Raw genomic sequence first — 57,671 nt, forward strand, 5'->3', positions numbered from 1 at the left:
TTTGAAGATTGTGGTGAAGTTGTTCTGTAATGTGAAAGAGAGATCAACGGATGCTTCCGGCTGAGGAAGCAGGGGCACCGGCTCATTGAAAACCTCTTTGCTAAACTCCCTGAGGGTGTCTGATTCGGTTTCATTAACGGGTAGCACAACGATCATTTCGCGAGACTTTCCGGTGGAATCGAATGGAGACTGTTTCATGTCCGTACAAGAGGATAAGCCTGATACCACAAGAAGTGATACTGCGAAAGAGAGAAGTGAATCTATGTACCTTTTCATGTCCGAATTTTGAGGTTTCTATGGTTGTGCAATATGTTTCTGTCTGCGCCCTTGGGCTTCTTTACAAAGATACTATTTTTTGTTGAGGAGTGTAAGTGTTTGTTTTGTCCGTTTTCTCTTTGAGGAATGAGAAGAAAAATTTTTTCGGAGCTCTCTTTTTTCTTCTCCTTTTTTCCCTCTCTTGCCGGCTCCATTTTTATATATTCCATCCCGAAAAATGCCTTCTTTTTTTTGGTCTCTCTATTTTGATCAGAGGGGTCGTTTTCAGAGCACGAGCGAATTGTTAAATTCGCCCCATTTTATTAACACAATTTCCGATACCTGTTAAGCGAAAACAGTAAACGAGCATATTCTTTCGGCTTAACGTGTTTAATTTTTCAACGAACACGTTTACCGATTTCATTAAACACGTTTACCGGATTCGATTAACGTGTNGCATATTCTTTCGGCTTAACGTGTTTAATTTTTCAACGAACACGTTTACCGATTTCATTAAACACGTTTACCGGATTCGATTAACGTGTTTGGAATTTTTGCTTATAGTGTTGATAGATAGTGTTTTGTACTTTTCGCCCTCTTTTTTGCCGTTTTTTGCCCCAAAAGTGCATTAGAATTTATTTACATAACAGGGTGTTAAAATTTGCTTCTATTAACTCGAAAACGGGGCATGAAAACGATCGGGAGGAGAAAAAATCTCAGGATTGAAAAATTTGTAGAATATTGATTGCCAATGTTCTAAGATCTTTCAGAGAAGAAGGTCATCGGAAAAAGCTCTTGAAGCAAGAGGTTTTGAAAGGCTTTTTGAGGACTTCATTTTTATATAAAAGCTCCCTTGAGAGCGGTTGAAATATCAGGAAAATCCGCTTTTATGAACCGCTTAAACGGATGATTTTACAACCGAAAATGGTTGTTTTTACGATTACAACCAAAAACGGTTGTTTTTAAGAATACAACCGAAAATGGTTGTTTTTCTGACGGCTAAAACCTATCTTTGTTTTACTATTTACCTAAAAGCAGATTGTATGGATATAAGGGGAGTCATAACGGGAGATATTGTTACTTCTTCGGCAATACGCGGAGAGTATCGGGATATTCTGTTGGAGATGCTCAATGGAATAGTAGAGGAGTTGAGAGATACCCTCTCGCCCGCCAAGATGGAGTTTTTCAGAGGGGACAGTTTTCAGATTGTTGTGGAGCATCCGGAGGAAGCAGTGAAGATGGCAGTGCTTCTCCGTGCCGGCATCAAAGGGCAGACACCCGAAAGGCTAAAGCGGGCTTGGGATGTGCGTTTGGCTATCGGAATAGGAGAGGTATCCTATCTGTCGGACAAAGTGGTGCTTTCCGACGGAGAGGCTTTTCACTTTTCCGGCAGGGAGCTGGACGATATAGGGAAGCGGAGACTTACGGTAAAGACCCGCTGGGAAGAGCTGAACGAAGAGCTGGAAGTGAGTACTGCTTTTGCGGATGACATCATCTCCCGATGGACTATATCGCAGGCAAAGGCTCTCTATTCCTCTCTGCTCTATGGCTCGACCCAAAAAGAGATGGCGATGAGTATGGGAATGAGCTCGCAAAATGTGGGTAAACTATTGAGAGCAGGTAAGGAAAACCTTATGGCTCTCTATATTAACCGGTCGAAAAAGATCATAAAAGAGAAGATGCTATGAGTTGGGATATTCTGTTGAAACTGCTTTTGGCGCATCTTCTTGCCGATTTTGCTTTCCAGCCCAAGAAGATCTGCACCGGAAAGAGAATGCCTGGAGCAGGGAAGTGGAGCTATCTGTTGGTGCACTCGTTCATCCATGCGGCGGTGGTCTATCTGCTCTTGCAGGAGTGGGGAGGGTGGATCGTTCCCTCCATCATCTTTGTCTCTCATTTGGGTATAGACTATCTGAAGTCTGCCTTTATGCGAGAAAATGCGTGGTCATTCTTCATAGACCAGCTGCTACACCTGGCTGTGCTGCTTTTGATATGGGGCTTCCTGTTTGGCGGAACGGATGCTTTGTGCGAATGGTTGGGAGAGTATGAGATCTCTTCCGGCTTCTGGATCGTTGCCATAGCTTATCTGCTGGTACTTAAACCTACTTCCATCGTGTTGAGTATGTTTTTCCACAGATGGAGCAAAGAGGCAGAGGAGGCAAGTCTTCCCAATGCCGGCGAGTTCATAGGCTATCTGGAGCGGATACTCATCCTCACGTTTATCTTGACCAATCATATCGAGGGTGTGGGATTTCTGCTTGCGGCAAAGTCCGTCTTCCGCTTTGGCGATCTGAGCAAGGCTAAAGAGATCAAGACGACAGAGTATGTCCTCATCGGAACATTAGCCAGTTTTACTATCGCCATAGTGATCGGGTTTGTTTCTTTGGCACTGATAAGATAAGTGGAATAGCGATTTGTCAAAATGAAAAAGTCTGCTCCTTTCGGGAGGCAGACTTTTATTTTTGCTGTCAAAAGGGTATAAAGGCAACCGCTTTACCCACGATGTGCGAAGGTGGACACCACCACAACCGATGGATGGAAATCGCTTTGCTCCTGGGATCCGACTCGTTGGAGATACCATAATAAAGGATTTCGGGATGTTCCGGATCTCTCTTGACCTCCACGATATAGCCGTAGAGCTTTTCTCTTGAAGGAGACTCGATGGGAGTGAAGATCACTGCATCGCCTCTCTTCAGAGGTTCATAAAATCTTTTCTGTATAAGTATCCACGCACTCTCCGAAGCATTGTTGCCACCGCTTCTATGCACACGGACCGGCTCCCAAACAAATACTCTTATGAGCAGAAGCGCAGAGAGCAAGGTAAGAACCCCGATAGAGATCTTGACCGTTCTACGTTTGGTAGATCTATCTTTCTGCTTTCCGCTCCGAGCCATATATCGTTATTCCGTTTATTCTATCTTGGATGCCGGAAGGAGAAACCTGTTCCAGCGAATCTTTCCACTGAATAAGCCTTTGTCCTTATCGAGTGAGAGCCAAACCCAAACGGGTGAACCCACGATGTGATCCTCAGGTACAAATCCCCATGCACGGGAGTCGGCACTGCGATGTCTGTTATCACCCATCATGAAGTAGTAGTCCATCTCGAAGGTATAAGTGTCCGAGACCACTCCGTCAATGAATATGCGACCCTCTTTTACAGCGACAACGTGCCCCTCGAAGTTGTGTATGCAACGGATGTATAGGGGGAGATTTTCCAAAGTGAGATTGATAGTCGCTCCCTTTTTAGGTATCCAGATAGGACCGTAGTTGTCTCTTGTCCACGATTTTTTCATGTCCACAGGATAGGTCGGATCGTCTTCTGCGGAGGGAGAAGGCTCTATAACTACATTCTTAACGGAGGAGACTGCTTTGATCTGCTTTACCATCTCTTGAGTCAACGGCAGCTGATGGATCAGTCCGTAGCTTCCATTCGATAAGGTATCCAGCTTCAGATATTGGAAGAAGCCGAAGTTTTGCGGCGCCGAACCGTCCAACAACACCTTGCGATCGTCCATAGAGATCTTGAGATCATCGAGCAGCTGTTCCGGTATGGCTCTTCCGTCGGTTTGAATATAGTAGGTGTGTTGCAGGTTTTTCGGGTCTTTGATTCTCTCTCCATTGATATAGACGTCGTTGTTTCTCACTTCAAGAGAGTCGCCGGGTAAGCCTATGCACCTTTTGACATAGTGTTCGCGCTTATCCACAGGTCTGTAAATGATCTCCCCGAATCTCTCTTTGTTCTCTCGGAGATACTGTCTGCCATATGTGTTTACCAGTGTATAGTAGTCCGGATTTTGCTCTTTAAGGGCTATGGTATCTCCCGCCGGAAAGTTGAAGACAACGATATCATTGCGTTTGACTGAACCGAATCCCTTCAAACGGCGATACTCTGCTTGCGGTTTGTCCAAATAGCTCTTTCCTCCCCAAAAGAAGGTGTTGTGTATGATGGGAAACGAGATAAGAGTTTGCGGCATACGAGGTCCGTAGCTCAACTTGGATACTAACAGATAGTCGCCCACAAGGTAGCTTTTCTCCAGCGAAGAGGTAGGAATCTGATAGTTTTGAAAGAAAAACAGGAAGAAAACATGCACTGAGAAGACCACCACAACGATATCTTCCAACAGCTTCATCGCACTCACCACTTTGGGATTCCTGGACGACTTCCACCAACGCCAGTTGATCTTCTTGGTGATATAGCCGTCTATGATGAGGAGTACACCCGGCCAAAGCCACGGGGAACCTACCCAAATGCAGAATAGAATGTATAGAATGAGGACGATGGAGAACTTAATCCACGTTTTTAGAGGTTTATTTTTCAGTATATCTTTATTCATTGTTCTGTTGCTGATTCTTTATAATACAAAGCCCTTGCTCCTTTGCCGAAAATCTTCAAAGGAGAGAGTCTATACACAAAACCATTGTGTGAAAGGCTCATATAAGCTCTACCAAAGGTACATAAATATTTGTAATTTGTTTTGGATGCTCCTGATTGTGATAAGAGTAGAAGCAAAGAGGCTTCCTAAGTCTGTCTTAGGAAGCCTCTCTATGTATTCGATCTCCTTTATAAGGAGAGTCGGGTTATCGGTTGTGCTTACTTCTCTTCTTTGTTTCTCTCTTTTCTGCTTGCGATCAGGTATGCTATCGGCGAAGCAACAAAGAGTGTACTGATAGTACCGATCACCACTCCGAGGATCATTGCAAATGTAAAGCTTCGGATTGTAGGACCTCCAAGGATGAAGATAACAATGATGGTGATAAGTGTTGTAAGAGATGTGTTGATTGTACGAGCAAGTGTAGAGTTCAACGCATTGTTAAATACTTCTCTCTTATTCTTGTTAGGATAGATGCCCGATACCTCACGGATACGGTCGAAGACTACCACAGTGTCATTGATAGAGTAACCAATGATAGCCAACAACGCTGCTATGAACGTTGTGTCGACCTCCATAGAGAATGGCATGATCTTCCAAAGAATAGCATACAGAGCTATGATAGAGAATGTATTTACCGTTACTGAGACGAATGCTCCTGCGGAGAATGCAATGTCGCGGAAACGTATAAGGATATAGAGAGCCATGAAGATAAGAGATATTGCCACGGCAATAAGAGCATCTCTTTGAATGTCATCCGCCATGGTTGCTCCTACCTTTTGTGAGCTTTGTACATACTTGTCTACAAAAGTATCGAAGGATGTTCCTTCCGGAAGAAGGCTTTTCACGCCTTCAAATACCAGCTTCTCGATCTCTTCATCCGTATTCGGGTTAGTATCTGTGATACGATAGTTGGTAGAGATACGCACTTGATCCGGAGTACCGATATTGATTACACGTACATTGCCGGAAAGTTCGTCGTTCAACATAGATGCTACTTCCGCTGTCGAAACATTCTTATCAAACTTCACGATATAGTTACGACCACCTGTAAAGTCGATACCCGCATTAAGTCCGATAGTCGCCAACGCCGCGATACCGGCAGCAATAAGAAGTCCGAATACAGTGGCAGAAATCTTTCTTTTAGCAAGGAAGTTGACAGAAGGATTCTTGAGGAAGTTCTTTGAAATCGCTGTCGTGAAGGTTGTTTTGTCCATCTTGCCTCTCTTAGCAAGAGCTTCAAATATAAGACGAGTGATGAACACCGCCGTAATGAACGAACAGATAAGACCCACAACAAGTGTTGTAGCGAAACCGCGAATAGGACCGGTACCGAACATAAACAGGATGATACCTGTGATGATAGTGGTAACGTTGGAGTCGATAATAGCGGAGAACGCATTGCCGTAACCATCCTTGATGGAGCGTTGCATATTCTTTCCGGCGGCAAGCTCTTCCTTGATACGCTCGAAGATAAGTACGTTGGCATCCACCGCCATAGCAAGCGTAAGCACAAGACCGGCAATACCTGCAAGTGTGAGTACGGCATGAAGAGAAGCCAAGATACCGAGAGTAAAGAAGAAGTTCAATACCAGTGCAAGATTCACAACCATACCCGGAAGCAAGCCGTAAACCAAACACATGTAGAGCATAAGGATGATAAGAGCTATGACAAATGAGATAATACCTGCCTTGATAGCCTCTTTACCAAGAGACGGACCGATAATATCTTCTTGTACTATATCTACAGAAGCAGCCATCTTACCACTCTTGAGTGTGTTGGCAAGGTCGTTTGCTTCGTCCGGTGTAAAGTTACCTGTGATGCTGGAAACACCGTTAGGAATTTCACCATTTACTACCGGAGCAGAATATACAAGACCATCAAGAACGATGGCAACCTGCTTTCCTACATTGTCGCGAGTAAGACGAGCCCACTGCTTAGCACCTTCATTGTTCATGTGCATAGATACTCCCACATCGCTTCTACCCACGTGGTTGTTTACTTCTGCACGAGCTTCTGTTACAACCTCACCCGATAGAGCTGCCGAACCATCCCTTTTAGAGCTTTTAAGTGCATATAGTGCATACACTTTGCCTTCTTCGGAATAAGGTTTTGCAGACCATCTCAGATAGATATTGCGAGGGAGTTGAGCCTTCACTTCCGGTATGGAAAGAAGAGAGTCTATCATCGCCATGTCTGCTGCCTGAGCATATCCGACGATAGCACCGGGAGCGGCTTGACCATTCACGTTGGCGTTTAGAGAAAGAACAGAAAGGAGAGGATTGTCTCTCTTTTGATCTTCTGCAGATAGTTGCGACTCTGTTCCGGATTGAGCTTGAACCTGTTGGCTAAGATCTGTGCTGTCTGCTTCTGCCGGAGCTGCTTCCGTTTCTGCCGGAGCGGTTTCCGCTTCTGCTTCTGGAGCAGCCACTTCTGCCGGTGTCTCTACTTCTTGCCTGCTTCCACGCTTGTTGAGAGCAGCAAGAGCATCGTTTGCATTGAGAAGAGGGCGGAACACTTCAGACATGTCCGCTGTTTCCCAAAACTCAAGGTTCGCAGCACCTTGAAGAAGTTTACGTACACGTTCCGGCTCTTTGATACCCGGAAGCTCTATAAGGATACGGCTGTTGTTCTCCAATCTTTGGATGTTTGGAGCCACAACCCCGAAGCGGTCGATACGGTTACGAAGCACCTTGAAAGAGCTGTCTATCGCATCGTTCACTTCGCTTCTAAGTACTTTTTCTACGTCTGAATCGGATGCAGTGGTTGGGATTCTGTCCTTTAGTTCGAGCGTGCTAAAGATAGCAGCAAGTCTCGCACCCGGATCCGCTTTGTGAAACTCTTCGATAAAGAGCGTTACAAAGTCCTTTTGGCTTTGAGTCTTTTTCTTGTTTGCTTCTTCGATAGCCTTTAGGAAGTTGGGATCTTGGCTGTTACCGGAGAGTGAGCGTAGCACGTCTGCCTGATTGAGCTCAAGCACTACGTTCATACCCCCTTTGAGGTCAAGACCCAATCCGATCTCTTGGGCACGTACTTCTTTTAGTGTGTGTCCGAACCACACTGTCTTGTTAGAGAGCGAATCCAAGTATCTGATCTCTTTCATTGGATCGCCTTGAGCATACTCCTTTGCCGCAGAAGTATATCTGCTCGATACGAAAGTAAACGAGAGATACCACGCACTGAGGACTACCATAAGGAGAGCTACAATCTTGACTAAACCTTTGTTTTGCATCTGTTTGTGATTATGTTATTAAATTTTATTCGTTTGCTCAATCTTTTCAGACGTATACCGTGGTTTGACGCACGGGCACTTTGATTGGCAAAGATACAATTTTTTACTATTAAAATTCATACATTGAGGCTACTTTCTTCATAAAAATGAGCTATTTGTGCAGTCTGATTTCCATGAGATTTGCTTTTGGTTTGTCTCTTTCTGCTCTCTGCTCTCTTGTTTGGTCGGGTTCGGCTCTTGATGGTCTCCTTTTTGCGGACGATTTTTAGCTGTTTCTTCTCTCCTTTTCTTCTCTGAAAATATTGTTTTGACCTGTTCAAAAAGTTATTTGAATAGGGATATAAATTGCTTTTGACAGGTATAAAACTAAAAATCATGCTTTGGTCGCCGAAAATCAAGATGCGATTTGTGGAAAGCAAGCCTTGATTTCTGCAACCCGAATCGTGATTTCAATCTCTGTAAACGATTAGAGCAACATTTATCCCTGTATAGAGGATTTTTTGAATAGGTACGATCTCTTTTGTCGGCAGGATAGATCTTCTCTTTATCGTCAAAAAGGAGAGACAACCACTCGGGAGCTTTGAACCCCAAGTGGTTGTCTCTGTATTTTTTTTGAGGTGATACGCAGAGGTAGCACGGCTTTTTGCCTTAGCGGTTTTCCTTGCGAAGAAGATCTCTGATCTCTGTGAGAAGCTGAATATCTGCCGGTGGCGCTGCCGGTTCGGTCGGTGCAGCTTCCTCTTTCTTGCGAAGAGAGTTCATGCCTTTAATCATCAGGAAGATGACAAAAGCAATGATGAGGAAGTCCACAACGGTCTGGATGAAAGCTCCGTATCTGATAGCCACTTCTTCTGCGATCACTTGTTCTCCTTCCATGACTGCTTGAGAGATGACAACCTTTAGGTCTGTAAAGTTGACTCCACCGAGCAGCTTACCTATCGGAGGCATGATGACATCGTTTACAAGCGATGAAACAATTTTTCCAAAAGCTCCACCGATGATGATACCGACTGCCATGTCTACTACGTTACCTTTAACGGCAAATTCTTTGAATTCTTTAATTAAGCCCATTCTAATCTTTCTGTTTTTGATGTTAATACTTGCTGCCTCTCCGGTTGTTATCATTCTTCAGAAGCAGATATCTAAACTCTTTGAGAATCTTTGGAGGTAAAGTTGTACGATTTTTTAGTTTTGGCTTTACAAAGACCCCCTCTGTCGGCAAAGATAATAAAAAACAAAAGTTTTTGCTTCTCTTTTATCTATCGTTTCATATAAGAAAAGAGACACAGCCATCAGATTTTGTCGTTTAGCTGTGTCTCTTTTATGTCTGTCTTTATATTCTTAAGCGTTCTGTAGCTGGAATATTACTGTTACTTCGTAACGGCAACGCACCGGAAGACCTGCTTGCTTGCCCGGTTTCCATTTAGGCATTTGCTTCACTACGCGCATCGCTTCTTTGTCCAGAGAAGGCTCGATACCTGTAACGATATGAACATCCACGATAGAACCGTCCTTGTTTACAACGAATCCTACACGAACACGTCCTTGGATTCCATTGTCTGCTGCGATTTGAGGATAAACCAACTTGCTTGCCAACCAAGGGCGAATCTTGTTGTTACCACCGGGAAATTCAGGATCTTCTTCCACAAAGTCGTGGATCTCTTCACTCGCTTGCTCTACCTTACGAACAGATGCAGGAGGAGGAGTAAATGTTACTTCCTGAACTTTGTTCAAGGCATCATCCACGCTGAGAAGCTCTTGGTTTTCTACCTTTACTTCGTCTTCCACTACGTTGATAATATCTGCAACCACTTTTGTATCAGGCGGTGGCAGTTCGGGTGGAGGCGTTTCTTCAGGAGGCGTAATCTCGATCTCTTCTTCTTCTATAAAGGTACTGACTGTAGCAATCTCGTTAAAAACGAGGTCTCTTTTACCCCATTCAAATGCTGTGAATACAGCCGAGAGTGCTACCACAAGCCCCATTAGGAAGAATGTCGACTTGCGACTCTCAAGATTCGCACGAGGCGTTTTCTTTTGTTCCATAGTACTTGTATCTAAATTGTTATTTGTATTTCCTACTGAAAGCACCTTCTGCGTGCTTTGCCAAAGTTAGATATAGTTGAGGATATATGCAAGGATTTTCCGTGTAAGAGTTACTTTTCGGACATGAAACCTTTTCTTAGGATAGTCTGCTTGCGATCGGGTCCTACGGAAACCACAGAGATCGATACTCCCAGATACTCTTCTATGAAGTTCAGATAGGTCTTGAATGCAGCCGGGAACTCCTCTTCTTTTTCCACTTTGGTCATATCTTCCTGCCAGCCATCGAAGATCTTGTAGACAGGAGTAATATCCATTTCAGCGGAGAATGGGAACTGGTCTGTCTCCTTACCGTCTATGATGTAGGATGTGCAGACGTTAATCTCCTCAAACATATCAAGTACATCGCTCTTCATCATGATTAAGTCTGTCACGCCATTAAGCATCACGGAGTAGCGTAGAGCCACAAGGTCGAGCCAGCCACAGCGTCTTTTTCTTCCCGTTACCGAGCCAAACTCATTGCCTTTACGGCACATCTCCTCGCCGGTAGCGTCATGAAGCTCTGTCGGGAACGGGCCGCTTCCAACTCGTGTACAGTATGCCTTGAAGATACCGAATACTTTCCCGATTCTTTTTGGAGAGACTCCCAGTCCGGTACAAGCGCCTGCCGTCACAGTATTAGAGGATGTAACGAACGGATATGAACCGAAATCTATATCCAGCAACGTGCCTTGAGCCCCTTCCGCAAGTATTGCTTTGTTGTTCTGTAAGGCATCGTTGATGAAAAACTCGCTGTCTATGAAGCGAAAACTCTTTAGAAACTCTATTGCATCGAACCACTCTTTGTCCATCGCAGCCGTATCTTGCACGTAGTGCAGAGCCGCCAAGATCTTGAAGTGATCGCTCTTAATCTTATCGTATTTCGCTTTAATGTCAAGTTCGATGTCGCCTACTCGCAATCCGTTACGACTTATCTTATCCGTATAAGTGGGGCCTATGCCTTTGCCGGTAGTACCGATCTTTCCGGCTCCTTTTGCTGCTTCTCTGGCTTGATCCAATAAACGGTGAGTGGGGAGTATGAGATGAGCTTTGCGCGAAATATACAGACACCTCCGAATATCGTGCCCCGACTCCATCAGTGCTTCTGCTTCTTGCTTGAACAATATGGGATCCAACACCACGCCATTGCCTATGATGTTGATCTTGTTACCTTGAAATATGCCGGAAGGAATAGAGCGCAGGACATATTTCTTACCTTCAAACTCCAAAGTGTGTCCGGCATTAGGACCTCCTTGAAAGCGTGCTACCAAATCATATTTGGGCGTAAGAACGTCCACTATTTTGCCTTTTCCTTCGTCTCCCCATTGGAGACCTAAAAGAACATCTACTTGCTGCATAACGTATTTGAGGTTGTTCGTATTGTGATACAAATATAACTATTCTTCCGCAAAGAAACGAAGAATGGAATCTATCTCCGAGGCAAAAAGATTGTCTGCATCGAAATAGCCTTTGAGATGTGTACGGCACTCTTTTGCAAAAGAGGGATTTAGGTCTGAAAGTTTCTCCAGACAGCGTAAAATGAGTACCTGTTCCGTCTCCGAAACCACCTCTGAACAGATGGAGTGTTTTACCCTTTCGATCCACTTTTCGAGGGTGGAAGCAGGAGGCATCACACGCTTTTGCATACTTGACTGAGCCAATAGCAGGTGTGGAATGGAAGCCACAATGCCATCGTGATGAGGCGTATACAGCAGATCATCAACGAGAGTGTAGACGTAAGATTGGTGAACAAGCAGTTCGCGAACGAGCTGCTCCGCCTCTTCCAATGTCTCCACATCTCCGCATCTCTCTACTGCTTGGAGATAGTCAAGCTCTTGGCCTTGCAGCATGAAGATGGATAGTAGAGGAAACTCGCGCACCTCTTTCTGATACCTTAGCAGTTCTATCAGCTCCGGATCCGGCTCCATCGTCTTGGCTATCTCTTTCAAACGAAACAGGGTAACACCGAAGTTTGTTCTGTGTTCGATACCTCCTTTTCTCATGCTCTCTGCCACAACGCCATCCATAGCATTATGCAGTCTTCTTCTGAGCTGTTTGAAGGTGTCGTGATACCTGCCAAGCTCCAGTGTCCGACTCTTTGCACTGTTCGGACTGTCGTTACACAGAGGAAGTGTTCTGTATACTTTGTTGTATCTGTTCATCTGTTCCAGATAGGTCTCGGACGTATCCAGCGTAAACTCCTCCACGCTTCCGTCGGACGAATATCGCGCTTCCATTCTCGGATTGATAAACCCTTTGAATGGGGATAATCGCAGTGCATCGAAGCGTTTTTTTGCAGAAACGTATATCTCGGACGGGACATCCGTGGCGTATGTACGTATAATCTTCTCCGCCTCTTCGTATAACCCTTTGCTCTTGATCTCTTGTATCCGATAGAGCAGATGCCCTATATTCTCTCTCAGCTTCGTGTATGAGTGAATCTCTATAAAGAAATCTCCTGCTTCGTTTTGCTTTAGTTCCAAACAGTCCGCCCCGCATTTGTCCAATAGGTATCGGGCGATGAGCGCTCTGTTTCTCATGTGCGACTCCTGTATCTTTTCCCCTTGTTTCAGACGGGCAAGCTGAATAATGGCTCCGCCGGTAACGTACAGGTCGTACTGTGCCTTATAAGCATCTTCCGGAAGAAGCCCCATCTCCACCAGCTTCGAGTCTGCAATGTAGTACAATGCATACAGGTCCGCCCGTGCCTCTTCTATGGTTGCACTCCACTCTTTAAGGGCATCTTCCGAGACGCCTTCTTCGAGTCTTCCGGAACCGTGACCAAGACACTCGTGAAGATCGGTATGGAGATCATTGGTCAGAGAGCCGAATGTCATGATTCGTCTTCTTACCTCTTCTTTCAGGAAGAAGCTTTCGAGATACTCTCCGGAGTAGAGCGTGCTATCCACTGCATGGGATATGTTCGACAGGGTAACGGACTTGGAGCCGTATCTCTCTCTTATGGTGTTGTTGTTGGGCAGGTTGATTCCGAGAGGAGATGCCGGGTAGCAGTCGCCTCCCAACATCAATGCTTCTATGACGGAAGCCTGAATGCCTTTCACTTCGGGCTTACGATGTGCCGGGCTGACCGGGCTATGCTCCTCGAACCAACGGGCATTATCGGATAGCAGCTTCGTGCGTCGAGAAGCCTCTCTGTCGTAAAGCTGTACCAGACCTTCCCATGTGGCTTTTCTTCCCAAGGGGTCTTGATAAGTCTCTATAAAGCCATTGATGAAGTCGACATCGGTTTTGTCGGGGGAGTGATTGAGCCAAGCCAAAGAATATGCTCTGAAATCTTCATCCGCTCCACTCTTATAGTAGGTCGTGAGCTTCTCTATGATCGCTTTCTCCCGGTCTGTTTCGGCATAGAAGTATGCTGCTCTAAGGGCTGCTACTATCCGTTTGAGAGCCGGAGCATATCTGCCGGAGGTGCTGTATGTCTCTTCATAGAGGTTGTTGTCGGCATTTTTCCTGAGCTTGCTTTGCAGACCCGGAGAGAGTTCCGGACCTTTGGAACGGGCGGAGTAGAACGCTTCGATCTCTTCTGTGGTAATGCCTTTGTCGTAGAAGTTTACCGATGATTCTTCTACGTTTTCGGCTGTCCTTATGGGAGCAAACTCTTTATTGAAGATGTATTCGAGCAGCAACTCTTTATCGAAACCACTATCTCTCCATTCGTTGCGCTTGTTTTCATCGATCTTTTCCCATAGTAAGGAGAGGTAGCGAGAGCTGAAAAGCGGTTCGTGTTTCCTCTCACTGTAATGGTGATGAATACCGGATGTGAAAAGGATTTGCTTGTAGTAGCAGAGCAGAGCATCGTACTCTTCTTTTTCCGTATCCAGGCTCGCAGCTGCGACCATTTCGGAGACAGCCTCTCGGAGGAACAGGTTGTACGGATGGTGTTGATCGAAGAGAATGTCTCGTCCTCTAAGGGTAGCTTCGGAGAGGAAGTAGAGATAGAGCTTTCTCCTGCGGGACAGCTTCGAGAAGCTATCGACATCGTAGCGGAGAATGAGGATGTCTGCAAATTTATCTACTAAAAAGTTGCTCATTGGGGATAAGTGTTAGGTGAAAGATGGAGCCGGTATCGGTTTCGGACCATAAGCGGTACGCTTCTGTTCTCATGGAATGAAAGAGTTGCGATATAGCCTTTCAAAAGATGGTTTGATCCTGTTTATTTTCTCTCCTGAACAGGATAAAAAGTGAAAACCGGATCTTGGTTTGCACTATTCAAGCTTTGAATGGTGTAAGTCGAACCTTGAATGCTGCAAATCATGCTTTGGTTTTGAGAATTGTTGCTGTTCAGAAGAGTTTGTTTACGAGTTAAAAAGAACTTTCAAACGGGTTCAAAATCTTTTTGAAAGGGGGTAATATGGCAGAGCCTTTTCTATTGTTTCTTCTCCTGCCCCTACTCTCCTCACAAAATGAGACGGATTGATAAGGCGCTACCGCTCTTAAATCTTTGTGTCAGATGATTCTGTCCGATATGTTCTCACATTCAAGAGGCTGTGTCAAGACAATATCCCGACACAGCCTCCCGATATAAGAATGTCTGCAGGATCAGAATAGATATGCCGCAGATATGGTTATTGTCTTGTTTTTGTTGTTGTAGAAGTTTTCTATGAGTGCACTTGTGCCGGTGTACTGATAGTTGCTCTTGAACGGAGCTTCGTATTGAGCGGTGATTTGTAGCTTCTCGAACAACTCGATACCCATACCGGCTTGGAATCCGAAGCTTGCCTTGTTGAACTTAACTTCGTTGAACGACTGTGTTTTGAGCTGGTCGAAGTTGTTGCTGATAGAGTAAGCAAAGTTGGGCCCGGCAAACAAAATCACTCCGAAATTCTCAAAGAAGTCCAGTTTGACCTTTGCATTCAAAGGGATGATCAAGAGGTCTTCGCGAATTTTTTCTGTTGCATCTTTGCTCTTGTCGAAGATGTTTGCTCCTTTTCTGGAGTAGAGAAGAGCCGCATCTGCATACAATGGCAAGAATGGCACTCCCACCTCGACACCCAAACCTGCATGAGCAGAAAGTATATCTTGTGCTTTAATATCCAATGGCTTGTTTGGGAACTGAGAGAAATTGGCTCCCGCCTTTACAAAAATGTCTATCTGAGCAGATGCCGCCACAGGCAAGGCGAAAGCAAGAAGTGCTACGAGAGTAAGTAATCTTTTTTTCATGATAAAATACACTGTTTTAAGGGTTAGAAATTTCTGTTTTTATAGTTAATACTAAACGTCTCCGCCCACTACGCTCTCTACCTCTTCCGAAGAAAGTATTCCGTTCATGAGAGCATAAAACGTGAGACCGGACACGGTCTTTATTCCCAGTTTTGTGGTGATGTTTTTGCGGTGAGTCATCACCGTATTCATACTGATGTCCAAGAGATCTGCTATCTCTTTGTTGGTGCGTCCGAGGGATACCTCTTTCAAGACCTCCATTTCGCGGAGAGAGAGATCCTTTGCCATGTTTGGAGAGTAAAGCCTCCGCTTGAGAGTTTGAACCAATGCGCTCCTGATCTCTCCGGCATCCCACTGAGTACATATCCCTTGTATATCTTCCGGAGAGTCCGGAAGCGGAACTCTGTTGGTGTAGACCGGCACGATACGAAACTTGCGACCTCGTAGAGCCTCCTCGTTAAGAACCAGCTGCGTGTCCTCCATATAGACGATGTCGTACCTTTCGATGTCCGATGCGAAGAAGATCTGAAAGCTGTCGAACGTGTCTATGAGGCATCTTTCCCCGACAGAGCGCAGTATAAACTCAAGCCCCGCCCTGCGGAGGGTCTCGGAAATTACTATCGCTACGTATGTCTTGGATGATGCCATGTGAGGTTCTCTCCTATTTTATATGCTCTACACCCAACTCTGCTTCCATGGCTCGCAGCATGGGGAAGAAGAGTCGGCGTCTTAGTCTGTTGTTGCACGCGAGATCTTTTTCGATCATGACGAGGCTGAACAGCACGGCATAGCTTAAGTTGTCGTTGAACTCGCCGGATAAGTGCTTAATCATCACTTCCTGAATATCGCTTATCAGCTCTTCGCTCTTATCTGTCGTCTCTTCGGACGGAGTGCCGAGAGTGATACGTTTGATATCCTGTCCGAGTCTCTCGTTAAGAGCCCTGAAGTGGGGGAGAAGCACTTCTGTATCGTGGGCTATCCGTTTTAAGAGCAACTCTTTGAACTCTCCCAAAAATCTTGACAAGAGCTTTAGCGAAGGATTGTCGTTGCTGTCGCGCAATAGAGGAGACATATGTACCTCTATATTGGGTATCTGTGCATCAATATAGAAAGCATTTGTCCTTGCAAGGTAGTCCGCCATCATTTGAGGATAGAACGGAGAGAGTCTGACCTTCTTCAGGTATGAGGGGTCTATGTAGCTGTTTGCAATGTGAAGGAAGGACTCTATATCTATTCCTTTTTCTTCGCATACAGCCTTCATACTCTTGTCTCCCAATCCGAGACGTATCCCAAATCGGTTAAGCATGGGAAGCAGTATGACGTGCTGCCTTACCACGTTGCTGAGTACACTGTTTTCTTGTATGAGTATGGTAGTCATCGGTCTGTTTCCGGCATAAAGTGGTACTATATACCATTCCAAAGATAGGAAAAACAAGCAATATTAGGCTATAAACGGGGCTTTTAATGCCCACAAGATGAGTGATACGGCTGTTTTTACTCTTTCCTCTGCCGGTTTAGGCTGCAAGTTCATCGGAGGAAAGGCTTGTTTTTTATCCAAACTTGTAACTTTACATCCGAAATAGATAAAAAACTTTAATAGAGATAATGTCCCCGAATAATGCTAAGCCGTATCAGCCGCAGTCGCTGAGAGAACGACTCTTTATCCTTATAGAAAAAGGAGAGTGTGGCAACAGATGGAGCCATGCCTACGATATTTTTATGGTCATAGCCATAATGGTGAGCATCGTACCCCTTATGTTCATGACGAATTATCCGATATTCCGGCAGATGGAGCTGGTAACCGTCTGCATCTTTATCGTGGACTATGTGCTGCGTTGGAGTACTGCCGATCTTAAACTGAAGAGAGGTGGATGGTCTTTCCTTATCTATCCTTTTACCATCATGGCTATTGTGGATCTTCTCTCCATACTGCCGGCTTTGGCTATATTCTCTCCTGCGTTGAAGGTTTTCAGGCTTTCCCGTCTGGTGCGGATATTCCGGCTGTTTAAGTTTTTCCGATATACGGATAAGCTTGCCATCTTTCTGAATGTGCTGAAAAAGGAGAAGAAAGTGCTGCTCTCTGTGCTGGTGATAGCTCTTTTCTATATCTTCCTTACTGCTCTGGTGATGTTCAACACGGAGCCGTATATCAATCCGAAAACTGGAGAACCGACATTCTCTTCTTTCTTTGATGCTCTTTACTGGGCGACCGTAACCCTTACCACCGTAGGATATGGCGATCTCTGTCCCGTGACGGAAATGGGAAGAGCCATCAGTATGTTGTCTTCCCTGTTTGGTGTGGCTATTATTGCTCTGCCGTCGGGTGTGATAACAGCGAGCTATTTGGACGAGCTTAGAAAAGAGCGGGATTCGGAATAACGTTTTTTGTTTTGCCGATACTTTGGGGCAGAAAGAGGATCGTCGCTTTTCGTAGACAGGTATCTTCCGGACGTTTTGCTCATTTGATATAAAATAAAAAGGAGAAGATTTCAAGCGAAATCTTCTCCTTTTATATTATAAATGTCTTTATTCTTTTTAGCTGAGGAATCCGAGCAGAATACCGGCGGCTACGGCAGAGCCGATGACTCCGGCAACATTGGGTCCCATAGCGTGCATGAGCAGATAGTTGGTGTCGTCATACTCCAATCCGACATGGTTCGATATACGAGCAGAGTCCGGAACGGCAGATACTCCGGCATTGCCGATGAGAGGGTTTATCTTGTTGTCCCCTTTTAGGAAAAGGTTGAAGAACTTGACAAACAATATCCCTGCACAAGTTGCAAGCATAAAGGAGAACGCTCCAAGCCCAAAGATAAGAACAGACTGTGTGGATAGAAATTGAGATGCTTGCGTTGAAGCACCCACGGTAACACCAAGCAAAATCGTTACAACGTCAATAAGCGGTCCTCTTGCAGTCTCTGCCAATCTTCTTGTAACACCGCTCTCTTTAAGGAGATTGCCGAAGAACAGCATTCCTAACAAGGGAAGTCCGGAGGGAACAATAAAGGTAGTGAGCAACAGACCAATGATAGGGAAGAGGACTTTTTCCGTATGAGAGACCTGACGTGGAGGCTTCATGCGTATAAGACGCTCCTTTGATGTCGTGAGCATACGCATGAATGGAGGCTGGATAAGCGGTACCAACGCCATGTAAGAGTAGGCGGACACCGCAATGGCTCCAAGCAGATTCGGAGCTAACTTTGAAGCAAGAAAGATCGCAGTAGGACCATCTGCTCCTCCGATGATACCGATGGCTCCGGCTTGATGCGGTTCAAAACCGAAAGCTAAAGCCAAGGCATATGCTCCGAAAATACCAAACTGAGCCGCAGCTCCAATCAAAATAAGCTTGGGATTGGAGATAAGAGCAGAGAAGTCCGTCATTGCCCCGATGCCCAAGAATATAAGAGGAGGATACCACCCCTGTCTAACCCCTTGATAGAGGATATTCAGTACCGAACCCTCTTCGTAGATACCTATCTGTAAACCGGCTTCTTCATTGAATGGAATATTGCCAATGAGCATCCCGAAACCTATCGGGATGAGCAGAAGAGGCTCCCACTCATATTTGATGCCTAAAAAGATGAAAAGCAATCCGAATGACAACATTACAAAATGCTGCCATGTGGCATTCGCAAACCCCGTATTGCTTATAAACATATCGAGGCTGCTGCTAAGCACATCTAAGAATGCTTCAAACATGAGAGCTTATTATGAAATAGTAACGAGGGTATGACCTTCTTGGATGCTTTCGCCTTTAGCCACATTGATAGATGCGACAACACCGTCTCTGTCCGCTTTGATGTCGTTCTCCATCTTCATTGCTTCCAAGACAAGAAGCTTTTGCCCTTTTTTCACAGCATCTCCCACATTGCAGGTAATATCCAATATTACTCCCGGAAGAGGAGATTTAACGGCATGACCTGAGCCTGACGCTGCAGGAGCAGGAGCAGGAGCCGCAGGAGCAGGAGCCGGTTGAGGTGCAGGTGCTGCAACGGGAGCCGGAGCTGCTTTAGGTGTTGGAGCCGGAGCGGAAGCCGGTTGAGGTGCAGGCGGTGCTGCTTGCTTGCCTTCCTTAGTTATGGTATATGGTGTGCCATTTACACTAACGGCTACTTCGTTACCTTTAGTCTCTCCAATGGTTACTTCGTATTCCTTACCATTGATAGTGTATTTGTAAGTTTGCATTGTTCTGTATTCTTTGAGTGTAAATTTATTATAGGTCTTTCCTCTATCTGTTCGGGCAGATAGACGGACTCTTCCAAGCGTTCTATTATCTTGGGTACTGTCTCATGGTTTGTATTTTAGAACTCCACGGAGAATAGGCTCTCTTAGCCGGAGAGATAGTGATCCGACCATTTTTCTCGTAGCCTGACTCGAAGTGTTCATACATAGCCATCGCAATAGCTGCATAGACAGCGTCGTCCGCTTTTCCCTTACAAGGCGTTGGCTTGATGCCCGCATCCGACATGTCTTTGACATTTCTTCTTCCTTCCTGATTGCGAGTAAAAGATTTCCCCACAGGCTTAAACACAAGGAAGAAGACTATAAGTGCTAAAAATACTACTAACATAGATATTACTATTATTGCGACACCGTAAGGGTCATTGACCTTTAAGTTTTCCACTTTGGTATTGGTATCCAAAGTAACGTTATTGGTGTCCGGAGTTGTTTTTTTAAGTTCAGACCATCCGGGCTTACCGTCTACCGTTCTTCCGTAACTGATATCCGCTTTTTGCCCGGCAGGTATCATTATTTCGTCTATAAGAGTTTTGCCATCGGCGTCATAGAGGGCAAGATAGTTCGGTTGATCTGTTTTTAACGTAAAATTGACATGAAATGTCCCTTTTTCCGGAGAGTTATCAGCCCAGAAAAGAGTGTGCTGAAATGGAGCGATCTTTGTTTTTACGTCTCCTCTCGGAATAGGATATTTCTTAGGATTGCTTTGATCATCAGTCAGAAAGCAACCTCCTATGTTTACCGTTCCTGCGGAGTTGTTGTATATTTCTATCCAAGCACTCCTGTTGCCGTAACCGTCAATAAAGTTTGTTTCATTAACTACCAGCACTTCATTCAGACGCAGAGCTTTCACGCTCTGAGCCGATATAGTCAAAGGAAAGATAAAACATAGGAGAAGGAGCGTACTCCTGATGAAAAGTTTATTCATCTTGCAAGAATTCATGTCTGAAGATAGAGTACATTATAGCGGAATGTTGTCGTGTTTCTTCGCCGGGTTGTACACTTTCTTTGTTTGAAGCTGCTTCAATGCTCTTACGATGCGGAAGCGAGTATTTGCAGGCTCGATAACATCGTCGATGTAACCGTAAGATGCAGCATTGTATGGGTTTGCAAATGCATTGCGATACTCTGCTTCTTTTTCTTGTGCAGCCAATGCCGGATCGCTTGCAGCAGCAACTTCTTTCGCAAAGATCACTTCAACAGCTCCCGATGGACCCATTACGGCGATTTCCGCAGAAGGCCAAGCGTAGTTGATATCACCGCGCAAGTGTTTAGAGCTCATTACGATATAAGCACCGCCATACGCTTTGCGAAGAATGATTGTAATCTTAGGCACGGTAGCTTCTCCGTAAGCATAAAGAATCTTTGCCCCGTGAGTGATGACGCCGTTGTACTCTTGACCGGTACCCGGAAGGAATCCAGGAACGTCCACAAGCGTAACAAGAGGAATATTGAAAGCATCGCAGAAGCGAACGAAACGAGCACCCTTGCGAGACGCGTTACAGTCCAAACTACCCGCCATCACCTTTGGTTGGTTGGCAATGATACCTACACTCTGACCGCCGAAGCGAGCAAAACCAACGATGATATTCTGCGCGTAGTCTTTGTGTACTTCAAGAAACTCACCATTATCCACGATAGCACCGATCACGTCATACATATCGTATGCACGGTTAGGAGAGTCCGGAATGATGTGGTTCAACGCATCTTCCATTCTGTTTACAGGGTCGGTGCATTCGATAGCCGGAGCATCCTCCATGTTGTTTTGCGGCATGAAGCTGAGAAGATGGCGGATAAGATTTAGTCCTTCCTCTTCTGTATCCACTGCGAAGTGTGCCACGCCCGACTTGGTTGTATGAACATCTGCTCCACCAAGCTCTTCTTGTGTTACATCTTCATACGTTACGGTCTTAACCACTTTAGGACCGGTAAGGAACATATAGCTTGTTCCGCGGCACATGATATTGAAGTCGGTAAGAGCTGGAGAGTAAACCGCACCACCGGCACAAGGACCGAAGATGGCAGATATTTGAGGTACCACACCGGAAGCAAGGATATTGCGTTGGAATATCTCTGCATATCCTGCAAGAGCGTTTACGCCTTCTTGGATACGTGCACCGCCTGAGTCGTTAAGACCGATAACGGGAGCCCCCATCTTCATAGCCATATCCATCACCTTACAGATCTTAGCAGCAAGCATTTCAGAGAGTGCACCGCCAAATACGGTAAAGTCTTGAGCAAAGATGTAAACCAGTCTGCCGTCTATTGTACCGGAGCCTACCACTACACCATCACCGAGAAACTTTGTTTTATCTATACCAAAGTTCGAGCATCTGTGCTGTACGAACATATCGAACTCCTCGAAACTTCCTTCATCCAAAAGGAGTGCTATACGTTCGCGAGCAGTATATTTTCCACGAGCATGCTGGCTTTCGATACGTTTTTCGCCGCCGCCCAGGCGAGCTGTATTTCTTTTCTCGATAAGCTCTCTTATCTTGTCTAACTGAGTACTCATTCTAAATTTCGTGTTTATTTTGTTTGTCTTTCTGATCTAAAAGTTTCGGCTCTTCGCGGAGTATTATTCGCAAGAGCAGCAAAGCTCCGTAAGTACGCCTCTTGTACTTTTCGGGTGAAGGAATGCGATGTTTAGACCTTCTGCTCCTTTACGGGCTTTCTTGTCGATGAGCTGGACACCTTTTTCTTCCAACAGTGGCAGCTCTGCATTCACATCGGCTACAGAGAATGCAATGTGGTGGATACCTTCTCCTTTTTTCTCTATGAACTTCGCAATAGTACTGTCTTCTGAGGTTGGTTCAAGAAGCTCTATCTTGGTTTGTCCTACCTTGAAGAAAGCGGTTTTTACTTTTTGGTCTTCTACTACTTCGATGTTGTAGCACTTTAGACCCAAGACTCCCTCGTAGTATGGAAGAGAATCTTCGATGCTCTTAACGGCAATACCCAAGTGCTCAATGTGAGAAATATTCATAATGAAATGTATAAGTGTTTGTGTATAAATCTTGCTTACATTATTCTATTATGCAAATATAGAACATTATCTTTATTAGGACAATTTTTTAAGAGAGTCCGATTTTATTGGCAAATGTATCACTTTCGAGTCTTCCTTGCTGCTCGTTGTTCGGGGGTATAAAAGTCATTCGGCGAGTCTCACACAGTTTATCAGGTGAGACTCGCCGAATATTTCTTTCCACTTATAAGTGTTTGATGAGCAGCTTCACGTTATAGCTTTTTAAGTTCTACTGTGAAGTGACGCATCACGGGTTGTTCAAAAGTTATCTCATATCCTTTTGTGATGCTTTCCCTGCGGTCATATACATTTTTCACTGCTGCGGCAATCACATCCATGTGGTTGTTTGTATATGTACGGCGAGGTATTGCAAGACGAAGCAGTTCAAGCTCCGGGTATCTGTTCTCTTTGGTTTCAGGATCCCGGTCTGCAAGGATGGCACCGATCTCCACACCGCGTATTCCGGCTTCCAGATAGAGTTCCACTCCCAGTGTTTGGGCTACGAACTCTTCACGAGGCAGTTGAGGAAGGATCTTTTTGGCATCAAGGAAGATGGCGTGTCCGCCTGCCGGGCGTTGATAAGGTATGCCATACTCATCGAGTTTTGCCGCAAGATATTGCACCTGACGTATTCTGGTGTCGAGAGTATCGAATTGAGTGCCTTCGTCCAAGCCTACTGCCAAGGCAGCCATATCTCGTCCACTCATACCACCGTAGGTGATATATCCTTCGTTCATAATACAGAACATCTGGCATCTTTTCCATAGCTCTTCGTTCTTGAAAGCCACGAAACCGCCCATGTTTACGATAGCGTCTTTCTTGCTGGACATGGTCATCATGTCCGCATAAGAGAACATTTCGCGCACGATCTCTTTGATGCTCTTGTCCGCATAGCCCTCTTCTCTTGTCTTGATGAAGTAAGCATTTTCCGCAAAGCGTGCAGAGTCCAACAGCAATGGAATATCATACTTGCGGCAGAGGTTGTGCACGTCGCGTATATTCTTCATAGATACGGGCTGACCGCCTGCCGTGTTGTTGGTTACCGTAAGTACCACGCAAGGGATCTTCTCTTTAGGGTTGTTTGCCAATACCTTTTCCAGCTTTTCCAAGTCTACTTCTCCCTTGAACGGAAGCTCAAGCTCTGTCTGTGCTGCCGCTGATATGGTACAGTCTACGGCATGAGCCTTGCGGTATTCTATATGACCTTTTGTGGTGTCAAAGTGAGAGTTGCCCGGAAGATAGTCGCCCTCTTTTACGATTGTAGAGAAAAGCACGTTCTCTGCTGCGCGTCCCTGGTGAGTAGGTAAGAAGTAAGGGAATCCGAGGATCTTTTTGATAGCTTCTTTCAGCTCGAAATAGCTTTCTGCTCCGGCATAGCTTTCGTCTCCCATCATCATGGCAGACCATTGGCGGTTGCTCATTGCTCCGGTACCGGAGTCTGTAAGGAGGTCGATGAAAACGTGTTTACTGCTTAGCTTGAAGAGGTTATACTTCGCCTCTTTAATCCATTGTTCACGCTCTTCACGAGTCGATCTGTGGATCGGCTCAACCATTTTGATGCGGTAAGATTCTGCAAATGGTATTTCCATAACTTTCTTGTGTTATATCGTTAAATATGGTACATAATTCAGTATTCGACTCCATTTCGGGAAGCGCTCCGTTCTCTCCGCTTTGGGCCATAACTGTTGCCGAACCGGAGAGATCCGTTTCCCAAAATCGGGATAAATTTAGGTATTATTTTTTTGTCATGCAAACTCTGAAATTTTGTTGAAAAATCAAAACTCGCCGACCCTTTCATTTTTATATATTCCATACCGAAAATGGTCGTCTTTTCCCCTCTCTCTATTTTGATCCGACACCTCATTTTTAGAGGGTAAGGGAATAGTTAAAATCACCTCATTTTATTAACACAAATTCCGATACCTGCTAAGCCAAAACGCTAAACGAGCATATTTTGTCGGCTTAACGTGTTTAATTTTTCAATGAACACGTTTACTGATTTCATTTAATACGTTTACCGGATTCAATTAACGTGTTTAGAGTTTTTGCTTACTCTGTTGATAATTAGTGTTTTAATGGTTTTTGCCCTTAGGTGTCGGTTTTTGGGGTGATTTTTGCATTAAGATCCATTCACACTCAATCCTTCATATTTTGAAGTTTATTAACGCGAAAATGGCACTTGAAAGCGACCAAAGGGAGAAAAGTTCTCAAATTCAATAAATTCGCGAATCTGTTGGTTTATAGGTTTTTATCTCTTTTCTTAAGGCGTGGGCGCAATTTGAGGAGAAGATGAGCCGGTCGGAAAAAATGGCTTCATCTCCCTGTTTTTATATAAAAGTGCACTTTGCCGGAGCATCTTTCCCTTATGCCCTTTTTTCTTCTTAATAGTATTCGCTTTGTTCGTTCCCCTAAAACGTTTTATATTTACATGGATATTTTAATCTCTTTTTAGCGAAAGAGATCTCCAAAGAAATAGTAGAACCAATTTAGTTAAGGACCTATGAGACGATTAAATGCAATCTTGCTTGCGACTTTCGCTTTACTGCTTTCTGCTTGTGCCGGACAGAATAAGTGCGGCACGGATAAGTCGGAGGCGGCAACCTCTATCACTATGGAACAGATACAGAAAACGACAGACACCCTAAAGATGTTGCACGGGAAGTCCTCCTTGTTCAGAATAGAGCGTGGAGTCTCTCAAGTGGCGGCATTGTGGCGTGCCGAAGATGGCACAGCCGAAGAGTTTGAGGCTTTTTGCCGCAAAATGTTTGTGGCGGATGAGGCAGAACTTTCCGGGCTGTACGATACTCTGGAGCGCAACTTTGAAGTTATGATCGGACACTTTCATAAGATAGACTCTCACCTGAAACGCCCTTTGCACGTATCGGGACCTGCCACAACGGAGGTGGATATGCTCTTTGGCTACTACGATGTGTACTCACACCTGGATGACGATATGTTCTCCGGGAAGGTGGCATTCGTTACGGCACTCAACTTCCCATTCTATACGCTCGAAGAGAAGAGCCGTCTGGGAGAGAGCTGGAGCAGGAGAGAGTGGGCTTATGCACGGATGGGAGACCGCTTTATCTCTCGCGTGCCGGCATCCATAAAGCAAGGGCAGTCCAAGGTTCTTACCGAGAACGACACCTATATAGCCGAATACAATATCGTAATGGGCAACCTTGTGGACGAAAACGGGCAGAGACTCTTCCCCGAAGATATGAAGCTCATATCCCATTGGGGGTTGAGAGACGAGCTTAAATCCAACTACGCGAACAAAGAGCAAGGTCTCACCAAACAGCGGATGATCTACCAAGTGATGAAGCGAATAATAGATCAGACCCTGCCTGAAAACGTCGTGGGCAATGAGGAGCTGCTTTGGGAGCCTTACAGCAATAAGATCGTGGATGCTTCCGGAGCCGATGTGGCAGCGAAAAGTTCGGATGATATGCGTTACGTGGCACTGCTCAATAATTTTCTTTCCTCAAAAGCTCTGGACCCTTACTTCCCTCACTATCCCACCCAGATAGACAGAGCCATAGATCGGGATATGGAGATCCCGCTGGCTGAGGTTAAGTCGCTCTTCATCAGTCTGCTTACATCGCCTCAGGTGAGAGAGGTGGCATCGTTCATTGCAGAGCGACTCGGTCGTCCGTTGGAGCCTTTCGATATTTGGTACGATGGATTCAAACCTCGCGGAACCATGTCCGAAGATGAGCTTACAAAGATCACTTCCAAGCTCTATCCCAATCCGGATGCTCTCAAAGCAGATCTGCCTCATATCCTTGTAAAGCTCGGCTGGACACCGGAAGAGGCTGAGCGTATCACTTCACTGATTGTGGTAGATCCTTCAAGAGGTGCCGGACACGCCATGGGCTCTATGATGAGAGGCGATGTAGCCCGACTTCGTACAAGAATAGGGGAGAAAGGGATGGACTACAAAGGCTACAACATTGCCGTACACGAGTTCGGACACAACGTCGAACAGACCATTTCGATGAACGATGTCGACTATTATATGCTCAACGGCGTACCCAACACCGGCTTTACAGAGGCTCTTGCTTTCTTGTTTCAGCTGAAAGATCTTCAGCTGCTCGGATTGCAGACCATTTCGGAAGAGGATATGTACTATATGGCTCTCGATAAGTTTTGGAGCTGTTACGAGATCATGGGTGTGTCGCTCGTGGATATTGCGGTATGGGAGTGGATGTATGCCAACCCCGAAGCCTCTCCGGCAGAGCTCAAAGAGGCGCTCTTGAAGATCGCCAAAGAGGTTTGGAACAGCTACTATGCCGACATACTCGGAGGAAAAGACGAGACCCTGCTGGGAATTTATTCTCACATGTTGGTCTATCCGCTCTATTTGCCGAACTATTCCGTAGGGCATCTTATCAACTTCCAGATAGAAAAATACATGGGAGATAAGAACTTGGCAAAAGAGGTACAGCGGATGTTCTCTGTGGGACGAATACTTCCGAATCATTGGATGAAGCATGCCGTAGGTGCTCCCATATCTACTGAACCGATCCTGACATCCACTTCGGAGGCCTTGCGTGTCTTGAGAAAATAAATCGGGACATCGTAGGCTTTTTCCGCTATCTTTGCAGAGAGATCTTTAAGTATAGCAATGTCGATGAAAACAATAGCAATCATTCCTGCCCGGATAGGCTCTCAACGCCTGCCCCGTAAGCCTTTGAGACTGCTCGGAGAGCTGCCCATAGTGGTACATGTTTACAATCGTGCAAGTCGGTATGTGGATCTTGCCGTTGTCGCAACAGATTCGCAAGAGATTGTGGATGCCGTGGAGGCACACGGCGGAAAAGCCATCATGACCTCTCCGGACCATCAAAGCGGAACGGATCGTTGCCTTGAGGCGTACAGGAAGAGCGGATTTGTGGCGGATGTCATCATCAATGTGCAGGGGGATGAGCCTTTTGTTTCAAAAGAACACTTGGATCTGCTTCGCGGTGCATTTGAAGATGCTCGGACGGATATAGCGACTCTCTGCATAGATTTGGCTAAAGAGGGGAATGTCTCGGAGCTGGCAAAGAATCCGAATGTGGTGAAAGTGGTTAGGGATCTCTCCGATAATGCACTCTATTTCTCTCGCCTGCCTATTCCGTACTCCCGAAAAGATGAGGGAGGCATACCGGTAGATCTTTCCGGGGTTTACTACAAGCATCTTGGTATGTACGCTTACCGACCGGAAGCATTGGAAAAAGTCTGCGCACTTCCGCGCTCTCCATACGAGTGTATAGAGATGCTGGAGCAGCTCCGTTGGTTACAAAACGGATTTCGGATAGTATGCAGAGAGACAAACATCCCGACTATCGGAATAGATACAGAGGAGGATCTTGAAACAGCATGGAGGGTGTTGGCGGAAAATATAGGATAGATGCCCGAACAGTAGATGAGGTTCTGGACAGAGCAGAGATAGTAGACGTGGTGAGCGACTTCGTATCTCTGCATCGTCGTGGACAGAATTATATAGGTCTCTGTCCTTTTCATCAAGATCGCAATCCTTCTTTCTACGTTTCTCCTTCCAAGAATATATGCAAGTGTTTCAGCTGTGGAGAGGGCGGTTCTCCTCTCAATTTCATCATGAAACACGAGCAACTCTCGTGGGTCGATGCCATTCGGTACCTTGCCAAAAAGTATGGAATAGAGATTGTGGAGCGCGAACTCTCGGCGGAGGAGCTTGAAGTCCGAAACGAGAGAGAGGCTCTTTTCATGGCAAACAGCTTTGCCCGCGATCTTTTTGTCCGCGAACTGTTTGAAGTGCAAGAGGGTCGCACCATCGGTCTATCCTACTTCAGAGAACGAGGCTTCCATGAAGAGGTCTTGAAAGAGTTTCAGATAGGCTTTTCTCCCGATAAGCAAGGGTATCTCCACTCAGAGGCTATGAAAAAAGGTCTCAAGGAGGAATCTCTTATCAAGGCAGGACTTATAACGAAAGGAGAAGACGGGCGCATCTGGGAACGTTTCCAAGGTCGGATCATATTCCCGATACATACTCTCTCCGGAGGTGTCGTTGGTTTTGGAGGCCGCATCCTCAAACCTTCTCAAAAAGCAGCGAAGTACGTCAACTCTCCCGAAACGGATATTTATAGTAAAGGAGACGAGCTATACGGACTTTTTCAGGCAAAACAGGAGATCGGAAAGCAGGACAAATGCTTCGTCGTGGAGGGTTACATGGATGTTTTGGCACTTCATCAGGCAGGAATAAAGCATGTGGTGGCATCTTCCGGTACGGCTTTGACAGAGTCTCAAGTGCGTAAAATCAAGAGGTTTACTCACAATATAACGCTCTTTTTTGACGGTGATGCTCCGGGACTTAAAGCGGCTCTTCGTGGTATTGATGTGGGATTGGAGCAGGGATTGAACGTTAAGATCCTCACGCTTCCTCCCGAACACGACCCCGATACATTTGTCAAAGAGAAAACACCGGAGGAGTTTTACGCCTATGTCGATGCCAATGAACAGGACTTTGTGAGCTTTAAGAGCGATGTGCTGATGCGAAACAAGGGACAGGACGTACAGGCTCGCGTGCAGATGACGAGCAGTATTCTATCCTCTATCGCACTCATTCCGGATGAGCTGACAAGGGAGTTTTACATCAAAGAAGCCGTTGCTCATACCGGAATATCGGAAGAAGTGGCATTCTCATCCATCAGCGAGAAGAGGAGCGAGAGGCAGAAACATTCCGAGCAATCTCTTTCACGGATAGAACAAGAGGCAGAGACTCTCTCGACGGAAGGGCAGACAGAGCGACTTGTGCAGACTCCGGCAAAGGATCACAACCTCAAACCGGGTGAGTTTGCCTTGCTCCATGCTCTGCTCAAAGATATTTTTACCATCCTTGACCCCATAAAGTTTGAGACCGAGTCGGGCGAACTTTACTCTCCGGCAGTATTCGAGCTGGTGGAGGGAGAGCTGTCCGAACTGGAAGACACCGGCTTCTTCTCCGAAGCATTCACGCGTTTCTATCGCCTTCTCTACAAAGAGATGATCCCGAATATGGATAAGGAGCAGATTTACAAGCAGCTTCTCTCTCATCCGGAAGATGGTATCCGTCTGTTGGGTACTCGTATCATCACGGACGAAAGACCTTTGAGTGCCATTCATGGAGGAGAGAAAGATAAGACGGAAGAGGCTCACAAGCTGGTAACAGCTGTCTATAAGCTTATTCTGAACCTGAAGTTCAACTACGTCAGAGAGAAGATAGACCACCTTATGGAGAGCTTGAAGGAGCCAGATGAGGAGAATATCGAACGGCGTACAGAGATTCTGAAAGAGATACAACGCTGGACAGCCATTAGGAACAATATGGCAAACCGGTTGGGAGAGCGTGTTCTCATCCCGAACAATATCATACTGAAATAATAATCCACACACATACGAACCAGATGATTTTTATAGAAACAAAAGAGATTGTAAAAGACTTTTCCGCTCATCGTGCATTGGATCATGTCAGCATAGAGGTGCAGCAAGGAAGAGTTTATGGTTTACTCGGTCCCAATGGAGCGGGTAAGACCACTCTTATACGCATACTTAACCGCATTGGTATATCCGATAGCGGAGAAGTGTTGTTTAAGGGAAGAAAAATGGTACAGGAGGATACGCAAAACATCGGATACCTTCCTGAAGAGAGAGGACTCTTCCGCAAGATGAAAGTAGGGGAGCAGGCCATCTATCTGGCAAGACTTAAAGGACTTTCCAGACAGGATGCTGTGAAGAAGCTGACAGAATGGTTTGAAAAGTTTGACATCATGCCTTGGTGGAATCGCAAGGTAGAAGAGCTCTCCAAAGGGATGCAGCAGAAGGTGCAATTCGTTGCCACTGTCCTTCATGAGCCCGAACTGCTCATCTTTGACGAGCCTTTCAGCGGTTTCGACCCCGTCAATGCCAAGCTCCTAAAAGATGAAATCCTCGGTTTCAAAGATAAAGGACACACCATTATATTCTCCACACACAATATGCAGAGCGTGGAAGAGGTGTGCGATGATATGGGACTGATCAATAAGTCTCGCCTTGTACTTCAAGGTTCAGTAAGCGAAATCAAGCAGCGTTTCAAGGGATCTAAATATGGTATCAGCTACTACGCCAACAACGGATTTGAGATACCGTCATCTCTTAAGGAGCGTTACGGTGTCAGTATGCATCATAACGAGAGAGCCGGATTTTGGGAAGTGGAGGTGCTGAACCCGAATCAGGCGAGCGTGAACGAGATTATCGCGGACTTTGTTCCACTTGGCGAGCTTGTGAAGTTTGAAGAGATCATTCCGTCCATACAGGACATATTCATAGACACTGTAACCAAAACAGAACCAGTAGCAGTAGAAGCATGAAAAAGTTAGGAGTAATAATATCTCGTGAGTATCGTGAGAAGGTACTCAAGAAGTCGTTCATTATTTTTACGATTCTCACCCCGATCTTCTTTATCGCCATCAGCTTTATCCCGGCGATATTGATGAACACCAAGAGTACAACGGACGAAGAGAAAGTGGTTCTTGTTGCAGACCAGCCCGGAAAGTACTTCTCCCACCTTAAGAACAAGGACGGTTTTCGTTTCATAACCACTTCCAAGAGCTTAGATGAGGAGCGAGCCGAAGGAACAGAGATGTATGCCTATGTGCTCATCTCGGAGGACTTGTTGGAGAATCCCAGAGGGATAAAAATCTTTACGGAAAAGCAGATTACATCGGAGCTTTCGGATCTTGTTTACGATCAGATCATGCCGGTGCTTCAAGAGGAGAAGATCGCTTCTTTCGATATTCCGAACCTGAAAAACATTATTGATGATACCAAGGTGCGTCTGGATATACAAACCGCAAAGATCGTTGCATCCGGAGAGGACAGTGTTTCTTCTTCCGCCGGTTTGGCATCTGCTTTGGGTATGATAACCAATTTCGTGATGTACTTCTTCATCTTCATGTACGGGATGATGGTATTTGCCTCCGTTCGGGAAGAGAAGAAGAATCGTGTCGTGGAGGTGATCATCTCCTCCGTGCAGCCTTTTGAGCTTCTTATGGGCAAGATTATCGCTGCGCTTCTCATAGGTTTCACTCAGCTCTTTATTTGGGCTGTGGTGTTTGTCGGGGGAGTCTTCCTGCTTCAGCTCTTCATGTTCGACACCTTCACTACATCCGTTGCGGAGATGAAGCAGATCTCTGCCGCACAGGAAAGTGTCATGATGGAGGGCTTCATCGAAGAGATTCTTGTGCCGTTGCAGAGCATCAACTTCTCGCTCATCTTCGTGTCATTCATCCTCTACTTCCTTGGAGGTTATCTGATCTATGCCTCTCTTTATGCCGCAGTGGGCTCGGCGATAGACAACGATGAAGACGGACAACAACTGATGATGCCCGTAACGATCATTTCTTTGTTGGCATTTTACTTCGGCTTCTATGCTGCAAATAATCCGGATGCTCCGCTTACTATTTTTGCTTCCATGTTCCCGCTCTCTTCTCCGGTGGTGATGATGGTTCGTTTGCCTTTCGAGCCTCCGATGTGGCAGTTGGTACTATCCATTGTAATACTTATTGCTTCGGCTCTCGGTTCTATCTGGTTTGCTTCCAGAATATATCGTATCGGTATATTGATGTATGGCAAGAAACCGTCCTACAAGACCTTGATGCAGTGGTTGCGCTATAAGTAGTGGGCGAAAAAGTCAAGATGAAACAGAGAGGAGCTTTGTTTGAATACAGATAAGACTTAGCCGATCTCTTTCGCAGACGAATCTGCAAGCCGGAAACGCTTTAGGACTTCCGGTTTGCAGATCTTTGTTTTTCACCTTAGAGAGTAAATATTCGTTTGCAAGTTTGACATACGAAAAAGGAGTCACGATAGCACTCTCTTCTTCGTTTTTCGTATTTTTGTGCCTATGATTGAGAACGTTTACGGATGGCAGGAGCGTACCGAACTCTTGATGGGTACCGAAGCCATGCAGAAGCTTAGAGAGGCTCACGTGCTGGTGGTGGGCGCAGGCGGTGTGGGAGGATACGCATTGGAGATGTTGGCTCGTGTCGGAGTGGGACACCTCACTATCGTGGATGCCGATGAGGTTCAGGAGAGCAACCGCAACAGACAGATCATTGCCGCCTGCTCGACTGTTGGAAAGGCTAAAGTGGATTTATGGGAAGAGCGCATCAGAGATATTGCCCCGGAGTGTGTTGTTAGGACTCACCGGCTATTCCTGAAAGATGAATTCACCGAAGAGTTGCTGGACGCAGAACCCTACGCTTTCGTCATAGATGCAATAGATACATTGAGCCCAAAGGTCTTTCTGATCGCCTCGCTTCAACGCCGTTCTATGCCGTTCATATCCGCCATGGGCGCCGGCTCGAAGTTCGATCCCACAAAGCTTAGAGTGGGCGACATGAAGAAAGTAGGTGGATGTCCTCTCTCAAGAGTCGTCCGGAAAAGATTAAGAAAGCTCGGCGTCTCGGTCTCTTTCCCCGTTGTCTACTCTGAAGAGCTGCCTGATAAGGAGACGCTTGAAGTAACAGACGGAGAAAACAATAAGAAATCGGTGAACGGAACCGTGGCTTATCTGCCCGCCGTAGCCGGATGTTACGCGGCTTATTATGCCGTAAGTGTGATAACCCAAAAAGAAGAAAACGAATGAGCAAAGCTGTAATATCCGCCCAAGGAATAGAGAAGAGCTTCGGTCCGCTACATATACTGAAAGGTCTCTCGATAGAGGTGTACGAACGAGAGATAGTAGCCGTCGTGGGAGCAAGCGGCACCGGGAAGACAACCCTGCTGCAGATATTGGGGACGCTGGACAGTCCGGACGGAGGATCTGTCCGGATCAACGGCACGGACGTAGTAACGCTTAAAGGAGACGAGCAGGCAAGATTTCGCAACAAACACATTGGCTTCGTGTTTCAGTTTCATCAGATCCTGCCGGAGCTTACCGCTCTCGAAAATGTCGCAATACCCGCTCTCATCGCAGGGGTGTCCAAGAAAGAAGCCTACGCCAAAGCGGAAGAGCTGCTCCGTTATCTCAATATGGGAGAGAGACTCCATCATAAACCTGCCGCACTAAGTGGAGGAGAGAAGCAACGAGTGGCTGTTGGGCGTGCTCTCATCAATAACCCCACGGTGATCCTTGCGGATGAGCCGTCGGGAGCATTGGATAAGGCACACAAAGAAGAGTTGCACAGTCTGTTCCTTAAACTTAGAGAGGAAAAAGGTCTCACCTTCGTGATCGTAACTCACGACGATGCGCTGACCAAGATCGCCGATCGTACCATTAGACTTGCGGACGGAATCTGCCAATAAAAGCCACTTCTTATGAGTAAGAAAAGACCTGCTTGGTTTTATCTCAAACGTTCGGATGTAATCGCCATCATCGTTCTTCTCCTTTTTGTCGCTCTCTTTGCCGGCTATCTGCTCTATTCCGATCCGTCCGAAACATCCCACGGAGCTATCGTGGCACAAGAAAGTCCGGAGATTTTGAACGATACCGTCCCGAATATTCCTGCCACTTTCGGAGAAACAAGAGATACAGTCTCTCGCACGAAGCACTATCCCGGACCTCCGAAACGTGAACAGCTCCCGGAGAAGATGAAAAAAGGAGAGAAGATAGACCTCAACAGTGCCGACTCTGCCCTACTCGTCCGTGTGCCCGGCATCGGTTCCTCTTTTGCCAAAAGGATTGTGAAGTATCGGGAGCTGCTTTGGGGCTATTATTATTGTACGGAACAGCTTCAGGAGGTCTATGGAATGGATAGAGAGCGATACAGCCGGATAAAGCCCTACTTCTATGTAAAAGAGCTTCCGATGCCTGTCAGGATCTCATCTTTTGAAGGTGGAGAGCTGCGCAGACATCCTTATATCTCATTCCGTCAGGCGTCTGCTCTCAAGCGTATTCTCACCAAAGGAGATCTCCCCACGTGGAAAGGATTGTACGAGACCTCGCTCTTCTCTGTGGATGATAGCCTTAGATTGTCGCCTTATATCATATTAGAGTAAGGGCGTCTCGTATATTATGACTAAATTTGCAATGTCTAAAATTATAATGAAGTAACTATATGTTGGCATACATAACATGGGAAGCAGATCCTATCATCCTTACTCTGGGAAGAGTTCGGTTAAGTTGGTATGGTCTGTTGTTCGCTGTCGGACTTTTGGTTTTCGGGTACTACATCCTCGATAAGATGTGGAAAAGAGAGCAGTTACCTGAGAAATGGTTTACCCATCTTGTTATTTATACCGTTCTCGGAACATTTATCGGTGCACGGTTGGGACACGTTCTCTTCTACAATCCATCCTACTATCTGGCAAATCCGATAGAGATTCTCAAGACATGGGAAGGAGGTTTGGCAAGTCACGGAGGCGTGCTCGGTATCATCATTGCCATCTATTTTTATAGTAAGAAAGTGAGTCATAAGAGTATGCTCTGGGTGTTCGACCGTCTTGCCGTACCGAGCGGATTGGTTGCGGCAATGATACGTACCGGAAACCTTATGAACCATGAGATATACGGCAGACCTACGGATCTTCCTTGGGGATTTCGCTTTATCACCAATCTTTACGGTGGTGAGATCCACGGTGGAGAGCCTGTATTCTCTCTTCCGTCTCACCCTACGCAGATCTATGAAGCTCTTGCTTATCTTATCATATTCGCGATATGTATGTATCTCTATTGGAAACGCGACGCGTATAAAAAGACCGGTCTCATCTTCGGAGTGTTTATGACCCTTCTTTTTACTGCTCGTTTCTTTATAGAGTTCTTGAAGAATCCTCAGGAAGATTTCGAGGTAGATATGCTCCTGAATATGGGGCAGCTACTCAGTATTCCTTTTATCATAGTGGGGATTGCTTCCATAGTGTACAGCCAAAAGGCAAAACAGAATAATATTTAACACTAAAAACTACGATATAAAAATGTATTACATTCCAAAGGTAAACGACTCTACCTACTATCTTGGCGTAAACGACAGAACGAAACATCTTTTTGAAAACCTGTGGCCTCTGCCTGCCGGTGTGGCGTACAATTCCTATCTGATCAAAGACGAAAAGAATGTACTCATAGACACCGTCGATATTTGCTATGCAGACAGATTCCTTAACAATCTTGAGAGAATACTTGGTGATGAACCGCTTCACTATCTGATCGTGGATCACATGGAGCCGGATCACTCAGGCTCTATCCGTGTCCTTAAGCACAAGTATCCCGATATTCAGTTTGTGGTGAATAAGAAAAGTGCCGATATGCTTAAGGGCTACTTTGACATCACGGACAATGTCGTGATCGTGGACGAAAGCACTAAGCTCAACATCGGATCCCGCGAACTCCAATTTATCTTTGCTCCCATGGTGCACTGGCCCGAAGTGATGTTCACTTACGATGCTAAGGAAAAGGTGCTCTTCTCTGCCGATGCGTTCGGATCTTTCGGTACGTTGGATGGTGGTATTTTCGATGAAGAGGTAGATCGTACAGCGTTCTACAACGAAGTGTATCGCTACTATTCCAACATCGTGGGCAAGTATGGCTCGTTTACACAAAAAGCGATAGCCAAGTGTGCCGGTCTTGAAATCGGAACCATTTGTGCCACTCACGGACCTGTTTGGAGAAAGTATGCCGGAGAGATCATTGCTCTTTACGACAAGCTCAGCAAGGATGAGTGGGAAGTGGGAGCCACCATTATCTACGGTTCCATGTACGGACACACCGAAGAGGTGGCGGAAGTGATCGGACGTTCATTGGCTCATCACGGCGTGAAGAATGTGGTACTCTGCAACGCATCCACGATGCACCCCTCTTATGTCCTCTCCAATGTCTTCCGTTATAAGGCTGTGGTACTTGGTTGCCCAACGTACAACAACGGACTTTATCCTGTGGTAGAGACAGCGATGAACATGATCGAGAGCCGTGGTGTCAAGGGTAAGCTTTTTGCCTGCTTTGGTTCTTACACATGGAATGGTGCTGCCGTGAAGAATCTCAAACCCTTTGCCGAAACCATGAAATGGGAGACACTCGAAGAGAACAGCGTGGAGATCCAGATGGAGATGAAGGATGCAGACATCGCCGCAGCATGGGATCTCGGAAAGCGTCTGGCAGAACAGCTGTTGAAAGACTAAGATACAGAAGTATATTCCATACAACACAAAAGATTTATGAGACTTATTATCCAACCCGACTATGATCGGATGTCGCTATGGGCAGCAGAATACGTTGCAAAACGTATTGCCGATGCTGCTCCTACCGCAGACCGACCATTTGTATTGGGACTGCCTACCGGCTCTACGCCGATGGGATTGTACAAGAACCTTATCCGCCTTCACAAGGAGGGTAAGGTCTCTTTCCGCAACGTTGTAACGTTCAACATGGACGAGTACATCGGGCTGCCACAAGACCACGAACAGAGCTACCACACCTTTATGTGGACCAACTTCTTCTCCCATATAGACATCCCGAAAGAGAATGTCAATATCCTCAACGGCAATGCCCCCGATATACAAGCCGAATGTGAGGCATACGAGGCAAAGATGAAGCAGGTTGGCGGAGTAGATATATTCCTTGGCGGTATAGGTCCGGACGGACACATTGCATTCAACGAGCCGGGATCTTCGCTTGCCTCACGCACAAGAGTGAAGACGCTGACATCGGATACGATAGCAGCAAACTCCCGTTTCTTCGGCGGTGATATCTCCAAAGTGCCTACCACAGCGGTAACAGTGGGTGTGGGCACCGTGATGGATGCCAAAGAGGTTATCATTCTGGTCAATGGCTTAGGCAAGGCACGTGCGCTCTACCATGCGGTGGAGGGAAGCATCAATCAGATGTGGACCATCTCCGCACTGCAGATGCACCCGAAAGGCATCATTGTCTGCGATGAAGATGCTACGGCAGAGCTGAAAGTGGGAACCTATAAGTATTTCAAAGACATCGAGCGTGCAAACCTCTAAGAGGCTTTGAAGAGAGTTCGGTAATGAGATAAAGGAGGCTTGAGTAACATCGGTTCAGCGAGAAAAGATTAAGAGCATACCTTTATCCATAAAGCAAAAAAAATCACTACTAAAAGGGTTGTAACACCTGTTAGTAGTGATTTTTTTTGTTTTCAGACGGTAAACAGTCCCGTTTGAAAGTGTGCTTTCGCACTTACCTGTATGATTATAATATCAATTGGTTCTACTTCTCTTTTTGAGAGACCGGGTTCAAAGTCAATACCCTAAGTACCTCGGCATCCTTATTGATGTTTTCCAGATGTAGCTTGTTTTTTGTCCACTCTTTCTTTACAAATACAAACTCCTGCCATTTTTTGAGCCAAGGTTCTTTGTCAATATCGACATAAGTAACAATGCTCAAGGCATCATTTTGGAATCTATACGTTCCCTTTCTTTCCCAAGTAAGCCCTTTTTTGTAGGTAATATAAACAACACCTTCCTCTACATTGCCACCGGACTTTCCCTCATTTTCATTTTTTATCGTTGCCTTAGGGTTGAGCTTGGTCAAGTCTCCCGACATAAAAACAAGGGTAACATCTCCGGAACCATCTTCGTGTGTGGCTGTGCCTTGCCATACATGATTTCTTAGAAGAGGTTGTCCGCAATCGGGCATTTGGTTATTTATATCACACGAAACAAAAAGGAGCGGCAAGATAGCCGAAACAACCAAAGAAAAAAGTTTAATAAGTTTTGTTGCATTCATAGCTGTTGGCTTTTTAGAATTTAGTATTGAAAAATAAAAGTTTACAGGCGTAAATATAATAATTATTCTTAGAACAAACTCGCCCCGATCCATAAATCTTGCTCCGGACTTTTTGGCTGTGAACGTAGTGCTGTTGCGAAACAGAAGGGGGTTCAATGGAGTGTGTCGAGGTAAGAGTTTCAGGCTTACTCCCTTGTAATCAGATAGAATCGATATGCAAGCGGTAGCGGTACGGATGCCCTGCTTTTTGCCGGTAGAGCAAAATATGAACCTGTTTACAAGAGAGATTTAATGTGTTTATTTTTATCCCCGAACAGATTAAAAACTACAAATCGAGCTTTGTTCCCTGCAAATCAAGGCTTGGTTTGTAAGATTCAAGATTTGATTTCTACCATTCGAGCCTTGAAGTCTCATTCTGTTCACTTTCAAAGCAGTTTTTAATGCCTTATAAAAGAGATTTTGAAAGTGAATATAGAAAGATCTTTGCGCCATGCCTCACGCTTCGGTATCTGTTTTTTTGTAACTTTAGGCGCGTTAAACCTTGATGAACAGAGTATTTCTCTCTCGTCTTTGTAAGAATGATACAGGAATAAGATATGAAAAAATACATTGGGTTACTGCTCTTCTTTGCCCTTTCGATGAGCATGGCGAGTCAGGAGAAAGAGGTTCTGATCATGGGAACGATGCACTCCGTGCCTGCCATTGTAAAGAACAGCTACAAACCTCTGCTACGCTATGCCATGAAGTATAAGCCGGAAGCGGTTTATGTGGAGTTTATCTGCCCGAACGATACCGTTAGTCTGCAATTTTTTACACCCCGATTTCTCCACATATCGGACTCTCTCAGAGCCGTAAAGAGCATGGACGAGAACCGATTTGAAGAGCTTCGCTCTCTGCCATTGGCAGAGCTGACGGAAGAGGATTTCGGATTCCTTTCCGAAGCATATCTTATTAAGAGAGACCGGGCAAACCATCTCTACTACAACTATCTGCGAAAGTATGGCGTGAAAGGAGCGGATAAAGCGTTTGGAAATGAGAATGAGGATCTCTCCTTCAAGCTCGCAACTGCAATGAATATCAGGGAACTCTACTGTATGGACGACCAGCAGACCACCGATAAGTACTACAAGGCATGGTCTCAAGCCCGTAAGGCAGGGGAGAAGAATGGAGACAACAGAGAGGGGGATCGGTTGATAAAGAGAGACTACAACCGCTCTATCCTTCCGGCTCTATTGGGTCGTCTCGGCAAGTATACCAATAGTCCGGCTTCTCTGTATCGGAAACATCTTGTCAATTCGTTCCGATACGTGAAGTCTTCCACCCCGTACAGCGAAGAGGCTGCAAAGTATTGGGACGAAAGGAACAGCCGTATGGCAAAAAATATTGCTTCTCAAGTAAGAGACAATTCTCACCTGAGAAGCATTGTGATAGTAGGTGCAGGGCACGTTGTGGGGCTGAAAGAGGCTCTCGAAAAATGCTATCCGGAGCTGAAAGTGAGGTTGATGTACCACTAACCTTTCCGCTCCTCTCTATCTGCCCATCCTATTTTTTAGTCAGATTCCACCTGAACGAGAGCAAAACTTCACTCGGTCGGAGGAAGAAGGTAGAGGAGTGGGCGTTCAGACCATTCCGGCTCTCCACGCGGTATATATCGTTCTGTCCCAAGTTCCGAACACTTAGTACCACCGTAGCCCAAGGGAATACATACTGAGATTCTCCATCAAAGAACCATATCCCTCTGCGTTTGCCGCCTTCGATGTCCGAGTTTTTGCTGTCGTACATATTGGCACTCGCTTTCAGTGTCCACAGTGAGGTCGGGCGGGCATACATGGAGAACGAGTGGTACATATTGGTCTGTTTAGCCTCCTTTCTGTCGCTATCCTTCAGTCCGAAAAGGGATAGAGAGTAGTTCCCACTGTATTTGAAGCTCAGTTTTCTCGAAGCCAGCCACTCTATTGTAGGGGATGCCATGACTCCTTGAGTGCGGTGATCGAACACTTTTTCCTGCTGTACGATCTTGCCTTTGGCTATGGAGTGGTTCACCTCTAAGTTGGTCGTGAGACCGATGGAGCGGAAAGACTTTTGCACGGAGAGCGATTGATAGAACGACTCACTATGGGTCTCCCTCCAGTCCGGTCTGGATATGATGTAAATGCCATCGAGGTAAGAGGATGAGCTGCGAGGGGATAGTGCGTTCGTGTATCGCAGATTGTAGGATGCGGAGAAGAAGTTGAGCACATCTTTATAAGCGGAGTAGAGCCATGCCGAAGAGGCTCTTGTCTTCCACCAGGCGGCTTCGCCCGTTCCTATTCTGCCTATCCCTCGGAAGATGTATGGCGTATAAAGAAAGAGAGGATAAGAGCCGTCGCCCTCGTTGTAGCTGCATCCCAGAGTGGAGTAGAAGCTTGAAGATGGCTCGTATCTCAAGTAAAGAGACGGGGTGAAGCGAATATCGTTTTGAGAGATTAGGATAGGCTTCTCTTTCGATCCCTTTTCATTCGAGGAGGCAAGCATCCATGTTACGGCAGGAGTAAGGGCGAGACGGATGTACTTATAGTTCCAAATCAAGGAGGGATTAAGGGTTGTCTTGGCTTCCTGATAGGTAATACTGCCCGAAGTGGGGTGAGTACCGGCAAACTTCAGACCCGTCAATGAGCTGGAGAGTTCCTCTCTGTTGAGATCCACATTCACGCCCAGATCAAGCTCCCATCCCTTTCCGGTGTAGTAGTAAGAGAGAGAAGCCGCATTGCCGAAGCTCTTGCTCTCGATCTTTTGAAGTATGTCCGTGGCTCCGTCAGAGAGTCCCTTGGGAGCATGAAGCGCAAGAGAGTTGGGGCGATAAGTACCAAAAAGATTATCCGAAAACCTTATCCGTCCCTTTCCGAACTTTTTGCTCCACTCTATATCATTGGATAGCGTACCGGATGGAGACTTTGTAAACTCCTCGTAAGGGTGTTTGTTGGCTATCTTTTCTCCTTGCAGCTCTTTGTGCAGAAGCGAAAACTCGGTCTTCACTCTAGTATATCTCGACTGTCCGTTGAACGTATAGCTGCTCTCCAAAGAGAGTTGATGGTGTTTGTGAGACAGTATCTGCTCCTCCTCTATCTTGGTCTGTTCGGTGGGAGAAGTCCTGAAAAGAGTGGTGTATAACGCACGTCTGTCTGCCTTGTCAAAGCCATAGTTCACGTTCATACGCCATTGGGCATCTTCCGAAAACTTTCTTATATGATTGGCAGAACCGCTTGCGGATTGGTTTATTCTGCCTTTGGCTCTCACGATATGATCGCCAAGATCGGCACTTGAAGAGAAAAAGTCGCTGCCTTTACTCTGTCCACGGCTTATGATGCTCCATGGTGAACCATCGTAACCAAAGCGATTCATTTCCGAAAGGATCTCTTTCCCCTCATTATTGCCCTTGGCTATCAGCATCGTTTGAAAGGTCTTTCCGAATGTGGAAGCCGATCCCTCCACGAGGTATTGCGGCTTGGCATCTCTGTTGATACCTGTTCCGGTCTCCAACGAATAGATCCAGTTCAACTTCGCTTTCTCGGTCAGACGGATGTTTAGAGCCGTTTCTTCACTTCTGGAAATATCTTTATCCATCTTTATTGCCTCGTGATTTTCCAGTAACTCAACGGATGCAACATCTTCCGTGGTGAGGTTTCTTGTTACCTGCGAATATCGTCCTCCCATCAGATCCATACCTTCGACGTACAGCTTGCTCAGGTCTTTGCCCTGGTATCTTATCTTTCCCGAAGTGTCTACACTCATTCCCGGTATCCGCTTTAAGACATCTTCGAGAGAGCGATCGCCTAATGCTTTGAGCTGATTGACCGAATAGCTCGTCGTGTCTCCACGTTGGCGCACGGGAGTGGAGTGTACAACAACCTCTTTCAACTTCTCTGTCCGAGGCTCCATAAAGAAACTCTGACCGTTCAGAACGGCTCCGAGATCCGTTTTGGTCAGCTTCTTATAAGAGAGGTGATTGAATAAGAGGATCACTTTAACCTTACCGATCTCTTGCTTGGTCGTTATTTTGAAGAATCCTTTTTCATCTGTAAATGTCCCGCCGAGTATCTTTCCGTTATCACCGGAAACGACAGACACCGAGACATGATGCACTCCCTTGTTGTTGTCTTTCTCTTTAACCCATCCGGAGATTGTGTTTTGGGCATGAAGCAGAGCGGTAGAGCCCACAAAGAAGAGGGCAAAAAGAGAGAGAATACGCAGGTTTATCTTAGACGTTATCATCTTTCAAGCGGTATATAGTTCATCTTTTCCCAAGTGGGTGTAAGCATTGGTTCTCCATTGGAAATGATCTTAACATCCGGCGAAGTCTGCATCAAGAAGCCGAAAGGATCTGCTATAAAGTTTCCGTAAAGCTCTTCTACCTTCTGCTTCGATGCCTTTTTGCTGCTGATATGAGGCATAAGAGAGCGTCTCGCTTTAGCGTAACTCTTCTCCTCTGTCTGCTCTTCAAAGCCGAGAAAAGAGAATTCAAAAATACCTTCCATATCTTTCGCTTCAAGTATCAGACCCGGCAATCCCCACAGCTTCCAAGGTCCGGCGGAAGATGGGATCTCTTGCGTGTACCACACTTGCCACTCTCGTCCCATGTACGAAGCACGGGCAAGAGTGCAGCTGTATGCTCCAATCCGTTTGGTGCTATCCGCTAAGATGCGCCATTCGGGGGCGGTAACCTTTTCGGTGTAGGAGTACTCCTCTTCGAGTATCCGGTATGAGACCTCACGCTGTTGCTTATCGAACGAGGAGCGTATATATATCGGCTCTCCCTCCTCTTCGATATTCGGATCTTCCCACATCGCCTCTTTTACGCCACTTCCGGTACTGATTTTGGATAAAATGGTAGAGTCCATGAAAGCCAATACCTTGCTGTAATAGTGGCTCTCATCGGGCATAATCTCCAAAATCATCTCCTCCGGATCCGGCTTTTTATCCTTTGAGATTTCGTACTGTTTATGCAACAGATAGTGAACTTTATAGCCATAGGTCTGCCCATAAACAGATAAAGTCGCCACGAAGAGCAGGGCAGAAAGGAGTGTTGCCTTTCTCATTTTCATCACTTTTCCAGATAAACAAAATCTCTGAGCAGATCTTCCTGAGACAGTTTATTGCCATTCTGATCCGTAACGGTAACCTTTGCTCCCGGATATATGGAGCGAAAGTAGCCGACCGGATCGGATATAAAGAAAGCGAAAGCCTCCAATACCTGTTTCTTTTTCCCCATGTGCTTATTTTCCCAAGCATCCTTATACTTCGAGAAGTTCGAGAAGTCGCCGTACAGCTTTTCCGGAGTAGTGGCAGAGAAAGAGGATAGGGTGAATGAGAAGAGACCTTCACTATCTTTAGCCTCGACGATGAGTCCGGGCAGACCCCACAGTTTCCATGGTCCCGCAGGAGACGGAATATCGGGCGTGTACCACGCTATCCACTCTCTTCCGAGATATTGAGCCTTAGCCATGATGCAGTTGTAACCGCTCTTTACCGCAGTGCTATCCTGCATTACCTCCCAGGCAGGGCGGGTCAGCTCCTCCGTGTAGTGGAATAAATCGACAGTGACAGCATGAATAGTCTCTCTGCTGTTGCTCGAAAAATCATTCTTGACACCGATATTCAGACCGGGTCTTACACTCGATCTTTGCCTTGCCAGAACAGCCTTGGAGCGGTCTTTGTCCTTGTCAAAAGAGGCTTGATATATGGAATCTCCCACCTCGAACCAGCGGTCAAAGAAGAAGCTCTTATCCGATGAAATCTCCAAAACAGCCTCTGTATATGAAGATTTATTCTTTGCTTTCTTAGGCGTATACGAGCCTTGTACCTTGTAGACAGCTCTATAAACCTCATTGTTTTCCGCCATGGCACTTCCTGCCGTACAGAACAGCAGAGCAGCCAGCAAGGCTAAAGTAAGATTCTGTTTCGCTTTCATATCGTTATCTTTCCAAATAAAAAAACTCGTTCCGTAGCTCTTCTCCGGTGATCTCTCTGCCATCTTTATCCTCTATGCGCTTTATTCTTCCCGGCATTGTGGTATGCAGATACCCGACCGGATCGGATATAAAGAACGAAAGAGTTTCCACCACCTGTTTCTTCTTTCTTGTCTGTCGCTTCTTCCAGGCATCTTTATACTTCGAGAAGTCGCCGTACAGCCTTTCAGGAGTAGTGGCAGAGAACGAGGCGAGAGTAAATGAGAAAAGTCCCTCACTATCTTTAGCTTCGACGATAAGCCCGGGCAGACCCCACAGTTTCCATGGTCCAGTGGGAGAGGGAATATCGGATGTGTACCACGCTATCCACTCTCTTCCGAGATATTGAGCCTTAGCCATGACACAGTTGTAACCGCTCTTTACTGCCGTGCTATCCTGTATCACCTCCCAGGCAGGGCGGTTCAGCTCCTCTTCGTAACAGTACAAATCCACTCCGATGACATGGTATGTCTCTCTGTTGTTATCTGCAAAGAAGCTCTTCACACCTATTTTCAGACCGGGAGCCACACCCGTTCTCCGTTTTGCCTGAGCGGCTCTAAGCATATCTCCGTCCAAGTCCAACGATGCTTGGTAAACGGAGTCGCCGACCTGAAACCAGCGGTCGAAGAAGAAACTTCTATCCGGATAGATCTCCAGAACAGCCTCTGTATATGAACCCTTATCTACGGCTTCTTGAGGCGTGTACGAGCCTCTTACCTGATAGATGGCTCTATAAACTTCACTGCTTTGTGCGGTGGCACTTTCCGCTGTTCCGAGTAGCAGAGAGAGCAACAGGCATACAGGAAAAATGATTTGTCTCATAAGTGTATGGTGTATTCGTGGTTGTTTGCTTTGCAAGGTAAGTAAAATATTTCTATAAAAAGTCGGGTGTTTTCTCTTTTGCACTTTTTTAATGCTTCTTGAATAGATTTGTATTGAAACTCTCACCTTTCAGCTGTTGATGCCGTTCTGTACGGAGGAAACTTTCTCCCTGTCGAACAACTCTTTTTAACCCGTATAGAAGTTTTGTTTATCATGTTCAGAAGTTCGGATAAACAGGAATAATTGTGTAAACCAAGTCCGGATTTCTGCAAATCAAGGCTTGATTTGTTGCAGTCAAGTTTCAATTTTTGGAAGTCAAGCCCTGATTTACGGTAGTGAAAGTATTCGGAGTGCGTTTTGAACCCGTTAAAAGAGACTTGTAAATAGGTTTGTGTAGATTTTTGAACTCTACTGCTCTATAAACTTTACCGAAAGGGGATAAAAGTAAAGAGCTGATTTCATTACGAAAATCAGCTCTTTATCTTTTTTATTGGTCGGGTATGACATAGTCCGATAAAGTTTAATCTTTTTGTTATGCTTGTTAAAAAACTTTATATTTGCGTCGGATGACTTAATATAGAAGCGGATGTTGCAGCCCTTAATGGTGTTTTGCTGTCATTCATTTGCTATTGAATCTATAATATTTGCATTATGAGAAAACTCACAAAAATTTAATTATGAAGAATAGAGATTTTATCATTACAACAACAAACAATATAGAAGGTTATGCTGTTAAGCGTTATGTAGAAACCATCTGCGTAAATATGGTTCTCGGAACCAATTTCTTTTCTGATTTCTCAGCTTCAATAACAGATATATTTGGAGGGTATTCATATTCCTATCAAAAGAAAATGGACCTTATATATAAGGATGCAACCAATAAGCTAAAAGAGAAAGCAAAAAGAAAGGGAGCAAACTGTATTTTAGGTTTCAAGGTCGATTTTGATGAGATTTCCGGAAAGGGGAAATCTATGATAATGCTATCTGCTTCCGGGACAGCTTGTATCATAGAAGAAAAAGAAGATAATAAATTCAAAGTTTTGAGTGAATACTCAATAGATGGGGCTGAGTTGGAAAGGGAAATGCTAAGGCAATCCATCGTTTCCGGTATAAATGATGGAGAGGAGATAAAAGAAGAGTGGAGGACATTCCTTCTTGAAAACCCACAAGAAGAAATAATAGACAATCTATTGGACAGATTTATCCAAAACTCTGGAAGGACAACAGAAGAAATAAGCTTTATCACGCAATATTTGGGAGCGATACCCAAAGAGATGGTTACGAGAAGAGCATACGAAAAGAGAAAAGAGAACAAAGCAGTCATGGGTGATCTCATAGTTGCTTGCAATCTATTTGACTCGGAGAGAATACTCTTGGCAATAAAAGAAGACCTTACAAACTCTACTTATCTTTTAAGGACTCAATCCGATTCATACGATATTGAAGACCTCAAAAGGATGGAAGAGATGGAGCATATAATAGATAATCTCCCGGATGTTGGTAGTTTTATCTCTACTAAAGGGCTTTTCAGCAAAGGGGAGAAGAGGCAATACATTTGCCCTAATGGACACAAGAATGATGAGAGCAATGAGTTTTGTGAAGACTTGAATTGTGGACTAAACATTAAGGGTCTGTTTTCTTATCAAGTAGATTCAATAAACGAGTTCAAGAAAAAGTTATCAAGCCTTAGGACACTATTTAACAAAGCTTGAAACAGAATAAATGACAAATAGTAGTATTTAAGTCAGCGCCATTGTTGAGACAAAACTATGAATTATGTTGTAAACTAAAGACTTCAAAAATGTTCCCTAAAAACATTTCTCTCCAACAAAATAGGAATAAGTGATATAAAGGAGTGCTGCTTTTGTTCATCTCGATAGACTTTGAAAACAGCTTCGGTACGACTCTAAGGGTAATGCGGAACTTATATTCTATGGATTTGTTCTAAAATCGGTTGCTATCGTAGAAGAACGATTTTCAAACAGGGTAGAAGCGAGGCGAGAAGCCAAACATCTTTTTCCTGAATCGGCTATCTTGAAAAGAGAAACGGTCTTCTCCATTCCAAAGAGTATGGAATGGGGAAGACCGTAATCCGTTTTGATGCAGAGGGAGAGAGGTTATCCGTTGCTCTCTATCTCTTCCACTATTTTGTCTATCTCCTCTTGCAGACTTTTCAGCTCGCCTTTGCACTCCTTTATCATCGAGGCTGTGGCTCTGCTTAGCTTCAAGATCTCTTCTATCGGAAGTTCGTTCCGCTCGATGAGGGAGAGGTTCTCTTCTATCTCTTTCAGCGTTTGGGTATAGTTGAATTTCTTTTTAGCCATATTTTTATTTGTCTAATCGTTGTACTCTTCTTCTCTCTTTTCCACTCCGGTAACAGTGGCAGATACCGCTCCGTCGCCCAATAATATTTTCACATCTTCGCCCGGATGAGTCTGTGAAGCAGAGCGAATGCTCTTGCCATCCGATCCGACAAAAAGCGCATACCCGGAAGAGAGGATTCTGTCCGGGCTTAAAAGGCGCAGCCGTTCCTCCAAAGAGGAGAGTCTTTGCCGTTGCAGCGGTTCCCATGATGCTATGGAGCGTTTCAGTCGAGCAGTGTCGGATGCTATTCTGCTCTCTGTTCGTGCCGTCAGCGATGCCCAAAAGCGTTGCAGACGGAGGTAGTGTGCGCCCACTCTTTGCTCTATCTCCGAGGTGCGCAGGTATAGCAGCTGTCTCTGTTTGTGCATCAATACGCGGAGTCTGCTCTCTAACAGCTGTTTCTGTCCGCCCATCAATCTTACCAAACGCTCCTCTGCGGAGGAGACGGCAGAGATATAGTATAGATTTTTATCTATGAGAAAGGTGGCGACGGCAGTAGGTGTCTTTAGAGCGGTGTGTGCCACCATGTCCAGGATAGAGAGGTCTCTGTCGTGCCCTATACCGGATATGATGGGGTAGGGATATTGTGCAACATGTTCGCAGAGCGTGGCATTGTCAAACGCCAAAAGGTCTAAGCGGCTTCCTCCTCCCCGAATGATGACAACGGCATCGTACTCCTGCCCGGAGTCCATAATGGCATCGAGAGCGGAGATGATGCTTGCCGGCGCTTCATTCCCCTGCATAATGGCAGGAAAGAGTGTAGCTGCAAAGCGGATGTTATAGTCGTTGCGTGTGAGTTGGTTATGGAAGTCGCCCCATCCGGCAGCCGTAGCCGAAGAGATTACTGCTATCTTTCGGGGGAGAGGAGAGAGTGGAAGAGCTCTGTTCATATCCCAAATGCCGGATGCTTTCAGTGCTGCTATGGTAGCCTCTCTCTGCTTTCGCATGGCTCCCAAAGAGTAGGTGGCATCCACGCCGACAATATTCAGAGAAAGCCCATATACCGGGCTGTATCTGACGTAAACCATGAGGAGCAACTCCAAACCTTCGCTCAGCTCCACCCCTGCCTCTTCGTAAAACTTTTCGGAGATGAGTCTGTACTGACTGCTCCATATCATTGCCCGAATGGATGCTACTATCTTTCCCTGGTCGTTTTTCTCTATCAGATCCATGTAGCAGTGTCCGGAGCTTCTATTGACCTGCATGCCGGAAACTTCTGCCACCACCCACAGCGGACGAGTGAACGATGAAGAGATGAGATCTTCCACTATCCCGGTAAGCTCGCTTAGGCGTAGACCGGACGCAACACTGCTGTGCTCATCGGCATAAAAGGTTCTGCTGGGAGGGGGCATATCTGATACTTTATGGCGGTTATCCTCTTAGGGTAGACTCGAAATCTATCCGGTGGTCTATGCTTCTACCGAGAGTGAGTTGGTCTGCATACTCCAGCTCGTCCCCTATGGCTATGCCACGAGAGATCACAGAGACTTTGACATCGAGATTTTTAAGGAGACGGTAGATGTAGAAGTTGGTCGTATCTCCCTCCATGGTGGTACTCAGTGCGAGCAAGACCTCTTCCACGCCTTCGCTTTTGACCCTGTCGGGAATATCGTCAATATGGAGTTCGGAAGGTCCTACACCGTCCATCGGGGAGATCACTCCGCCCAAAACGTGATAGAGACCGTTGAAACGTCCGGTGTTCTCAACAGCCAAAACCTCCTTTACACTCTCCACCACGCAGAGGATACGGGAGTCTCTGGCTGGGTTGGAGCAGATCATGCAGAGGTCTGTATCGGAAAGATTGTGGCAACGATCGCAGTAGTGAATGCCCTCGACCAAAGCATCTATCTTGGCAGATATGTTCTTGGTAAACTGTTTCTCCTGTCTCAGGAGATAGAGAGCCAGCTTCAATGCACTTTTACTGCCTACTCCGGGCAGAGTGCTTAGAGCATCTACCGCTTCTTGCAGCAGGCGAGACTGTTGGTCTAACCGTATCATCCTTCCCGGTCGAACGTGCGTTTGCGGAATACGAAGTCTTTACCCAGATACTTCTCTCTTACGATCTCGTTCTCGGCAAGCTCTTCGGCTGTTCCCTGGAAAAGCACTCGCCCCTCGAACAGAAGATAAGCACGGTCTGTGATGGATAGTGTCTCGTACACGTTGTGGTCGGTGATGAGAATACCGATATTCTTTTCACGCAACTTGGCAACAATACTCTGAATATCCTGTACCGCTATGGGGTCTACTCCGGCAAAAGGTTCGTCGAGCATCACAAACTTGGGCTCTATGGCGAGGCAACGGGCTATCTCCGCTCTTCTACGCTCACCACCCGAAAGACGATCTCCCAGATTGTGTCTCACTTTATGGAGCCCAAACTCGGAGATGAGACTTTCTAACTTCTCTTTCTGATACTCTTTAGGCTTACTGGTCATCTCCAATACGGAGCGGATGTTATCCTCTACGGTCATCTTTCTGAATACGGAAGCCTCCTGAGCAAGATAGGATATGCCTTTCCTCGCTCGCTTGTAAATGGGCTCGTGAGTAATCTCTTCGTCATCGAGGAAGATCTTTCCCTCATTGGGAAGAACCAGACCAACGGTCATGTAAAATGTAGTGGTCTTACCTGCTCCATTGGGTCCCAAGAGTCCTACAATCTCGCCTTGAGATACTTCAATGGATACGTGGTTGACCACGGTTCTGTTCTTATATTTTTTTACTAAGTCTTCCGTCCGGAGTTTCATAGGATATATGCTTGCTTGTTATGCCTTTCAAAAATAGACATTTTGCCCCATACAGCCAAGTGTATGCGTATGCCCTCTCTTGCGGAGAGTGGCAGACCGGAAGAAGGTAGAAGACAAGCGAGGGATACTTAGGTTTAGGTATTGCATGATAATGATAATTGACGGATATTTGTGTAAGTATATGCGATTAAACAGTTCTATTACAGATATTTTACCGATATGAAAACAGAACACCACAATCACACTCACTCCCATTGTCATGAGCATTCGCACGGACATCACGGGCATGATCACTGCCACCATGGTAAGGATCTGAGGGGAAGAAAGCTGCTATGGGTTACGATCTTGAACTTTTCCATCACGATTTTTCAGATTGTAGGAGGAATACTTTCCAACAGTCTCTCCCTGATCTCCGATGCCATACATAATCTGGGAGACTCGTCTGCAATCTTTATTGCATTCCTTGCAGGAAAGCACGCAGAGAAGCAACCAGATACCAGAAAGACATTTGGCTATAAGCGGACAGAGATATTGGCTGCCCTGTTTAATGCCGTGGTACTTATAGGGATATGCGTCTACCTTTTCGTGGAGGCCTATCACCGCTTTTTGAATCCGGAGCCGATACGTGGGGCGATGATGCTTGCCGTGGCGATATTCGGACTTTTGGCAAATCTGATCTCTGTGGTCATACTCCATAAGGATCGTGAGCACAACCTGAACGTGAAGGCTGCATATCTTCATCTTCTTGGGGATACACTCTCTTCGGTCGCTGTAATCATGGGAGGTATAGCAATATGGCTGTGGAATCTTTACTGGCTGGATCCTCTTGTAACGGTCTTGGTGGGCATCTATATCATTGTGCATACATGGGGTATAGTGAAGCAGACTGTGAGCATACTGATGCAGAGTGCTCCGGAAGAGATAGATCCTTCTCTGCTGAAAGAGGAGGTAGAGGCAATCAAAGGAATAAAGAATTTGCACCACCTGCATATCTGGAGACTGGATGACGAACACATGCTCTTGGAGGCGCATGTTAATCTGGAAGAGGATCTCAGACTGTCGGAAGCAGGAGCATTGAGAGAGCAGGTGGAGCATCTGCTCATGCAGAAGTTCGGTATAGGACACACCACTCTTCAGATAGAATATGACGGATGCAATGGCAGGCGTGATCTGATACAAAAGGATGAGTTGAGATAGCAGGGAAAGATATTTTTAAGCGTAATTCTTATGTGTAGCGAGCAATCTTCCAAGCCTAAAAATGCCTATAAAAAAGGTATCCGGTTTTACGATAACTTCATTACGGGAAGCACTTGGTGGTCTCATCTCTACATGAACTGCCTCTGGCAGGTGGACGATAATAAGATAGCAAGAGAGGTAATGGGGATGATTCCCTCCGGTTTTTCCGGTCGCCTGCTGGATGTACCCTCCGGAACGCTGGTCTTTACTGCTTCTACCTATGCCGGTCTGCCCAATGCTTCTATCGTGGGAGTGGACTACTCTCGCGAGATGCTTGCTGTGGCAGAACAGAGAAAACAGGATATGGGACTCTCTCAACTCTCGTTGGAATGGGGAGATGTGGGGCAACTGCCGTATGAAGATGAGAGTTTCGATATAGTCCTTTGCATGAACGGATTTCACGCTTTTCCCGATAAAGAGCGTGCTCTTGCCGAACTGTACAGAGTACTGAAGCCGGGAGGTTGCTTTCTTGGAAATTTCTACGTCAAGGGAGAAAGGAGGATCGGTGATGCTCTTGTACGTTTGGTACTGAACCGTAAGGGCGTTTTTGTCCCTCCTCATTTTACCAAGGAGGAGATGGAGGAGAAGTTTAAGTCTCTTTATAAAGGCGGAGTGGAGGTCAGCAACCACAACTCCATAATGGTATTCAGGTGTATCAAATAAGCAGATACGAGAAAAGGCATTCGAGAATTTCCGAATGCCTTTTTCTGTTGAATAAATCGGATGGATTTTGTTTAAGGAGCTACACTTGTAGAAGCTGTCCTTAAATCTCCATCTTCAAATATAATTTTTACCGTGAGTTCGTATTCCGGCAGATTCACGGGAGGGTTAATCCATCCCAAATAGGCTATCTCGCTTGAATGAAGACCGAACAGCTTGTATTTAGAATAGTCTATATCGGAAACCTTACCATATATCGGTTGTTAGGAGTTCTTTTCTATTCCCAAATCGTAAAGAAGGAACATTTAAGTTAAGTTCATGATAAAAAGAAACGGGTAATTCCTGCCACTATTCCACAGAGTATAAAGCCAAAAGCAATGGGTATTAAGGCAGAGATGGTTGTCCACTTGATGCTCTTGGTCTCCTTGTATATGGTATAGAGTGTGGTGCTACAAGGGTTGTGCAACAGACTGAAAAGCATAACGCAGATGGCTGTAAGCGGTGTCCATCCTCCGGCTCTTAATATGTTTTCGGTAATGCCTGCATTTTCGCCTTCAAAAAGTATTCCGGCACCATCTCCCAATCCGGAGAGTTCGGGTACCGTAAGTATAGTAAGCATAAGTATTGTCGGGATGACAACTTCATTCGCAGGGATGGCTACGATGTAGGCAAGAAGAATAACTCCATTCAGACCAAAGAAAAGCCCAAACTCGTCAAAGAGATCCACAACATGGGCTGCCAGACTGATATTCCCGATTTCGATGTTGCAAATCAGCCAAATGAGAGCTCCTGCCGGAGCCGCAAAAACAACTGCTCGTCCCAATACAACCAGTGTCCTGTCTACCAAAGAGGAGTAGAGTGTCTGCCAAAAACGTGGTGGACGATATGGTGGAAGTTCCAGGTTGAAAGTAGAGACTTCCCCCTTGAGTAGTGTCTTGCTAAGCAGGAAGCTACTGCCAAACATAAATACGATTCCCAAAAGGGCAACAGCCAATACCGACAAGATGGAGAGTGTGCCGGAGAGGCGGGCAGGAACTAAAGGGCCTATGAATATGGATGCCAAAAGTATTTGTGTCGGCCAACGCCCATTGCAGAGGGAAAAGTTGTTGGTGATTATTGCCAACAGCCTCTCTCTGGGGCTGTCTATAATACGAGTAGAGACTATTGCCGCAGCATTGCATCCGAATCCCATGGTCATTGTGAGTGCCTGTTTGCCGTGTGCTCCTGCTCTTTTGAAAAGTCCGTCCATGTTGAATGCCACTCTTGGGAGGTAGCCGAAATCTTCCAGAAGAGTAAACAGAGGAAAGAAGATAGCCATGGGAGGGAGCATCACAGAGACAACCCATGCGGTAGTGAGATAGACGCCATCTATAAGGAATCCGGATAAAAGAGCAGGCAGAAAACTTTCGGTCCAACCTTTTAGGAGAGGGTACAGTTTTCCCACAAGAAAAGAGGAGAGCAGCTGGGAGGGATAATTGCTCCCGACAATAGTAATCCAGAGAACTACGGCAAGAAGAGAAATCATAATGGGATAACCCCATCGCTTGCTTGCCAATATCTTATCCAGTTTGGCATCAAACCCTCTTCTTTTATTGTTATCTTCGTACTTTATCGCTTCATTGCAGATATCCTCTGCATCGGCATATATAGCTTCGGAGACTTTATCGTGGAAGTCTTTTCCGACTTCCCACTTCCATTTGTTGGCTGTTTGTATAATAAGCTCTCTCTCTTTCATATCATTGAAGTAGTATTTCTTCGTCTATCCATTTGCCGCTTCTTACAGCTTCTATAATCTTTGCGTCTCCCTCGATGAGTCTCATCGCAACCCATTTGGCATTGGGAAGATCGGGATAGACATTTTTTACTTCTTGCTCCACAGCCTCTATGGCTTCGGCTGCTTTTCCGCTAAGATTCTGTATTCGATGAGGCCGGCAGACAATATCTCCTTTAATAACCTGAGAAATGGTCTTGAGTAGAAGATCCAAGCCCTCTCCGCTTCTGGCTGAAACAAGTGCAACGGGTATGCCAAGCCTCCTTTCAAGTATTTTGGCATCTATCATAATCCCCATGGAGCGAGCTTCATCTATGAGATTGACAACCAAAATAGCATTCTCTGTTATTTCCAAGATTTGGAGAGTTAGGTTCAGATTACGCTCCAAACGGGTTGCGTCTGCAACGATAATCGTAGCGTCCGGCTGACCGAAGAGAATAAAGTTGCGTGCAATCTCTTCATCCTCGCTACGAGAAAAAAGGGAATAAGTACCGGGTAAGTCCACAATGCGATACTTCTCTCCTTCATAGGTATAACTCCCTTCGGCTCTTGCTACGGTCTTTCCGGGCCAATTGCCTGTATGCTGATGGAGTCCTGTAAGACCATTGAAGAGAGTACTCTTACCGGTATTGGGATTACCGGCAAGGGCTATGGTGTACTTGGCTCCAATGGTATTTGAGCCTCCTTGGAGTACATTTTGTCTTTTCATGACTGCTCTACCTTGTCTATATAAATATAGCCTGCTTGCTCTTTGCGCAATGCGATGGCAGTGTTTCGTACTAAAAAGGCTTTTGTCTCTCCGGTCGGGCTACAGAGATATAGTCTCACAAGAGAGCCTTTCACAAATCCAAGATCCAACAGACGTTTTCTTCTGTCTCCTGCCAATTGGTAGCCAAGACCTTTTACTTTGGCAACCTCTCCAAATTCAAGATCCCATAATGAACTATTGCCTTTGGGAGTAATATCATACTTATAAGGAGGAGCTATTGGAATCTCTTCGTTTGGCTGAGGTATTGGGGAGCCATGTGGGTCGTACTTGGGGTGATGAAGACTTACAGAGAGCTCTTCCAACTTCTGAGGAGAGAGTTTGTGTTCCATTTTCTCTGCAAGCTTATGCCACTCCTCTGATGAGTATCCTGTCTTTTCGGCAAGATAGGTCTCGTATAGCCTGTGTGCTCTGGAGAGGTGTTGCCCCATATTTTTACCTGCATCGGTAAGAGTGAATGTCTTATAGTCGAGAGTTGTCAGCCATCCTCGCTTGGTTGCCTTCAATAAGAAAGATTGCGCTTCCTCCTCTCTGATATTCCAGAAAGAAGTAGCACAATCCAACGTGATGCACTCCATCTGTTTGGAGTACATTTTTTTCATAAGATCTTCAAGAGGAACGTCTTCCTTCTTGGAGATAAAGAGACTTCTCCTGAGCCAGACTATATATATCAGGCTCAGAAGAAGTAAGAGTATGAGTACTATTGTCATTTAACTTCGATCACGAGGTACTGGCTTAAACTCCAGAACTCTTTTGTGTTCTTAATGTTTAGAGTAAGATTACCGTCGGAACCCTTATCCAATGAGTATGAACTTGCAGGGTGTTTAGTGTGGAGTACAGCCTTTTTCTCAAATAGAGGAATGGTGTGAAGCTCTCTGCGGTCCATCTTGATGAAGTAATCTTTGTTGAAGCCTTCTGCCAAAACTTTTGGAGAGGAGAAGATAGATCCTCCGGTAAGGATTTTGTGCTCCTTAAGTTCCGAAGATGTTCCAAAGCAATAGAACACTGCATTAAGAGCAGCATCTTGTTGTGCAATAGCTGCTTGTTGTGCTGCATTTTCTTGAGCAAGGACATCCACATTTTGAGCAGATCTCACAAGTGCACTATCAAGCTGTTCTATTTTGACGTCTCTCATTGCAAGTTCATTACGAAGAGCAACGAGTTCGCTCTCTTTTCTCTGAATTTCATCGGTCATTCTCTTGATCTTGCTGCCCAAAAGTTTTGCCGCTGCAGAGTTTTTCTTCAGCTGCTCATTGAGAAGTTCGATCTTTTCTCTATTCTCTTTAAGAGTGCTTGCAACCAACTGCATGTTATTCTTAATCTGTTCACGAGTAGAAGCAGTAAGCTCACCACTTTTGTGTTTGATCGCAACAAAGTTTTCTGCTGCACGAATCTCTTCAAAGCTTTGTTCTACCTCATTGATTACGGTTAGCATTTCTTCCAGATTGCTTTCAGTTGTTCTGGATACCATTTCCAAGGAATCATATTTCGCTTGCAGGTTCTTATATGCGGAAGAATGCTTTCCACAAGAAGAGACAAGAGTCATTGCGCAAATAGCGAGAGTAATAAATGCTGTTTTTTTCATATTCAAATCTGTTTTAAAGTGATCTTTTCACTTGTTGGACATGAAGGAGATTAAGGCTCCTTATACTTATTCTTATGTACACGCTCCGGAGTGGGAGAGGGAGCAATAAGCACTACAATCTCACCACGAGGCGGTTGATTTCTAAAATATTCACACAATTCGGAGGATGTACCTCTGTGATACTCCTCATGTATTTTTGATATTTCCCGTACCACTACGACTTCTCTTCCCGGTTCAAGAAGTATTGATAGCTGTTCTAATAGCTTTAACAATCTTGTTGGAGCCTCATATAAAATGGTTGTAGTTGTACGCTTGGAAATATCTTCCAACAGAGTTTGCCTTCCTTTTTTCTGTGGTAGAAAACCCTCGAATGAGAATCTATCACAAGGTAAACCGGAGGCAACAAGAGCCGGAACAAAGGCAGTGGCACCGGGAAGACACTCAACCTTAAGATTCAGCAGTAAGCATTCCCGTACCAAAATAAATCCCGGATCTGAAATCCCCGGTGTTCCTGCATCAGAGACCAAAACTACTTTTTGCCCATCCGCGATGGCAGTAGCTATGGACTTTGCCGTAGTATGCTCATTGTGCATGTGATGGCTACGAAGTTCTCTCGGAGAGATCTCGAAATGGCGTAGAAGTTTAAGTGTTGTTCGAGTATCTTCCGCAAGCACGACGTCGGCTTCTCTAAGCAGTCTCAAGGCTCTCAGAGTAATATCTTCCAAATTCCCAATAGGGGTTGGTATGATAGTCAGCCATCCCATTTTGCAAAAGTTTTATGCGTAATATCTTTCCACTATTTCAAGAAACGCTTTTGCTGCCGGTTCATCCGTTTTTACCCAAGGATAGTTAGCTGCAAGATGTTTTGTTGCAGAAGAGAAGTCTGCCAAATGAGTCAGTGTATCCAACTCACTTTCAATCAAACTTTCGCTATCCAAGAATAGCTCTCTTCGGAAGTAAAAATAGTCAAACATACTGATGTACTCCCTCAGAGGGTTTACAACCTCCTTTTTTATGCTGTTAGCCATGGTTGGTTTCTCAACCTGACTTGTCGTAGCTTTAGGAATGAACATAACATCAGAAGCCGAAGTTTCTTCTTCGATTTGTCTTTCTTCTTGTATCTCACTATCTGCCCTCTTTAGCTCTGCCTTGAGAGCATCAAGCTTGTGAGACAAATCGGTAATAAGATCTTCTATCTGTTCAATATAACGTTCTATGTTTTTGTTAGATACCATTTATAAGACATTGAAATGTATAATAAACTTCCTGTTTCTGCTGTCGAAAGGTGCGGCTTCTTTCATGATTCGAGCAATATGCAGTTCAGTTGGAGAGAACCATGCATAGCTAAATTGGTATTCATTTGTTACCCCTTCTGCTATCTCTGTCATTGATATGGGAAGATGCTTAGGCTCTTTCAGGGCTTCTGACAGCACATTGTATGTATGAAGACCTAAAGATGGATTTAGCCCAAAAACAGGGGAAATTGCCCAGAAAACTCCAGGTCTGATATTGTTGACACTCACATCCAGACTCTGAACCTCTTGATATCGCAGAACAATCTTTCTTGAAGATATATGGGGGATATTTTTGTTTTCTGTCTTATTGGTTACCGTGTAAGAACTCAATTTCCCTTTGATGTCCCAATCCATAGCAATATCATGCAAGCTATTAGAGATAAGAGTCGGTTTAGAGTTATCCTGTCCTT

Annotated in this window: 49 protein-coding genes and 1 pseudogene (2 of these 50 running past the window's edge); 18 read left to right on the forward strand and 32 right to left on the reverse strand. The window is 45.5% G+C overall.

The genetic code is table 11. The features are described 5' to 3' along the window. Positions 1-276, reverse strand: the beginning of a protein-coding gene (locus HQ29_RS09950; protein ID WP_052089948.1) for a DUF4837 family protein. Its footprint begins 837 nt before the window's first position; 276 of the gene's 1,113 nt are visible here — the first part of the coding sequence; it begins with the start codon at positions 274-276; the stop codon falls past the left edge of the window. A 1,022-nt stretch (positions 277-1,298) separates the two neighbouring features. Here HQ29_RS09950 and HQ29_RS07210 point away from each other — a divergent pair. Then, positions 1,299-1,943 (forward strand): hypothetical protein, encoded by a 645-nt coding sequence (locus HQ29_RS07210; protein WP_036844771.1) that lies wholly within the window; start codon positions 1,299-1,301, stop codon positions 1,941-1,943. Beyond that, positions 1,940-2,656, forward strand: coding sequence for a DUF3307 domain-containing protein (locus HQ29_RS07215; RefSeq protein ID WP_036868747.1), 717 nt, complete (start codon positions 1,940-1,942; stop codon positions 2,654-2,656). Before HQ29_RS07210 ends, HQ29_RS07215 begins: the two co-directional genes overlap by 4 nt. Positions 2,657-2,723: 67 nt before the next feature. On the opposite strand, the gene HQ29_RS07220 is transcribed toward HQ29_RS07215, so the two are convergent. The 10 genes from HQ29_RS07220 to HQ29_RS07270 all read right to left on the reverse strand — a co-directional run bounded on the left by HQ29_RS07220 (position 2,724) and on the right by HQ29_RS07270 (position 16,496). Next, the gene (locus HQ29_RS07220) at positions 2,724-3,149 is read right to left on the reverse strand and encodes a hypothetical protein (RefSeq protein ID WP_036868748.1); all 426 of its coding nucleotides are present in this window, start codon (positions 3,147-3,149) and stop codon (positions 2,724-2,726) included. A gap of 15 nt (positions 3,150-3,164) precedes the next feature. After that, positions 3,165-4,574, reverse strand: coding sequence for a signal peptidase I (gene lepB / locus HQ29_RS07225; protein WP_394332370.1), 1,410 nt, complete (start codon positions 4,572-4,574; stop codon positions 3,165-3,167). Between the two features lie 272 nt (positions 4,575-4,846). Beyond that, positions 4,847-7,858, reverse strand: a complete 3,012-nt coding sequence (gene secDF / locus HQ29_RS07230) for a protein translocase subunit SecDF (RefSeq protein ID WP_036868751.1) — start codon at positions 7,856-7,858, stop codon at positions 4,847-4,849. Positions 7,859-8,506: 648 nt separating this feature from the next. Beyond that, the gene (mscL, locus tag HQ29_RS07240) at positions 8,507-8,929 is read right to left on the reverse strand and encodes a large-conductance mechanosensitive channel protein MscL (RefSeq protein WP_036868997.1); all 423 of its coding nucleotides are present in this window, start codon (positions 8,927-8,929) and stop codon (positions 8,507-8,509) included. A 270-nt stretch (positions 8,930-9,199) separates the two neighbouring features. Then, positions 9,200-9,901, reverse strand: coding sequence for an energy transducer TonB (locus HQ29_RS07245; protein ID WP_036789989.1), 702 nt, complete (start codon positions 9,899-9,901; stop codon positions 9,200-9,202). A gap of 110 nt (positions 9,902-10,011) precedes the next feature. Next, positions 10,012-11,295: an adenylosuccinate synthase gene (locus tag HQ29_RS07250; RefSeq protein ID WP_036868754.1), complete on the reverse strand. Its 1,284-nt coding sequence runs from the start codon at positions 11,293-11,295 to the stop codon at positions 10,012-10,014. A 39-nt stretch (positions 11,296-11,334) separates the two neighbouring features. After that, positions 11,335-13,989, reverse strand: coding sequence for a dipeptidyl-peptidase 3 family protein (locus HQ29_RS07255; RefSeq protein WP_052089949.1), 2,655 nt, complete (start codon positions 13,987-13,989; stop codon positions 11,335-11,337). A gap of 508 nt (positions 13,990-14,497) precedes the next feature. Further along, positions 14,498-15,118, reverse strand: a complete 621-nt coding sequence (locus tag HQ29_RS07260) for an outer membrane beta-barrel protein (protein ID WP_036789995.1) — start codon at positions 15,116-15,118, stop codon at positions 14,498-14,500. Between the two features lie 51 nt (positions 15,119-15,169). After that, complete coding sequence (locus HQ29_RS09955) at positions 15,170-15,766, reverse strand: LuxR C-terminal-related transcriptional regulator (protein WP_052089951.1); 597 nt, start codon at positions 15,764-15,766, stop codon at positions 15,170-15,172. A gap of 13 nt (positions 15,767-15,779) precedes the next feature. Then, positions 15,780-16,496 carry a hypothetical protein gene (locus HQ29_RS07270; RefSeq protein ID WP_036868755.1) on the reverse strand — a complete coding sequence of 239 codons (717 nt, stop codon included), beginning with the start codon at positions 16,494-16,496 and terminating at the stop codon, positions 15,780-15,782. Between the two features lie 227 nt (positions 16,497-16,723). Here HQ29_RS07270 and HQ29_RS07275 point away from each other — a divergent pair, with 227 nt between their 5' ends. Then, positions 16,724-17,497 carry an ion transporter gene (locus tag HQ29_RS07275; RefSeq protein WP_052089953.1) on the forward strand — a complete coding sequence of 258 codons (774 nt, stop codon included), beginning with the start codon at positions 16,724-16,726 and terminating at the stop codon, positions 17,495-17,497. A gap of 156 nt (positions 17,498-17,653) precedes the next feature. On the opposite strand, the gene HQ29_RS07280 is transcribed toward HQ29_RS07275, so the two are convergent. From HQ29_RS07280 to HQ29_RS07305, 6 genes are all read right to left on the reverse strand, one after another. Then, the gene (locus HQ29_RS07280) at positions 17,654-18,817 is read right to left on the reverse strand and encodes a sodium ion-translocating decarboxylase subunit beta (protein WP_036790005.1); all 1,164 of its coding nucleotides are present in this window, start codon (positions 18,815-18,817) and stop codon (positions 17,654-17,656) included. Between the two features lie 9 nt (positions 18,818-18,826). Continuing rightward, positions 18,827-19,303, reverse strand: coding sequence for a biotin/lipoyl-containing protein (locus HQ29_RS07285; RefSeq protein WP_036868759.1), 477 nt, complete (start codon positions 19,301-19,303; stop codon positions 18,827-18,829). An 85-nt stretch (positions 19,304-19,388) separates the two neighbouring features. Beyond that, positions 19,389-20,282, reverse strand: coding sequence for an OadG family transporter subunit (locus tag HQ29_RS07290; protein WP_036868761.1), 894 nt, complete (start codon positions 20,280-20,282; stop codon positions 19,389-19,391). Positions 20,283-20,315: 33 nt separating this feature from the next. Continuing rightward, positions 20,316-21,869 carry an acyl-CoA carboxylase subunit beta gene (locus tag HQ29_RS07295; RefSeq protein WP_036844806.1) on the reverse strand — a complete coding sequence of 518 codons (1,554 nt, stop codon included), beginning with the start codon at positions 21,867-21,869 and terminating at the stop codon, positions 20,316-20,318. Positions 21,870-21,932: 63 nt separating this feature from the next. Next, positions 21,933-22,340: a methylmalonyl-CoA epimerase gene (mce, locus tag HQ29_RS07300; RefSeq protein WP_036790014.1), complete on the reverse strand. Its 408-nt coding sequence runs from the start codon at positions 22,338-22,340 to the stop codon at positions 21,933-21,935. A gap of 251 nt (positions 22,341-22,591) precedes the next feature. Then, positions 22,592-23,968, reverse strand: coding sequence for a tryptophanase (locus HQ29_RS07305; RefSeq protein WP_036864904.1), 1,377 nt, complete (start codon positions 23,966-23,968; stop codon positions 22,592-22,594). A 911-nt stretch (positions 23,969-24,879) separates the two neighbouring features. Here HQ29_RS07305 and HQ29_RS07315 point away from each other — a divergent pair. The 11 genes from HQ29_RS07315 (at position 24,880) to nagB (ending at position 37,295) form a co-directional block, all read left to right on the forward strand. After that, positions 24,880-26,946 carry a gluzincin family metallopeptidase gene (locus HQ29_RS07315; RefSeq protein WP_036864901.1) on the forward strand — a complete coding sequence of 689 codons (2,067 nt, stop codon included), beginning with the start codon at positions 24,880-24,882 and terminating at the stop codon, positions 26,944-26,946. A 63-nt stretch (positions 26,947-27,009) separates the two neighbouring features. After that, complete coding sequence (kdsB, locus tag HQ29_RS07320) at positions 27,010-27,771, forward strand: 3-deoxy-manno-octulosonate cytidylyltransferase (protein ID WP_036864898.1); 762 nt, start codon at positions 27,010-27,012, stop codon at positions 27,769-27,771. Continuing rightward, positions 27,741-29,759 carry a DNA primase gene (dnaG, locus tag HQ29_RS07325; protein WP_036868766.1) on the forward strand — a complete coding sequence of 673 codons (2,019 nt, stop codon included), beginning with the start codon at positions 27,741-27,743 and terminating at the stop codon, positions 29,757-29,759. Before kdsB ends, dnaG begins: the two co-directional genes overlap by 31 nt. Positions 29,760-29,782: 23 nt before the next feature. Further along, positions 29,783-30,724, forward strand: a complete 942-nt coding sequence (locus HQ29_RS07330) for an ABC transporter ATP-binding protein (RefSeq protein ID WP_036790032.1) — start codon at positions 29,783-29,785, stop codon at positions 30,722-30,724. Then, positions 30,721-32,034: an ABC transporter permease gene (locus HQ29_RS07335; protein WP_036868768.1), complete on the forward strand. Its 1,314-nt coding sequence runs from the start codon at positions 30,721-30,723 to the stop codon at positions 32,032-32,034. The genes HQ29_RS07330 and HQ29_RS07335 overlap by 4 nt, the downstream gene beginning before the upstream one ends. A gap of 225 nt (positions 32,035-32,259) precedes the next feature. Beyond that, positions 32,260-33,003, forward strand: a complete 744-nt coding sequence (locus HQ29_RS07340; protein ID WP_036844824.1) for a tRNA threonylcarbamoyladenosine dehydratase — start codon at positions 32,260-32,262, stop codon at positions 33,001-33,003. Then, positions 33,000-33,662: an ABC transporter ATP-binding protein gene (locus tag HQ29_RS07345; RefSeq protein ID WP_036864889.1), complete on the forward strand. Its 663-nt coding sequence runs from the start codon at positions 33,000-33,002 to the stop codon at positions 33,660-33,662. The genes HQ29_RS07340 and HQ29_RS07345 overlap by 4 nt, the downstream gene beginning before the upstream one ends. A gap of 12 nt (positions 33,663-33,674) precedes the next feature. After that, positions 33,675-34,355, forward strand: coding sequence for a ComEA family DNA-binding protein (locus HQ29_RS07350; protein WP_052089956.1), 681 nt, complete (start codon positions 33,675-33,677; stop codon positions 34,353-34,355). Between the two features lie 59 nt (positions 34,356-34,414). Next, on the forward strand, positions 34,415-35,248 hold the full coding sequence (gene lgt, locus HQ29_RS07355) for a prolipoprotein diacylglyceryl transferase (protein WP_036864886.1): 834 nt from the start codon (positions 34,415-34,417) through the stop codon (positions 35,246-35,248). Positions 35,249-35,270: 22 nt separating this feature from the next. Continuing rightward, positions 35,271-36,467, forward strand: a complete 1,197-nt coding sequence (locus tag HQ29_RS07360) for an FprA family A-type flavoprotein (protein ID WP_036790048.1) — start codon at positions 35,271-35,273, stop codon at positions 36,465-36,467. Positions 36,468-36,503: 36 nt separating this feature from the next. Next, positions 36,504-37,295, forward strand: coding sequence for a glucosamine-6-phosphate deaminase (nagB, locus tag HQ29_RS07365; protein ID WP_036844832.1), 792 nt, complete (start codon positions 36,504-36,506; stop codon positions 37,293-37,295). Between the two features lie 223 nt (positions 37,296-37,518). Here nagB and HQ29_RS07370 read toward each other — a convergent pair whose 3' ends face one another. After that, on the reverse strand, positions 37,519-38,037 hold the full coding sequence (locus HQ29_RS07370; RefSeq protein WP_036844835.1) for a hypothetical protein: 519 nt from the start codon (positions 38,035-38,037) through the stop codon (positions 37,519-37,521). Between the two features lie 596 nt (positions 38,038-38,633). Between HQ29_RS07370 and HQ29_RS07375 the strand changes: the two genes are divergently transcribed. Further along, the gene (locus HQ29_RS07375) at positions 38,634-39,551 is read left to right on the forward strand and encodes a DUF5694 domain-containing protein (RefSeq protein ID WP_036868784.1); all 918 of its coding nucleotides are present in this window, start codon (positions 38,634-38,636) and stop codon (positions 39,549-39,551) included. Between the two features lie 28 nt (positions 39,552-39,579). Here the strand turns inward: HQ29_RS07375 and HQ29_RS07380 are convergent, their stop codons facing one another. Genes HQ29_RS07380 through HQ29_RS07395 form a run of 4 tightly spaced genes read right to left on the reverse strand, consistent with a single transcriptional unit; the run spans position 39,580 to position 44,843 of the window. Continuing rightward, on the reverse strand, positions 39,580-42,288 hold the full coding sequence (locus tag HQ29_RS07380; protein ID WP_036868787.1) for a hypothetical protein: 2,709 nt from the start codon (positions 42,286-42,288) through the stop codon (positions 39,580-39,582). Further along, on the reverse strand, positions 42,285-43,118 hold the full coding sequence (locus tag HQ29_RS09960) for a GLPGLI family protein (protein WP_052089964.1): 834 nt from the start codon (positions 43,116-43,118) through the stop codon (positions 42,285-42,287). Before HQ29_RS09960 ends, HQ29_RS07380 begins: the two co-directional genes overlap by 4 nt. Then, positions 43,118-43,984: a GLPGLI family protein gene (locus tag HQ29_RS07390; RefSeq protein WP_161781568.1), complete on the reverse strand. Its 867-nt coding sequence runs from the start codon at positions 43,982-43,984 to the stop codon at positions 43,118-43,120. Before HQ29_RS07390 ends, HQ29_RS09960 begins: the two co-directional genes overlap by 1 nt. Before the next feature lie 4 nt (positions 43,985-43,988). Then, positions 43,989-44,843: a GLPGLI family protein gene (locus HQ29_RS07395; protein WP_036868801.1), complete on the reverse strand. Its 855-nt coding sequence runs from the start codon at positions 44,841-44,843 to the stop codon at positions 43,989-43,991. Positions 44,844-45,520: 677 nt separating this feature from the next. On the opposite strand from HQ29_RS07395, the gene HQ29_RS07400 reads away from it, so the two are divergent. After that, complete coding sequence (locus HQ29_RS07400) at positions 45,521-46,555, forward strand: YbjQ family protein (protein ID WP_036790067.1); 1,035 nt, start codon at positions 45,521-45,523, stop codon at positions 46,553-46,555. Positions 46,556-46,960: 405 nt separating this feature from the next. Here the strand turns inward: HQ29_RS07400 and HQ29_RS07405 are convergent, their stop codons facing one another. From HQ29_RS07405 to lptB, 4 genes are read right to left on the reverse strand one after another with little or no spacing between them, the layout of a single operon-like run. Beyond that, a complete protein-coding gene (locus tag HQ29_RS07405; RefSeq protein ID WP_036790070.1) occupies positions 46,961-47,167 on the reverse strand; it encodes an exodeoxyribonuclease VII small subunit in 207 nt (68 codons plus the stop codon). A gap of 12 nt (positions 47,168-47,179) precedes the next feature. Further along, positions 47,180-48,559, reverse strand: coding sequence for an exodeoxyribonuclease VII large subunit (gene xseA / locus HQ29_RS07410; RefSeq protein ID WP_052089966.1), 1,380 nt, complete (start codon positions 48,557-48,559; stop codon positions 47,180-47,182). Positions 48,560-48,578: 19 nt separating this feature from the next. Then, a complete protein-coding gene (recR, locus tag HQ29_RS07415; protein WP_036864870.1) occupies positions 48,579-49,205 on the reverse strand; it encodes a recombination mediator RecR in 627 nt (208 codons plus the stop codon). Further along, positions 49,202-49,948, reverse strand: coding sequence for an LPS export ABC transporter ATP-binding protein (gene lptB / locus HQ29_RS07420; protein ID WP_036790076.1), 747 nt, complete (start codon positions 49,946-49,948; stop codon positions 49,202-49,204). The genes recR and lptB overlap by 4 nt, the downstream gene beginning before the upstream one ends. A 219-nt stretch (positions 49,949-50,167) precedes the next feature. On the opposite strand from lptB, the gene HQ29_RS07425 reads away from it, so the two are divergent. Together HQ29_RS07425 and HQ29_RS07430 are read left to right on the forward strand one after the other, a co-directional pair. Further along, positions 50,168-51,145 (forward strand): cation diffusion facilitator family transporter, encoded by a 978-nt coding sequence (locus HQ29_RS07425; protein WP_052079518.1) that lies wholly within the window; start codon positions 50,168-50,170, stop codon positions 51,143-51,145. A gap of 30 nt (positions 51,146-51,175) precedes the next feature. Further along, the gene (locus HQ29_RS07430) at positions 51,176-51,847 is read left to right on the forward strand and encodes a class I SAM-dependent methyltransferase (protein ID WP_036868803.1); all 672 of its coding nucleotides are present in this window, start codon (positions 51,176-51,178) and stop codon (positions 51,845-51,847) included. A gap of 313 nt (positions 51,848-52,160) precedes the next feature. On the opposite strand, the pseudogene feoB reads toward HQ29_RS07430, so the two are convergent. From feoB to HQ29_RS07465, 6 genes and pseudogenes are all read right to left on the reverse strand, one after another. Further along, positions 52,161-54,324 (reverse strand): annotated as a pseudogene (gene feoB / locus HQ29_RS07435) (ferrous iron transport protein B). After that, positions 54,321-55,091, reverse strand: a complete 771-nt coding sequence (locus HQ29_RS09965) for a metal-dependent transcriptional regulator (RefSeq protein WP_052089968.1) — start codon at positions 55,089-55,091, stop codon at positions 54,321-54,323. Before HQ29_RS09965 ends, feoB begins: the two are co-directional and overlap by 4 nt. Beyond that, complete coding sequence (locus HQ29_RS07450) at positions 55,088-55,966, reverse strand: Cbp1 family collagen-binding glycoprotein adhesin (protein WP_036790092.1); 879 nt, start codon at positions 55,964-55,966, stop codon at positions 55,088-55,090. The genes HQ29_RS09965 and HQ29_RS07450 overlap by 4 nt, the downstream gene beginning before the upstream one ends. A 50-nt stretch (positions 55,967-56,016) precedes the next feature. Then, a complete protein-coding gene (rsmI, locus tag HQ29_RS07455) occupies positions 56,017-56,730 on the reverse strand; it encodes a 16S rRNA (cytidine(1402)-2'-O)-methyltransferase (RefSeq protein ID WP_036868808.1) in 714 nt (237 codons plus the stop codon). Positions 56,731-56,742: 12 nt separating this feature from the next. Next, positions 56,743-57,201, reverse strand: coding sequence for a hypothetical protein (locus HQ29_RS07460; RefSeq protein ID WP_036868810.1), 459 nt, complete (start codon positions 57,199-57,201; stop codon positions 56,743-56,745). Continuing rightward, positions 57,202-57,671: the 3' portion of a hypothetical protein gene (locus tag HQ29_RS07465; protein ID WP_036790101.1), read on the reverse strand. 469 nt of this gene lie beyond the right edge of the window; only the last 470 of its 939 coding nucleotides appear in the window; its start codon lies off the right edge, out of view; its stop codon occupies positions 57,202-57,204.

Source organism: Porphyromonas canoris, from assembly GCF_000765975.1.
Lineage (GTDB): Bacteria > Bacteroidota > Bacteroidia > Bacteroidales > Porphyromonadaceae > Porphyromonas_A > Porphyromonas_A canoris.

What these genes read in the sequence shown, in the direction of transcription:
- HQ29_RS07210 (WP_036844771.1), top strand. Translation starts at nt 1,299, where the DNA reads ATGGATATAAGGGGAGTCATAACGGGAGATATTGTTACTTCTTCGGCA.
- HQ29_RS07215 (WP_036868747.1), top strand. Translation starts at nt 1,940, where the DNA reads ATGAGTTGGGATATTCTGTTGAAACTGCTTTTGGCGCATCTTCTTGCC.
- HQ29_RS07220 (WP_036868748.1), bottom strand. Translation starts at nt 3,149, where the DNA reads ATGGCTCGGAGCGGAAAGCAGAAAGATAGATCTACCAAACGTAGAACG.
- secDF (WP_036868751.1), bottom strand. Translation starts at nt 7,858, where the DNA reads ATGCAAAACAAAGGTTTAGTCAAGATTGTAGCTCTCCTTATGGTAGTC.
- mscL (WP_036868997.1), bottom strand. Translation starts at nt 8,929, where the DNA reads ATGGGCTTAATTAAAGAATTCAAAGAATTTGCCGTTAAAGGTAACGTA.
- HQ29_RS07245 (WP_036789989.1), bottom strand. Translation starts at nt 9,901, where the DNA reads ATGGAACAAAAGAAAACGCCTCGTGCGAATCTTGAGAGTCGCAAGTCG.
- HQ29_RS07250 (WP_036868754.1), bottom strand. Translation starts at nt 11,295, where the DNA reads ATGCAGCAAGTAGATGTTCTTTTAGGTCTCCAATGGGGAGACGAAGGA.
- HQ29_RS07255 (WP_052089949.1), bottom strand. Translation starts at nt 13,989, where the DNA reads ATGAGCAACTTTTTAGTAGATAAATTTGCAGACATCCTCATTCTCCGC.
- HQ29_RS07260 (WP_036789995.1), bottom strand. Translation starts at nt 15,118, where the DNA reads ATGAAAAAAAGATTACTTACTCTCGTAGCACTTCTTGCTTTCGCCTTG.
- HQ29_RS09955 (WP_052089951.1), bottom strand. Translation starts at nt 15,766, where the DNA reads ATGGCATCATCCAAGACATACGTAGCGATAGTAATTTCCGAGACCCTC.
- HQ29_RS07270 (WP_036868755.1), bottom strand. Translation starts at nt 16,496, where the DNA reads ATGACTACCATACTCATACAAGAAAACAGTGTACTCAGCAACGTGGTA.
- HQ29_RS07275 (WP_052089953.1), top strand. Translation starts at nt 16,724, where the DNA reads ATGTCCCCGAATAATGCTAAGCCGTATCAGCCGCAGTCGCTGAGAGAA.
- HQ29_RS07280 (WP_036790005.1), bottom strand. Translation starts at nt 18,817, where the DNA reads ATGTTTGAAGCATTCTTAGATGTGCTTAGCAGCAGCCTCGATATGTTT.
- HQ29_RS07285 (WP_036868759.1), bottom strand. Translation starts at nt 19,303, where the DNA reads ATGCAAACTTACAAATACACTATCAATGGTAAGGAATACGAAGTAACC.
- HQ29_RS07290 (WP_036868761.1), bottom strand. Translation starts at nt 20,282, where the DNA reads ATGAATAAACTTTTCATCAGGAGTACGCTCCTTCTCCTATGTTTTATC.
- HQ29_RS07295 (WP_036844806.1), bottom strand. Translation starts at nt 21,869, where the DNA reads ATGAGTACTCAGTTAGACAAGATAAGAGAGCTTATCGAGAAAAGAAAT.
- mce (WP_036790014.1), bottom strand. Translation starts at nt 22,340, where the DNA reads ATGAATATTTCTCACATTGAGCACTTGGGTATTGCCGTTAAGAGCATC.
- HQ29_RS07305 (WP_036864904.1), bottom strand. Translation starts at nt 23,968, where the DNA reads ATGGAAATACCATTTGCAGAATCTTACCGCATCAAAATGGTTGAGCCG.
- HQ29_RS07315 (WP_036864901.1), top strand. Translation starts at nt 24,880, where the DNA reads ATGAGACGATTAAATGCAATCTTGCTTGCGACTTTCGCTTTACTGCTT.
- kdsB (WP_036864898.1), top strand. Translation starts at nt 27,010, where the DNA reads ATGAAAACAATAGCAATCATTCCTGCCCGGATAGGCTCTCAACGCCTG.
- dnaG (WP_036868766.1), top strand. Translation starts at nt 27,741, where the DNA reads ATGGAGGGTGTTGGCGGAAAATATAGGATAGATGCCCGAACAGTAGAT.
- HQ29_RS07330 (WP_036790032.1), top strand. Translation starts at nt 29,783, where the DNA reads ATGATTTTTATAGAAACAAAAGAGATTGTAAAAGACTTTTCCGCTCAT.
- HQ29_RS07335 (WP_036868768.1), top strand. Translation starts at nt 30,721, where the DNA reads ATGAAAAAGTTAGGAGTAATAATATCTCGTGAGTATCGTGAGAAGGTA.
- HQ29_RS07340 (WP_036844824.1), top strand. Translation starts at nt 32,260, where the DNA reads ATGATTGAGAACGTTTACGGATGGCAGGAGCGTACCGAACTCTTGATG.
- HQ29_RS07345 (WP_036864889.1), top strand. Translation starts at nt 33,000, where the DNA reads ATGAGCAAAGCTGTAATATCCGCCCAAGGAATAGAGAAGAGCTTCGGT.
- HQ29_RS07350 (WP_052089956.1), top strand. Translation starts at nt 33,675, where the DNA reads ATGAGTAAGAAAAGACCTGCTTGGTTTTATCTCAAACGTTCGGATGTA.
- lgt (WP_036864886.1), top strand. Translation starts at nt 34,415, where the DNA reads ATGTTGGCATACATAACATGGGAAGCAGATCCTATCATCCTTACTCTG.
- HQ29_RS07360 (WP_036790048.1), top strand. Translation starts at nt 35,271, where the DNA reads ATGTATTACATTCCAAAGGTAAACGACTCTACCTACTATCTTGGCGTA.
- nagB (WP_036844832.1), top strand. Translation starts at nt 36,504, where the DNA reads ATGAGACTTATTATCCAACCCGACTATGATCGGATGTCGCTATGGGCA.
- HQ29_RS07370 (WP_036844835.1), bottom strand. Translation starts at nt 38,037, where the DNA reads ATGAATGCAACAAAACTTATTAAACTTTTTTCTTTGGTTGTTTCGGCT.
- HQ29_RS07375 (WP_036868784.1), top strand. Translation starts at nt 38,634, where the DNA reads ATGAAAAAATACATTGGGTTACTGCTCTTCTTTGCCCTTTCGATGAGC.
- HQ29_RS07380 (WP_036868787.1), bottom strand. Translation starts at nt 42,288, where the DNA reads ATGATAACGTCTAAGATAAACCTGCGTATTCTCTCTCTTTTTGCCCTC.
- HQ29_RS09960 (WP_052089964.1), bottom strand. Translation starts at nt 43,118, where the DNA reads ATGAAAATGAGAAAGGCAACACTCCTTTCTGCCCTGCTCTTCGTGGCG.
- HQ29_RS07390 (WP_161781568.1), bottom strand. Translation starts at nt 43,984, where the DNA reads ATGAAAGCGAAACAGAATCTTACTTTAGCCTTGCTGGCTGCTCTGCTG.
- HQ29_RS07395 (WP_036868801.1), bottom strand. Translation starts at nt 44,843, where the DNA reads ATGAGACAAATCATTTTTCCTGTATGCCTGTTGCTCTCTCTGCTACTC.
- HQ29_RS07400 (WP_036790067.1), top strand. Translation starts at nt 45,521, where the DNA reads ATGAAGAATAGAGATTTTATCATTACAACAACAAACAATATAGAAGGT.
- HQ29_RS07405 (WP_036790070.1), bottom strand. Translation starts at nt 47,167, where the DNA reads ATGGCTAAAAAGAAATTCAACTATACCCAAACGCTGAAAGAGATAGAA.
- xseA (WP_052089966.1), bottom strand. Translation starts at nt 48,559, where the DNA reads ATGCCCCCTCCCAGCAGAACCTTTTATGCCGATGAGCACAGCAGTGTT.
- recR (WP_036864870.1), bottom strand. Translation starts at nt 49,205, where the DNA reads ATGATACGGTTAGACCAACAGTCTCGCCTGCTGCAAGAAGCGGTAGAT.
- lptB (WP_036790076.1), bottom strand. Translation starts at nt 49,948, where the DNA reads ATGAAACTCCGGACGGAAGACTTAGTAAAAAAATATAAGAACAGAACC.
- HQ29_RS07425 (WP_052079518.1), top strand. Translation starts at nt 50,168, where the DNA reads ATGAAAACAGAACACCACAATCACACTCACTCCCATTGTCATGAGCAT.
- HQ29_RS07430 (WP_036868803.1), top strand. Translation starts at nt 51,176, where the DNA reads ATGTGTAGCGAGCAATCTTCCAAGCCTAAAAATGCCTATAAAAAAGGT.
- HQ29_RS09965 (WP_052089968.1), bottom strand. Translation starts at nt 55,091, where the DNA reads ATGACAATAGTACTCATACTCTTACTTCTTCTGAGCCTGATATATATA.
- HQ29_RS07450 (WP_036790092.1), bottom strand. Translation starts at nt 55,966, where the DNA reads ATGAAAAAAACAGCATTTATTACTCTCGCTATTTGCGCAATGACTCTT.
- rsmI (WP_036868808.1), bottom strand. Translation starts at nt 56,730, where the DNA reads ATGGGATGGCTGACTATCATACCAACCCCTATTGGGAATTTGGAAGAT.
- HQ29_RS07460 (WP_036868810.1), bottom strand. Translation starts at nt 57,201, where the DNA reads ATGGTATCTAACAAAAACATAGAACGTTATATTGAACAGATAGAAGAT.